Source organism: Nostoc sp. (assembly GCF_036917235.1).
GTDB lineage: Bacteria > Cyanobacteriota > Cyanobacteriia > Cyanobacteriales > Nostocaceae > Nostoc.
Genome location: NZ_JBALDU010000081.1, coordinates 1 through 57,671 on the forward strand (window position 1 = coordinate 1; position 57,671 = coordinate 57,671).

At 41.3% G+C, this 57,671-nt stretch carries 49 protein-coding genes and 5 tRNA genes (1 of these 54 running past the window's edge); 34 read left to right on the forward strand and 20 right to left on the reverse strand.

What is annotated here, in order from left to right; genetic code table 11:
• The coding region (locus V7K44_RS23295) for a CHAT domain-containing protein (protein ID WP_334934822.1) at window positions 1-2,875 on the forward strand (2,875 nt) is incomplete at its 5' end.
• On the opposite strand, the gene V7K44_RS23300 is transcribed toward V7K44_RS23295, so the two are convergent.
• The 4 genes from V7K44_RS23300 to V7K44_RS23315 form a co-directional block, all read right to left on the reverse strand.
• A complete protein-coding gene (locus tag V7K44_RS23300) occupies window positions 2,872-3,240 on the reverse strand; it encodes a hypothetical protein (RefSeq protein ID WP_094348677.1) in 369 nt (122 codons plus the stop codon). The two genes, V7K44_RS23295 and V7K44_RS23300, sit on opposite strands and share 4 nt — an antisense overlap.
• Window positions 3,212-3,511: a hypothetical protein gene (locus V7K44_RS23305; protein ID WP_334934825.1), complete on the reverse strand. Its 300-nt coding sequence runs from the start codon at window positions 3,509-3,511 to the stop codon at window positions 3,212-3,214. Before V7K44_RS23305 ends, V7K44_RS23300 begins: the two co-directional genes overlap by 29 nt.
• Before the next feature lie 132 nt (window positions 3,512-3,643).
• Window positions 3,644-4,633 (reverse strand): TniQ family protein, encoded by a 990-nt coding sequence (locus V7K44_RS23310; RefSeq protein WP_334934826.1) that lies wholly within the window; start codon window positions 4,631-4,633, stop codon window positions 3,644-3,646.
• A gap of 50 nt (window positions 4,634-4,683) precedes the next feature.
• Window positions 4,684-4,944, reverse strand: a complete 261-nt coding sequence (locus V7K44_RS23315) for a helix-turn-helix domain-containing protein (RefSeq protein WP_334934828.1) — start codon at window positions 4,942-4,944, stop codon at window positions 4,684-4,686.
• A 173-nt stretch (window positions 4,945-5,117) separates the two neighbouring features.
• Here V7K44_RS23315 and V7K44_RS23320 point away from each other — a divergent pair, with 173 nt between their 5' ends.
• Genes V7K44_RS23320 through V7K44_RS23330 form a run of 3 tightly spaced genes read left to right on the forward strand, consistent with a single transcriptional unit; the run spans window position 5,118 to window position 10,346 of the window.
• Window positions 5,118-7,814 carry a TnsA endonuclease C-terminal domain-containing protein gene (locus V7K44_RS23320; RefSeq protein WP_334934830.1) on the forward strand — a complete coding sequence of 899 codons (2,697 nt, stop codon included), beginning with the start codon at window positions 5,118-5,120 and terminating at the stop codon, window positions 7,812-7,814.
• Window positions 7,815-7,816: 2 nt separating this feature from the next.
• Window positions 7,817-8,968, forward strand: a complete 1,152-nt coding sequence (locus V7K44_RS23325) for an ATP-binding protein (protein ID WP_334934832.1) — start codon at window positions 7,817-7,819, stop codon at window positions 8,966-8,968.
• Window positions 8,958-10,346 (forward strand): TniQ family protein, encoded by a 1,389-nt coding sequence (locus V7K44_RS23330; protein ID WP_334934834.1) that lies wholly within the window; start codon window positions 8,958-8,960, stop codon window positions 10,344-10,346. The genes V7K44_RS23325 and V7K44_RS23330 overlap by 11 nt, the downstream gene beginning before the upstream one ends.
• Before the next feature lie 141 nt (window positions 10,347-10,487).
• Here V7K44_RS23330 and V7K44_RS23335 read toward each other — a convergent pair.
• A tRNA-Val gene (locus V7K44_RS23335) sits at window positions 10,488-10,560 on the reverse strand.
• 143 nt (window positions 10,561-10,703) lie between these two features.
• Here V7K44_RS23335 and V7K44_RS23340 point away from each other — a divergent pair.
• Complete coding sequence (locus tag V7K44_RS23340) at window positions 10,704-11,291, forward strand: metal-binding protein (protein WP_334934836.1); 588 nt, start codon at window positions 10,704-10,706, stop codon at window positions 11,289-11,291.
• A gap of 51 nt (window positions 11,292-11,342) precedes the next feature.
• Complete coding sequence (mazG, locus tag V7K44_RS23345; protein WP_334934838.1) at window positions 11,343-12,167, forward strand: nucleoside triphosphate pyrophosphohydrolase; 825 nt, start codon at window positions 11,343-11,345, stop codon at window positions 12,165-12,167.
• A 129-nt stretch (window positions 12,168-12,296) separates the two neighbouring features.
• Here the strand turns inward: mazG and V7K44_RS23350 are convergent, their stop codons facing one another.
• Window positions 12,297-13,505: a transporter substrate-binding domain-containing protein gene (locus V7K44_RS23350; protein WP_334934840.1), complete on the reverse strand. Its 1,209-nt coding sequence runs from the start codon at window positions 13,503-13,505 to the stop codon at window positions 12,297-12,299.
• Window positions 13,506-13,688: 183 nt separating this feature from the next.
• On the opposite strand from V7K44_RS23350, the gene V7K44_RS23355 reads away from it, so the two are divergent.
• A complete protein-coding gene (locus V7K44_RS23355) occupies window positions 13,689-13,844 on the forward strand; it encodes a hypothetical protein (RefSeq protein ID WP_334934842.1) in 156 nt (51 codons plus the stop codon).
• Window positions 13,845-14,016: 172 nt separating this feature from the next.
• On the opposite strand, the gene V7K44_RS23360 is transcribed toward V7K44_RS23355, so the two are convergent.
• A complete protein-coding gene (locus V7K44_RS23360) occupies window positions 14,017-16,005 on the reverse strand; it encodes a zinc metalloprotease HtpX (RefSeq protein ID WP_334934844.1) in 1,989 nt (662 codons plus the stop codon).
• A gap of 408 nt (window positions 16,006-16,413) precedes the next feature.
• On the opposite strand from V7K44_RS23360, the gene V7K44_RS23365 reads away from it, so the two are divergent.
• Both V7K44_RS23365 and V7K44_RS23370 read left to right on the forward strand, forming a co-directional pair.
• A complete protein-coding gene (locus V7K44_RS23365) occupies window positions 16,414-17,721 on the forward strand; it encodes a glutamate-5-semialdehyde dehydrogenase (RefSeq protein ID WP_334934846.1) in 1,308 nt (435 codons plus the stop codon).
• Between the two features lie 147 nt (window positions 17,722-17,868).
• A complete protein-coding gene (locus V7K44_RS23370; protein ID WP_334934849.1) occupies window positions 17,869-18,816 on the forward strand; it encodes an L-lactate dehydrogenase in 948 nt (315 codons plus the stop codon).
• A 62-nt stretch (window positions 18,817-18,878) separates the two neighbouring features.
• Here the strand turns inward: V7K44_RS23370 and V7K44_RS23375 are convergent, their stop codons facing one another.
• Window positions 18,879-20,294 (reverse strand): isochorismate synthase, encoded by a 1,416-nt coding sequence (locus V7K44_RS23375; protein WP_334934850.1) that lies wholly within the window; start codon window positions 20,292-20,294, stop codon window positions 18,879-18,881.
• A 312-nt stretch (window positions 20,295-20,606) separates the two neighbouring features.
• Between V7K44_RS23375 and menA the strand changes: the two genes are divergently transcribed.
• Genes menA through V7K44_RS23390 form a run of 3 tightly spaced genes read left to right on the forward strand, consistent with a single transcriptional unit; the run spans window position 20,607 to window position 23,864 of the window.
• Window positions 20,607-21,503: a 2-carboxy-1,4-naphthoquinone phytyltransferase gene (gene menA / locus V7K44_RS23380; RefSeq protein ID WP_334934943.1), complete on the forward strand. Its 897-nt coding sequence runs from the start codon at window positions 20,607-20,609 to the stop codon at window positions 21,501-21,503.
• 13 nt (window positions 21,504-21,516) lie between these two features.
• Window positions 21,517-22,494 carry an o-succinylbenzoate synthase gene (locus V7K44_RS23385; RefSeq protein WP_334934852.1) on the forward strand — a complete coding sequence of 326 codons (978 nt, stop codon included), beginning with the start codon at window positions 21,517-21,519 and terminating at the stop codon, window positions 22,492-22,494.
• Entirely contained in the window at window positions 22,479-23,864 is a 1,386-nt protein-coding gene (locus V7K44_RS23390; RefSeq protein WP_334934854.1) for a 2-succinylbenzoate--CoA ligase, read from the forward strand. Before V7K44_RS23385 ends, V7K44_RS23390 begins: the two co-directional genes overlap by 16 nt.
• Here V7K44_RS23390 and V7K44_RS23395 read toward each other — a convergent pair.
• From V7K44_RS23395 to V7K44_RS23405, 3 genes are read right to left on the reverse strand one after another with little or no spacing between them, the layout of a single operon-like run.
• Window positions 23,857-24,303 (reverse strand): acyl-CoA thioesterase, encoded by a 447-nt coding sequence (locus V7K44_RS23395; RefSeq protein ID WP_334934856.1) that lies wholly within the window; start codon window positions 24,301-24,303, stop codon window positions 23,857-23,859. The two genes, V7K44_RS23390 and V7K44_RS23395, sit on opposite strands and share 8 nt — an antisense overlap.
• A gap of 35 nt (window positions 24,304-24,338) precedes the next feature.
• Window positions 24,339-24,797, reverse strand: a complete 459-nt coding sequence (locus V7K44_RS23400; RefSeq protein ID WP_334934858.1) for a type II toxin-antitoxin system VapC family toxin — start codon at window positions 24,795-24,797, stop codon at window positions 24,339-24,341.
• Window positions 24,794-25,060: a FitA-like ribbon-helix-helix domain-containing protein gene (locus V7K44_RS23405; RefSeq protein WP_334858162.1), complete on the reverse strand. Its 267-nt coding sequence runs from the start codon at window positions 25,058-25,060 to the stop codon at window positions 24,794-24,796. Before V7K44_RS23405 ends, V7K44_RS23400 begins: the two co-directional genes overlap by 4 nt.
• 238 nt (window positions 25,061-25,298) lie before the next feature.
• On the opposite strand from V7K44_RS23405, the gene V7K44_RS23410 reads away from it, so the two are divergent.
• Genes V7K44_RS23410 through V7K44_RS23420 form a run of 3 tightly spaced genes read left to right on the forward strand, consistent with a single transcriptional unit; the run spans window position 25,299 to window position 28,980 of the window.
• Entirely contained in the window at window positions 25,299-25,763 is a 465-nt protein-coding gene (locus V7K44_RS23410) for a hypothetical protein (RefSeq protein WP_334934860.1), read from the forward strand.
• A gap of 12 nt (window positions 25,764-25,775) precedes the next feature.
• The gene (locus tag V7K44_RS23415; protein WP_334934862.1) at window positions 25,776-27,833 is read left to right on the forward strand and encodes a hypothetical protein; all 2,058 of its coding nucleotides are present in this window, start codon (window positions 25,776-25,778) and stop codon (window positions 27,831-27,833) included.
• Window positions 27,823-28,980, forward strand: coding sequence for a P-loop NTPase fold protein (locus V7K44_RS23420; RefSeq protein WP_334934864.1), 1,158 nt, complete (start codon window positions 27,823-27,825; stop codon window positions 28,978-28,980). Before V7K44_RS23415 ends, V7K44_RS23420 begins: the two co-directional genes overlap by 11 nt.
• Window positions 28,981-29,123: 143 nt before the next feature.
• On the opposite strand, the gene V7K44_RS23425 is transcribed toward V7K44_RS23420, so the two are convergent.
• Both V7K44_RS23425 and V7K44_RS23430 read right to left on the reverse strand, forming a co-directional pair.
• Window positions 29,124-29,208, reverse strand: a tRNA-Ser gene (locus tag V7K44_RS23425).
• A gap of 131 nt (window positions 29,209-29,339) precedes the next feature.
• The gene (locus V7K44_RS23430) at window positions 29,340-30,260 is read right to left on the reverse strand and encodes a TIGR04168 family protein (RefSeq protein ID WP_334934866.1); all 921 of its coding nucleotides are present in this window, start codon (window positions 30,258-30,260) and stop codon (window positions 29,340-29,342) included.
• Window positions 30,261-30,409: 149 nt separating this feature from the next.
• Between V7K44_RS23430 and nadA the strand changes: the two genes are divergently transcribed.
• From nadA to V7K44_RS23450, 4 genes are all read left to right on the forward strand, one after another.
• Window positions 30,410-31,384 (forward strand): quinolinate synthase NadA, encoded by a 975-nt coding sequence (gene nadA / locus V7K44_RS23435; RefSeq protein WP_334934868.1) that lies wholly within the window; start codon window positions 30,410-30,412, stop codon window positions 31,382-31,384.
• 124 nt (window positions 31,385-31,508) lie between these two features.
• Window positions 31,509-31,594 (forward strand) — tRNA-Tyr (locus V7K44_RS23440).
• Between the two features lie 86 nt (window positions 31,595-31,680).
• Window positions 31,681-31,752: transfer RNA gene (locus V7K44_RS23445), tRNA-Thr, on the forward strand.
• A 121-nt stretch (window positions 31,753-31,873) separates the two neighbouring features.
• Entirely contained in the window at window positions 31,874-32,068 is a 195-nt protein-coding gene (locus tag V7K44_RS23450) for a hypothetical protein (RefSeq protein WP_334934870.1), read from the forward strand.
• A gap of 49 nt (window positions 32,069-32,117) precedes the next feature.
• Here V7K44_RS23450 and V7K44_RS23455 read toward each other — a convergent pair whose 3' ends face one another.
• Window positions 32,118-32,765: a group I intron-associated PD-(D/E)XK endonuclease gene (locus V7K44_RS23455; RefSeq protein ID WP_334934871.1), complete on the reverse strand. Its 648-nt coding sequence runs from the start codon at window positions 32,763-32,765 to the stop codon at window positions 32,118-32,120.
• A 71-nt stretch (window positions 32,766-32,836) separates the two neighbouring features.
• Window positions 32,837-32,909: transfer RNA gene (locus tag V7K44_RS23460), tRNA-Arg, on the reverse strand.
• Window positions 32,910-33,267: 358 nt separating this feature from the next.
• Between V7K44_RS23460 and V7K44_RS23465 the strand changes: the two genes are divergently transcribed.
• The 4 genes from V7K44_RS23465 (at window position 33,268) to cutA (ending at window position 36,284) form a co-directional block, all read left to right on the forward strand.
• Complete coding sequence (locus tag V7K44_RS23465) at window positions 33,268-33,927, forward strand: Npun_F0813 family protein (protein ID WP_334934873.1); 660 nt, start codon at window positions 33,268-33,270, stop codon at window positions 33,925-33,927.
• 141 nt (window positions 33,928-34,068) lie between these two features.
• Window positions 34,069-34,920 carry a hypothetical protein gene (locus tag V7K44_RS23470; RefSeq protein ID WP_334934875.1) on the forward strand — a complete coding sequence of 284 codons (852 nt, stop codon included), beginning with the start codon at window positions 34,069-34,071 and terminating at the stop codon, window positions 34,918-34,920.
• Between the two features lie 21 nt (window positions 34,921-34,941).
• Window positions 34,942-35,946 (forward strand): transposase, encoded by a 1,005-nt coding sequence (locus V7K44_RS23475; RefSeq protein WP_334934877.1) that lies wholly within the window; start codon window positions 34,942-34,944, stop codon window positions 35,944-35,946.
• Window positions 35,947-35,951: 5 nt separating this feature from the next.
• Entirely contained in the window at window positions 35,952-36,284 is a 333-nt protein-coding gene (cutA, locus tag V7K44_RS23480; protein WP_334934879.1) for a divalent-cation tolerance protein CutA, read from the forward strand.
• Between the two features lie 49 nt (window positions 36,285-36,333).
• Here the strand turns inward: cutA and V7K44_RS23485 are convergent, their stop codons facing one another.
• Both V7K44_RS23485 and V7K44_RS23490 read right to left on the reverse strand, forming a co-directional pair.
• Window positions 36,334-37,275: an ADP-ribosylglycohydrolase family protein gene (locus V7K44_RS23485; protein ID WP_334934881.1), complete on the reverse strand. Its 942-nt coding sequence runs from the start codon at window positions 37,273-37,275 to the stop codon at window positions 36,334-36,336.
• Window positions 37,276-37,362: 87 nt separating this feature from the next.
• On the reverse strand, window positions 37,363-38,304 hold the full coding sequence (locus V7K44_RS23490) for an ADP-ribosylglycohydrolase family protein (RefSeq protein WP_094348643.1): 942 nt from the start codon (window positions 38,302-38,304) through the stop codon (window positions 37,363-37,365).
• 394 nt (window positions 38,305-38,698) lie between these two features.
• Here V7K44_RS23490 and V7K44_RS23495 point away from each other — a divergent pair, with 394 nt between their 5' ends.
• The 6 genes from V7K44_RS23495 (at window position 38,699) to V7K44_RS23520 (ending at window position 46,393) form a co-directional block, all read left to right on the forward strand.
• On the forward strand, window positions 38,699-39,238 hold the full coding sequence (locus V7K44_RS23495; RefSeq protein WP_334934885.1) for a hypothetical protein: 540 nt from the start codon (window positions 38,699-38,701) through the stop codon (window positions 39,236-39,238).
• Between the two features lie 239 nt (window positions 39,239-39,477).
• On the forward strand, window positions 39,478-41,394 hold the full coding sequence (gene sir, locus V7K44_RS23500) for a sulfite reductase, ferredoxin dependent (RefSeq protein ID WP_334934887.1): 1,917 nt from the start codon (window positions 39,478-39,480) through the stop codon (window positions 41,392-41,394).
• 110 nt (window positions 41,395-41,504) lie between these two features.
• Window positions 41,505-42,149 carry a Uma2 family endonuclease gene (locus V7K44_RS23505; protein ID WP_334934889.1) on the forward strand — a complete coding sequence of 215 codons (645 nt, stop codon included), beginning with the start codon at window positions 41,505-41,507 and terminating at the stop codon, window positions 42,147-42,149.
• Window positions 42,150-42,162: 13 nt separating this feature from the next.
• Window positions 42,163-42,873: a 16S rRNA (uracil(1498)-N(3))-methyltransferase gene (locus tag V7K44_RS23510; RefSeq protein ID WP_334934891.1), complete on the forward strand. Its 711-nt coding sequence runs from the start codon at window positions 42,163-42,165 to the stop codon at window positions 42,871-42,873.
• A gap of 64 nt (window positions 42,874-42,937) precedes the next feature.
• Complete coding sequence (locus V7K44_RS23515) at window positions 42,938-44,002, forward strand: tetratricopeptide repeat protein (RefSeq protein ID WP_334934945.1); 1,065 nt, start codon at window positions 42,938-42,940, stop codon at window positions 44,000-44,002.
• Window positions 44,003-44,074: 72 nt separating this feature from the next.
• Window positions 44,075-46,393: a VIT domain-containing protein gene (locus V7K44_RS23520; protein ID WP_334934893.1), complete on the forward strand. Its 2,319-nt coding sequence runs from the start codon at window positions 44,075-44,077 to the stop codon at window positions 46,391-46,393.
• Window positions 46,394-46,427: 34 nt separating this feature from the next.
• On the opposite strand, the gene V7K44_RS23525 is transcribed toward V7K44_RS23520, so the two are convergent.
• Entirely contained in the window at window positions 46,428-46,979 is a 552-nt protein-coding gene (locus V7K44_RS23525; protein WP_334934895.1) for a hypothetical protein, read from the reverse strand.
• 713 nt (window positions 46,980-47,692) lie between these two features.
• On the opposite strand from V7K44_RS23525, the gene V7K44_RS23530 reads away from it, so the two are divergent.
• A complete protein-coding gene (locus V7K44_RS23530; RefSeq protein WP_334934897.1) occupies window positions 47,693-48,328 on the forward strand; it encodes an esterase/lipase family protein in 636 nt (211 codons plus the stop codon).
• Between the two features lie 49 nt (window positions 48,329-48,377).
• On the opposite strand, the gene V7K44_RS23535 is transcribed toward V7K44_RS23530, so the two are convergent.
• Window positions 48,378-48,809, reverse strand: coding sequence for a VOC family protein (locus V7K44_RS23535; protein WP_334934900.1), 432 nt, complete (start codon window positions 48,807-48,809; stop codon window positions 48,378-48,380).
• 573 nt (window positions 48,810-49,382) lie between these two features.
• Here V7K44_RS23535 and V7K44_RS23540 point away from each other — a divergent pair.
• From V7K44_RS23540 to V7K44_RS23555, 4 genes are all read left to right on the forward strand, one after another.
• Window positions 49,383-50,204 (forward strand): DUF92 domain-containing protein, encoded by an 822-nt coding sequence (locus V7K44_RS23540; RefSeq protein WP_334934902.1) that lies wholly within the window; start codon window positions 49,383-49,385, stop codon window positions 50,202-50,204.
• 287 nt (window positions 50,205-50,491) lie between these two features.
• The gene (locus V7K44_RS23545) at window positions 50,492-51,274 is read left to right on the forward strand and encodes a peptidylprolyl isomerase (protein ID WP_334934904.1); all 783 of its coding nucleotides are present in this window, start codon (window positions 50,492-50,494) and stop codon (window positions 51,272-51,274) included.
• On the forward strand, window positions 51,223-53,925 hold the full coding sequence (locus tag V7K44_RS23550) for a type I secretion system permease/ATPase (protein ID WP_334934906.1): 2,703 nt from the start codon (window positions 51,223-51,225) through the stop codon (window positions 53,923-53,925). Before V7K44_RS23545 ends, V7K44_RS23550 begins: the two co-directional genes overlap by 52 nt.
• Before the next feature lie 459 nt (window positions 53,926-54,384).
• Window positions 54,385-56,229 (forward strand): S8 family serine peptidase, encoded by a 1,845-nt coding sequence (locus V7K44_RS23555; protein WP_334934909.1) that lies wholly within the window; start codon window positions 54,385-54,387, stop codon window positions 56,227-56,229.
• Between the two features lie 107 nt (window positions 56,230-56,336).
• Here the strand turns inward: V7K44_RS23555 and V7K44_RS23560 are convergent, their stop codons facing one another.
• Window positions 56,337-57,671: the 3' portion of an HlyD family efflux transporter periplasmic adaptor subunit gene (locus tag V7K44_RS23560; protein WP_334934911.1), read on the reverse strand. Its footprint extends 162 nt past the window's final position; the window shows 1,335 of its 1,497 coding nt (coding positions 163-1,497); its start codon lies beyond the right edge, outside the window — the gene reads right to left on this strand; its stop codon occupies window positions 56,337-56,339.

Below are 57,671 nucleotides of genomic sequence, written 5' to 3' on the forward strand. Positions count from 1 at the left end.
TACTGCTGCTTTAACTGTCTTCACCAAGGAAGCTTTGCCTCAAGCTTGGGCAATGACGCAACATAATCTCGCAACTGCCTACAGGGAGAGAATTAAAAGAGACAAGGCAGAGAATATCGAAAATGCCATCGCTGCTTCTACTGCTGCTTTAACTGTCAGAACCAGAGAAGCTTTGCCTCAAGATTGGGCAGCAACGCAACATAGTCTCGCAACTGCCTACAGGGAGAGAATTAAAAGAGACAAGGCAGAGAATATCGAAAATGCCATCACTGCTTTTACTGCTGCTTTAACTGTCAGAACCAGAGAAGCTTTGCCTCAAGATTGGGCAGCAACGCAACATAGTCTCGCAACTGCCTACAGGGAGAGAATTAAAAGAGACAAGGCAGAGAATATCGAAAATGCCATCACTGCTTTTACTGCTGCTTTAACTGTCTTCACCAAGGAAGCTTTGCCTCAAGCTTGGGCAGCAACGCAAAATGATCTCGCACTTGCCTACATGGAGAGAATCAAAGGAGACAAGGCAGAGAATATCGAAAATGCCATCGCTGCTTCTACTGCTGCTTTAACTGTCTACACCAGGGAAGCTTTGCCTCAAGCTTGGGCAATGATGCAAAATAATCTCGCAACTGCCTACATAGAGAGAATCAAAGGAGACAAGGCAGAGAATATCGAAAATGCCATCGCTGCTTTTACTGCTGCTTTAACTGTCTTCACCAAGGAAGCTTTGCCTCTAGATTGGGCAGCAACGCAAAATAATCTCGCACTTGCCTACAGGGAGAGAATCAAAGGAGACAAGGCAGAGAATATCGAAAATGCGATCGCTGCTTTTGCTACTGCTTTAACTGTCAGAACCAGGGAAGCTTTGCCTCTAGATTGGGCAGCAACGCAACATAATCTCGCAACTGCCTACAGCGATAGAATCAAAGGAGATAAGGCAGAGAATATCGAAAATGCCATCGCTGCTTTTACTGCTACTTTAACTGTCAGAACCAGGGAAGCTTTGCCTCTAGATTGGGCAGCAACGCAAAATAATCTCGCACTTGCCTACAGGGAGAAAATTAAAGGAGATAGGGCAGATAACATCGAAAATGCGATCGCTGCTTTTACTGCTGCTTTAACTGTCTTCACCAGGGAAGCTTTGCCTCAAGAACATACACAATCTTTGTGGGGACTGGGAATTGCTTACCAAAACAGTAACCAGTTTACCTCAGCTTACGATCAGTTTAAATCTGCCATTGACACAGTAGAATCTTTACGGTCAGAAATCGTTTCTGGGGAGGAAAGCAAACGCAAGCAAGCGGAATCCTTTAACAAAGTTTATAGCAGCATAGTGGAAGTTTGCCTGGAATTAGCTAATATCACCGAAGCAATTGAATATGTTGAACGTAGTAAAACCCGCAGTTTAGTTGAACAAATCCTCGAACGCGACTCTCAAACCATCTTCCCTCCAGAAGTATTCACTCAACTAGAAACATACAGGGATGAAATAGCCGTAGGACAATATCAAATCCAAAATGGCAAAGCTGAAAATCTCCAAGTCCTATCACAACATCTGCAACAGTTGCGACAACAGCGAAATGAATTGCAAAACCGCTACTTACCCGTTGGTTATGGTTTCAAATTTGACTCATTCCAACCCACTTTGGATGACTGTACAGCCATTATTGAGTGGTATATTCTCAATGACAAAATTCTGGCATTTATTGTCACAAAAAGAGGAGAGGTAACAGTTTGGCAATCCCAACCAGAAGATAGAAAAGCTTTGGTAAATTGGGTAAATCAATATTTGCAGAATTACTACGTGCAAAAAGACCAATGGCTGAATAACTTAGGGGAAGAACTTAAACAATTAGCCTCCATTCTGCACATTGATGAAATATTAAACCAGATACCAAAGCACTGCGATAAACTCATCCTAATTCCCCATCTGTTTTTGCATTTATTCCCTCTTCATGCAATTCCAATAAATCAAAATTCTGAAAATTTGTCTTGTCTTCTGGATTTATTTGCTGGTGGTATGAGTTATGCACCCAGTTGTCAACTATTGCAACAGGTACAACAGCGCAAACGTCCTGATTTTCAATCCTTGTTTGCAATTCAAAATCCCACAGGTGATTTAAACTATACAGATTTAGAAGTACAAGTTATTCAAACTTACTTTAATGTTTCCAACGTCCTGAAAAAATCGGCAGCGACTCTCACAGCAATTAATGATTCTGACTTAAATACTTACCACTGCACTCACTTTAGCTGTCACGGGTATTTTAACTTGACAAACGCCAGTAAATCAGCACTAATTTTGGCGAATGCACCGATCGCAGACACACCAACAAAACCTAACTCCGAACGTTACCTGAATTTACGAGTAGGGGAAACCCATGATTTAGAAAAATGCCTTACCTTAGATAAAATCTTCGCTCTCAATTTAGAAAAATGTCGCCTCGTCACCCTTTCCGCTTGCGAAACTGGATTAATTGATTTTGACAATGCCAGCGATGAATATATTGGCTTACCTAGCGGTTTTCTATTAGCTGGTAGTCCCAGTGTCGTTAGTTCCCTATGGAAAGTAGATGATCTTTCCACCAGCTTTTTGATGATTAAATTCTACGAAAACTTATTCAAACTTGATCGATTGGAAGCAGGAGATATTGCTATAGCCCTTAAGCAAGCTCAAAACTGGCTGCGAAATCTGACTATTGAGGGATTAGACATATTTGTGGAGGAATACAAAACCCAGATTGAAAAAGTCCTTGCTCAACTAAGAGTAGGACAACGCATCATATTTCAAGAATCTTTGAAACTAATCAAGCAACGTCAACCTCTACCTTTTGCAAATCCCTACTACTGGGCTGGATTTACAGCTTCTGGACTTTAAGCACCAGATTCGGGGACTTTACAAAACTTTTTCGCACCCAGTTTAAACACGCAAATACTGAGTGCAGTTGCTATACCAGGAGGAATGGAAATACCAATAGCGATCGCTTCTATCGCTGGAGCAAGCAATCCAGATTCCAAGGCTTCTCTAACTTCTTCCTGACAGACAAATTGGCGGGATTTTTCCAACCAATCATTTAATCCTCTATCTGCTTCCTGTGCAGTTTCCCGCATAACCAGCAGTGGAACGGCATCGTCTAAATAACCTTCACACTCTTCGATAGTGTCCAAAGCTACTAAAGCTTGGGGATTATCTGCCAATTCGCTACGAAACTGACTAATTTCCTCTGGTGTAACGGTAATCATCTAGTTTTAACCAGTAAATAAATACACAAAAATCTTGAGTAATTATATATCTAACGCCGAATCCAGAGATGTGGTGCTGACACGATATCAATAGTAGAAGTAATTTTGGAGTGCGATGTCTACGACGGGCTACGGCTACGCCCATTTTCGACAACCAGAAAAATTCACCTAGATACTTGGTTAATTCAAACATTTTTCTGGTGCAGTCACTAGCCTTTCTGTTGCTTTGCCATTTCCGCAAACAGAGTCCTACATCTATGACAACACCCATCCTTCCACAGCGCAGGCATTTTAAAAGGTGCTTGACAATTTGGACACTTCGCTAAAATTTTGAGTTGATGGCGATCGCACTTCCATACCGACTTAACTCCTTTAAGCATAAATTTTTATTTATACTAAACTTCTACAACTTTAATTCCAGACTAAAATTCCCGAACAATATCTTGCCCAATTCCTTAAAATCTGACCCAAACAACTGGAATACACTAATCTTCGCCTTCTCACACACAGGAATAATCAACTTTACCAAATGATAAGGTTGACTTTGATTTGTTCTTGAGGCTATCCTCAACGATTCCATGATTCCTCCTAAATATCCCAATAACTTCACATCCTTTCCAATTGCTTGTTCAAACACTAACAAAATCAATTGTAATTTTCGGGTTAACTCGATTGGGATGGGTTTATAACCTAATTGGGGAGTAAGTGCAATTAATTCGCTAATTCCTTGAATATTAACTCGATATTTCTCTATTTCTTCTTCGCCTTTAATTTCCTGTCCTAACCACCTGTAACAACGAGAACAAAATCCCGCAGGTGAAAACCTAGCCATCACAGGTAAACGGGCACCACAATGAGGACATTCTTCTATTAATCGCTGCTTGTGAATCAAACAAAGTTCTACATCCTTAAATGACCATGATAATGGTTCATAGATAGTTTTGTTCTCCTGCATCCACTCTTCCCAACAACAAGGACACCAAGCGCGATAGTTCCGAAATAATCCCTTGTCATAAATCATTCCTTTCCAGCTTAAAAGGGTCAAAAAGCGTAAATCCTGACGCATTGTTAACTCTTCTAAGACAGTGATTAACTTTTCTGTCATTCCTCGCATTCCGTTAATAGCTGGTTTAGCGTCGCTATTTCCCAATAGGTGACTCAGATTTTTTGACAATAGCTCAGATTTATCCTCATCTTTGAGAATAAGTGGCGCAATTTCTCCCATAACGAGCTTCTGAGAGGTTAAACAGTGCGCCTGTGCCAAACGATGGAGATAGCTACTAAGACTTTCTGTGTAGGGAGTTCCCACCGCCACAGGTTCAAGAGAGAATAACCGACTCCGTTGCGGGATTTCTAGAGGTTTTAGGCTCCAATGTTCTGAGTAAATAGTCATCCCTCTGGGATTAACCTAAACGCTGGTACTTTAGTTTTAACAGCTAAATTTTAGGAATTAGTTTCCGATTCACTCTTAACCTCGATGCCGTAATTAATAAAGAGGTTGGAGACAGATATCTCCAAAGCTGCGGCTAACTTAACAATATTTTTTAACGAAGGGTTACGCTCTCCGGTTTCGATTCCTGAGATGTAGTTGCGATGAAGTCCTGACTTTTCAGCCAGTTCTTCTTGGGATAAATCTAGCTCTCGTCTTCGCCGTCTAATGGCTTTGCCAAAGCGGTACTCAATACTGGAGTGTTTGTGCGTCACAAAACAATACTGAACTAGTATCGCCGTTAAATCCATCTACTATAAGTGGACTTTTGCACAATATAAGTGTTATAAAGTTAAGTAGTATAGCATCAGGCAAGCAAGTTCCTAACTTTATGGTCTTATTTTGATAGATTCATAAAATAAAGCGCAAAGCGCTTACTAAGGAGTATATGAAAGAGCAATTTGAACAATGGGTTGCTCGCCTTCAAATATCCGAGGCAGGGCAAAAAATTATTGAGAAAGTTCGCTCATCTGAGCCATCCCGTCGCGTTGGTGGCGGTACTAAGAATGTTTCGGGACGCTACCCTAGTCGCAAGATGGGAGTCACGATTCAATTTGAGTCTCATCGGGTTGAACTGCCAATTATCTATCAGTTAGAACACGATGAAGATGTTCTAGAATTCTACGATCAACCACCGCAAATTAAACTTGACTATCAAGCAAGTAACGGACGTAGATTAGGCGTTTTACACACTCCAGATTTATTTGTCATCCGAACCAATTCGGCTGGTTGGGAAGAGTGTAAAACTGAGCATGATTTGAAAAAACTAGCAGAGAAAAACCCCAATCGTTACTTTTACTCTGAAGAAGATAATCAATGGCATTGCCTGCCAGGAGAATTCTATGCTAACCAGTTTGGGCTTTATTACCGCATTCGCTCAGATCGGGAAATCAATTGGGTTCTGCAACGTAATCTGCAATTTTTAGAAGATTATTATCGCTCAGAATCTCTAGTAGTGGAAGAAGCGATCGCTCAATCATTACTTGCAGTTGTGTCATCTCAACCAGGAATCACTTTAGCAGAATTACTCAATCAGTCAACAGGAGCTAAATCTGACGATATCTACACCTTAATTATTCAAGAGCAAATCTATATTGATTTAAATGCTACACCACTAGCTGAACCAGAAAGATGTCTAATCTTCCGTGACGAACAAACTGCTAGTGCTTATAGATTAATGGTTGAGCAACCAAGTGTAAGCCTTCCGGCTATCTCTCCTGTAGTCAATATTGTTACCGGAACGCTTGTTAGTTGGGACGGCAAAGGTTTAAATATCATCCATGTTGGAGAAACAGAGGTTATACTTGGCGCAGAAAATAATCAGTTAATTGAACTTAAAAAAGCTATATTTGAGAATCTGGTTCGCCAAGGAAAAATTACAAGCCTCCAAACACCAGAAAAAACAGCTATTAGCACAGAATCTTGGCAGCGATTTTATCAAGCTAGTCCTGAAGACCAAGCAGAAGCTCTTGAACGCTACAAAACTATCGAACCTTACTTAAACGGACATTCCCCAGAAAACGAAACAATACCAGCCCGTACCATTCGTCACTGGAAAGCTAAATATCTAACTGCAATTCAAAAATACGGTTGCGGCTACATTGGGCTTTTGTCCCATCGCAGTGTCAAAGGTAATCGTCAGCGCAAGCTGCCCGAAGACACCTTAGCAATTATGGAGAAGTTTATTTTAGAAGACTATGAAACTCTTAAACAAAAAAGAATGTTGGAGGTTTACCTGGCTCTAGTTCGAGCTTGCGAACAATCTAGTGTAATTGCTCCGAGCTATAAAGCATTTACCAAAGAAGTAAAACGCCGCACTGGTTACGAACAGACTAAAAAACGCCAAGGTCATCGTGCCGCTTATCAGCATGAATCCTTCTATTGGGAGCTTGCTATAACTACCCCAAGACACGGCGATCGCCCTTTTGAAATTGGGCATATAGATCATACTGAGTTAGATGTAGAGCTAGTTTGCTCTGATACAGGTCGCAATCTTGGCAGACCTTGGGCAACATTTCTCGTAGATGCTTATTCACGGCGATTGCTGGCAGTTTACCTAACGTTTGACTCACCCTCATATCGTTCTTGCTTAATGGTGCTAAGAATTTGTGTCAAGCGTCACGGCAAGCTTCCCCAAATTGTAGTGGTAGATAACGGTGCAGAGTTTCACAGCGTTTATTTTGAAACACTACTAGCTACTTTTGAATGTACAAAAAAGCAAAGACCCCCAGCCAAAGCTCGTTTTGGTTCGGTTTGCGAACGCTTATTTGGAACTTCCAATACTCAATTTGTCCATAACTTACTCGGTAATACACAAATAACTCGTAACGTCCGCCAAGTTACTAAGTCAGTTAACCCTAAAAATCAAGCTGTATGGACACTTGGTTTACTTTATGAATATCTTTGTGCTTGGGCTTACCAAGTTTATGATATAGACGAACATCCGGCACTTTTCCAGAGTCCGAGGGATGCGTTTGCTGCGGGTATGGCCATTGGTGGCAGTCGGGTTCACCGCATGATTCCTTACGATGAAAACTTTCAGATTCTTACTCTACCTACAACCTCAGAGGGAAAAGCAAAAGTTCAAGTTGGACGCGGCGTAAAAATTAACTACATATACTACTGGTCTAATAGTTTCCGCGATCCTCAAATTGAAAATACCTCTGTGCAGATAAGATACGACCCATTTAATATTGGCATCGCTTACGCCTTTGTTCGAGGACAGTGGGTAGAGTGTAACTCTCAATATTATGCAGAACTCCAAGGTCGTTCAGAAAAAGAACTGAAGTTAGCTAGTACCGAGTTACGCAAACGCTTTTCAAAGCATACACAACAATCTAAAATTTCGGCTAAGAATTTAGCAGAATTTTTAGCATCGGTAGAAGCTCAAGAAGCTCTATTAGAACAGCGTTCCTATGATGCAGAAGTTAAGGAAGTCTTTAGAGTAATTGAGGGTGGAAAAGCGACAACAAGCCGTAACGAACAACCAAAACTTATTCAAGTTACTTTTGCCAATACCGATTCTCAAGCGGATGAAGATGAAGCGATCGTCCCAGAAACACTTGTAGTGTATGAGGAGTTTTAACTATGACAAAATCTACTGGATTTCCTCTTGAACTCCTCACACGGCCTGCTACAGAAAGGCTTGCTTACTTTGAAAATTACACCGTAGCGCATCCTCGACTTAAAGAAGTCTATGAAATTCTCATGCGAACGATTGCCGAACCCGCAGGAGCTTCATTTATCTTTGTTTACGGTGCCAGTGGTGTTGGTAAAACAACTTTGCGACTCCGCGTTGAGCAGAAATTAACAGAACTAGCATTACCTAAACTGGAAAGCGATCGCAGTCGTGTTCCTGTTGTTGGTGTTGAAGCTGTAGCCCCAGAATCGAGAAACTTCAACTGGAAAGATTACTATACACGCGCCTTAATCGCCTTAGAGGAACCCTTAATCGATCACAAGTTTGATTACGGTGTGCGTGGTATCTCTCGTGATAATTTTGGCAAAATTAATGTTGAATCAAAAGTAGTTGCACCTGCTTTACGCAGAGCTTTAGAAAATGCTCTCATCCATCGTCATCCAGACGTATTTTTTGTAGATGAAGCACAACATTTTGGCAAGATGGCAAGCGGATACAAGCTACAAGATCAATTAGACTGCCTCAAATCTGTAGCAAATATGACAGGTATCTTGCATTGTCTATTAGGAACTTACGAATTACTGACATTCCGTAATTTGAGCGGTCAACTATCACGTCGTAGTGTCGATATTCATTTCCGTCGTTATTGTGCTGACAATCCAGAGGATGTACAAGCTTTTAAAAGTGTATTGTTGACTTTTCAACAGCAGATACCACTTGTAGAAGTTCCAGATTTAGTGACTCATTGGGAATATTTTTATGAACGTACATTAGGATGTGTTGGCATACTGAAAAATTGGCTAACACGCGTTCTTAAAGATGCTCTAGATCGACAAGCAACAACAGTCACTCTCAAAGACTTACAAAAACGTGCTTGGTCGGTTGCTCAGTGTCAGAGAATGTTCAAGGAAATTCAAGAGGGCGAACGACAATTATCTGAAACGGAAACAGATATACAAAACTTACGCTCTGCATTAGGACTTGGTGCAAAACCAATTGTGCTACCTGAAGAAACTCCAAAAACTACTCGTCCGCCAGGAAAAGTTGGCAAACGCAAACCTAAAAGAGATCCCATCGGAGTGCAGCAAGATGTTAGCTAGTGTATTAGAAACATACGAATCTTGGAATTTAAAAAAGCCATTAATTCCACAACGTAGTCGCCTCTATCAACCTCAACCTGTAGGTCTTGGGACTCCTTACATAGAGAGTTTAACAGGTTATATCGCACGGATAGCAGAGTTGCATGGAGTTCTTCCAGGAGTCTTGATAACTAGAGAAATTGCTCCGCTTGTCAATAAAATATATTTCCAAAATGGAGCTAATCGAGGTTTTCGTGAAATATTCAACCGTAGTCAAGCGTTAAATGGCATGGGAGAGATGGCAGCAGATTTAGTTCAAGTGTTACAAAAATTGACGCTTAGAGATGACTTGCGTTTTTTAACCATGCTGTTTTGGTCTAACATTTTGACTCCACGCAATTTATTTCGCACCAACAAAGCTTGGTGTCCAATTTGTTATCAAGAGCGGCATCAAAATGGGCAAGTAGTTTATGAGCAATTGCTTTGGACAATCAACCTAATTACAATTTGCCCTCAGCATCAAAAACCCTTGGTTGATCTTTGCCCACACTGCAATCAGAAATCACCTTTATTAAACTGGCAATCAAGACCTGGTTACTGCTCAAAGTGTGCAGAGTGGTTAGGCATAAATCAATACCTTAAGACATTTACAGATGGTGAAGGATCAATAAAATTACAGTTGGAGTGGCAGTATTGGACTGCCAATGTTGTAGAAGAGCTAATTTTAGCTGCTCAATGCTTTGAATCTGCCCCATCAAAAGAAAATATTACAAAATCATTAAATATAGTTATTGATAAAGTTGCGGAAAATAATGCAGCTGCATTTTCTCGTCTTATTGGAGTACCAAAAAATAGTTTGTGGATGTGGCAGTCTACTAAAACCTTGCCTGAGCTAAATACACTTCTGAAAATTTGTTACGAATTAGAGATATCGTTGGTAGAATTTCTTACTCCAAAAAATCTAATTACTAAATCTTTTACAAAAATCTCGCAGAAGCACCTCCAACTTTCTTGCACACCAAGGGTATCTCCAAAATCTTTCGACCAATATCAAGTAAAAGATGCTTTATTAGCAATACTTGCAGGTAATGAAGAACCACCACCAACAATGGAAGAAGTTGCAAGGCGTTTAGGTCATCATAACAGAACTATTTCTAGACACTATCCAGATTTGTGTAGTGCTATTTCTGCTAAATGTCGTAATTACAATAAAGCTTGCCGTCTCAAAATCATAGAAAAATTTTGCAGCGAGGTTAAGGAGATTGTCCTTAGCCTTAATGCTCAGGGTGTGTATCCCACAGAAGGTCGCGTTTGTGAATTAATGACAAATCCGGGGTGTTTTAGATATAAAAAAGTCCGCGCTGCTTTTAATGATGCACGATGTGAGTTTAGTTTGTAAGCTGTTATAGTTTTACCTATAACGGCTTACAAAACTGGAACCATAACCTTGCCACCCTTTATTGGAAGCATAAGCTTGCCGTTGCGGCAAAGTTATGGGTAAAGTCACAAAAAAGCCGCCAAAGTGGCGGCTTTCCAACTATGGGCAGTACCAGACTCGAACTGATGACATCCTGCTTGTAAGGCAGGCGCTCTACCAACTGAGCTAACCGCCCGTTTGACTAATCCTTAACTAATATAGCAAAAGATTTCGCATCGCGCTAGTAGTTTCAAGAAAATCTTTTTTTCTCTTATACTGACTCAGTATTCAGTTACTCAGCACTGGCTCAACGCCCTGCTATCACTAACAGGATTTAGGATGCCCTCTGGTCGGACGCACGATCGCATTACTATGTATGCTCTGCCATTGGTGGCGGGCGTTACTTTTTGGCAAACTCGCAGTAGCAGTGCGACTTTGTTGGTTGCAGGCGGGTTTCTCTTTGGTGGGCTGATGTTTGGCCCCGATTTGGATATTTACTCTGTGCAATTCCAACGCTGGGGTTTCTTACGCTGGATTTGGCTACCTTATCAAAAAAGTCTCCGCCATCGTTCTTTTTTATCCCACGGGCCGATTATTGGTACGATTTTGCGGGTGATTTATCTGGGGTGTTTGCTTGCTATTTTGGCAATTTTTGTTTTGGCGATCGCTCAAAGGTTATGGAATCTGAGTTTTAGTTGGCAAGATTTGGGACAAACTGTGGGGCGATCGCTCGTACAATACGATACTGAATATGTTGCCCTATTTTTGGGGTTGGAACTCGGTGCAATGAGTCATTCTCTCAGCGATTGGGGGGGTTCGGCTTATAAGCGCGTGCGAAAACAGGGGGTTCGGGGGTTGCTTCCTAGTGGCAAAATTAAGAGGCGGAAAGTGAGGGGTGGTAGTCGTCGGGCGAGAGTGAAGAAATAATTTTTTTAAACGCAAAGGAACGCTAAGGGAAGCGCAGAGGTACGCAGAGGTATGGAAAAGCAAGATGAGAGTTTGGCGGCGTTGCAGGAGTTGATTGAGGTGGTGGCGAAGTTGCGTGAGCCTGATGGTGGTTGTCCTTGGGATTTGGCTCAAACTGCCGAGACGCTGACTCCTTATGTGATTGAGGAGGCTTATGAGGTGGTGGATGCGATTAAGAGTGGGGATAAGGGTGCGATCGCAGAGGAGTTAGGCGATTTATTATTACAGGTGGTATTACAAGCCCAAATCGCTAGTGAATCGGGGCAATTTTCTCTTAAGGAGATCGCTCAGGGAATTTCCCAAAAGTTGATTCGCCGTCATCCTCATGTGTTTGGTGATGTGTCGGTGGCCAGTGTGGATGAGGTGCGACAAAATTGGGAACAAATCAAAGCTGCGGAAAAGGGCGAAGCATCTCCAGACGCCCAAAAATTTAGTGCGAAACTCGCTCGTTATGGACGTACTCTTCCCCCACTGACGGCGGCGATAAAGATTTCTCAAAAGGCTGCGGCGATCGGGTTTGAATGGGAAAATATTCAGGGTGTTTGGGATAAGTTTTATGAGGAGTTGGGAGAGTTCCAGCAAGCTTTAGCTGAGGAAACACCAGAACGACAAGAAGCAGAATTAGGCGATTTACTATTTGCCGTGATTCAGCTAGCGCGTTGGCATAATCTTGACCCCAGCACCGCTTTGCAAGGCACAAATCAGCGCTTTGTCCAGCGATTAGAAAAAATGGAGGCGGTTGTTGACCGTCCCCTTTCTGATTACAGTTTGAATGAGTTAGAAACTCTCTGGCAACAAGCAAAAGCCCAACTTGCGAAAGAAGGGAGTGGGGAATAGGGAATGGGACATTGGGCATAAATTATTCTCCTTGTCCTCTCATCTCCCCCAGTTTTTTTCTTCTCTACGAGACGCTGCGCGAACAATTTTGAATTTGGAATTTTGAATTGATTTCTCCCACTCCCTTCTTCAAGATTTTTCAGCATCAAACCACTTATCATATAGCGATTGATAAGTGCCATTTTCTTTGAGACTCAGCAGAGCCTGATTAATTGGTTTACGGTAGAGACTGTTGTTGGGCAGAATAATGCCGTAGCTTTCTTCACGCAAGATACTGCCAACAATTTGTACCTTTCCTTTGCCTTCATTGGCAGCATAGAAGAGGAGTACAGGGGCATCAAACACTACGGCATCAGCTTTTTTTGTTTGCAGAGCATTGTAAGCTTGCTCAATCTTAGTAACTTCTAAAATTGAAATCTTATGTTCTCGCAGGTATGTGGCGGCTGTGCTACCCGCAGTTGTAGCCACTACCTTACCTGGTAAATCGTCTATGCTCCTGATATCGCCCTGAAGCTGTTGCACTGTCAATGAGGTAGTCGCACTGGCTGTAAAGTAGGCGGCAAAAAGTACTCCGATGAACATCCAGACGATACCTACTAAGCGTCCCATTACTCCCTTGGGCATTTCGTCAGCTTGGGTTGCTAATGTCGCAGCTGACCACCAACAGGCTTTGAAAATGCCAGGAAAGTATGATTTGGGAATCATCCCATCTTTGTGATGACGCTCAGATAACCAAATAATATGGGCTGCTACGACAATTAGCACCAGGGCAACGCCTATTACCTGCAAGAGGCTAGCAGAGAAAAACAATTGCAAAATATTTGGGAAGGCGCCGTTGTTGCTTTCTGGGTTTCTGACCATAATTTGCAGCCCCCCAGAAAAAATAGGTAATGAGAAATCAAAATTCTGCTCGCGTTCGGCTGTAATTGAGATGGCTGAAATTCCCAAGTTGGCTTTGCTTTCCTTAATAGCAGAAAGCAATTCCGGCACACTGGAATATTCAATAAATTTAGACTCTACACCTATTTTGTTAGCGATGCTGCGCCAGAGGTCGATACTGAATCCCGATAGCTGATCTTTGTTTGATAGTACAAAGGGCGGTATAACTCGTGTAGCTACTAATAACGGTTGTTGGAGTTGTGGAGATTGTTGAGGTTCCGGTTTTTGGGCCACTCCTGGGGATGCCATTAACAACAATGCCAGAATTCCACCTACTAATCCTATGCAGGTATACAGTGCTAAGGAACGCTTGGTTTTGTTTTTATGGTCATATCTGCCAATTGGGCTGTTTTTCCCAGCCATAAGCTGGCGAAATCTACTGGCGATCGCATTTATCATCAGAATTCTCTTAGGGTTGTGTGCATAATCTATTTATCATGCCCACCCCATATCAAATATCACATTCATCATCCTTCTAAAATCGATTTTTTTGATCGGATTTAGGGGGATGAATAGATTTTCTTCGACAAATAATCGCGAACCAGCACAGTAGCACTGCCCTTGGTTAAAGAATAAGGCATCGTGGCAACCTGCGAAGCTTTGGAAGCATTTGCTAGAGATGAAGAACATAGGCTCGCTCTGCAAGCTCGATTCCAAGTTCATGTATCCAAGCCAATTGAGCCAGAAGATTTAGTGACAGTGGTAGCGAACGTTACCAAAGGTAGCACACAAGTTTAATGCACAATTAAGCTTTTGGTAACAAATGCGAACCCCAACGCAGCAAATGCGATCGCCTGCCTACTGCCTCCTGCCCCCTTCCATAAAAAACGGAGGCAGTTACTAACTACCTCCTGAGAAATTAAAGCTTGGATGGACTGAGAAATGCTTCGACAGCAGCCTAGAAACTTTGCTAGCTGCGGCTCAAAAACATAGTCAAGACCACTCCCAGGATAATCGATCCACCGCCAAGAATGAATGACCAGAAGCGATGGTAACTGTTGACAATAGTGCCATTTTCACTTTGGAGTTGAATTAAATCCATCCAAGGCGCAACACCTCGACGGAACCAACCCACAGCCCCAACTTGTTCGCCAATCAAGCTTTGGACTCGCTTCATCCCAAACAAAAAATTGCCAATAGGACCAAAGCGTGAGGCGTAATGCAGATAAAGCATTCCGCTACGATCTTGAATTTTTAAATCGGAACCAAATTTATAACCAGCGTCGCCACGACCAATAAGTTGACCTTCCAGTTTTGCAGGTTGTCCGCGTAACGGACTGGCATAAGGGTCTGACATCAGGGTGAGAATATCGGTTTCTGGTGCTTGCTTGTAGTCGGGGAACATCACCAAGGCTTTGATGAGAATTCCAATCCCTAAGCCAATAAGTGGCGCACCCATTACCAAACCTGTGTTTTGCGAACTTGACAACAAAATTACACCTATTACCAAGCCAGCGAAGAAACCAATTGTTTCAGCGCCGTACAGTACAACATCTAAAAAGAAGTTGCCGTAAAGCCTACTCTTATTCAGAGTTTTGCCTTCTCCAATAACTCGCCCCATATCAAACTCAGTCGGTAAACCCAATTGTTCGGCATAGTTACTCAATGCGCGAACTCGTTTGCCTGTCAAGGGATGAGTGGAATTTAACTCCATCCACCAACCCCAAGGGTTAAACATATCCCACAGAAAGACGCGACCAACTTTTTGGGTATCGGATGCAATGCGGTAGGCGGTTCCTGTGGAAGCGGCGGCTTTATGGTCATAGATACCCAAGGCACGAGTCCCTTCAATTAAACGGCTGGGTTCTTGTGCGCGCGAACCTTCTTCTAAAATTCCGTAGGCAATCTTTACCAAAGCGCGGGATAATCCATTGGGATTACCCGTACTTTCCGCTGCAAAGTGGTCAGCAAAATATTCTCGTGTGCGGGAGAGGTACAGCACTAGATAAGTACCGATGACATAAAACACGTAAGCAACTAAGGCAGCAGTTTGCATCGCATCTTTAATTTTGCTATCGCCACCACCACGCCCAAATCTTCTAGCTGTGCTGTAAATCAAGTAACAAATTTGCACTAAGGTAGAAGCTACTGTCATGACTGCAAAGTCCCAGTGGACGATGTGCCCCAGTTCGTGAGCATAAACGGTAGCAATTTCATCGTCATCGAGGTATGTGAAAAGTCCCTGACTGACGACTAGACGGGCGCTGTTCGGCAATGAGCCATAAGTAAAAGCCGTGGGGTTTTGGTCGTTAATAATTCCCAAACGCGGCGTTTTTAGCTTTTTCTGCTCACAGACTTGGCGAATAACTTTAGCTGTCTCTGGACTAAGGGTTTCAACTTCTGCCAACTCTACCCAGCGAGTTTGGTAAAGCCAGCCTTGAGTTAAGTCCATGATGAATGGAGATATGAAAAAGGCGGCGATATTAAAAACTAGGGTAATACCAATAGCGATCGCTAATCCTTGGAGTGGATTATCGTTACCCAAAATAAATACTAAGCTCAAACCTAAAGCCAACACCATGCCAAACAGCAAGGTCATGGTGACACCAGAAGCTAATGCCAAACTACCGCCCACACCCCCCATCGCTAATTTCATCCCAGTGGTAGCGGCGCGACCAGCTTTTTGGCTAGCTTTAGGTGGCGTTTGGCGGAAAGATTGACTAGCTTGTTCTGCCCAACTTCTAGCTTGTGGGTTTTCACTCATGATTAGCTTTTGACACAGGGCTTTGGCTTTTTCGGTTTCGCCTGTGGCTTGATAGGCTTTCATCAGCCACATCTGTGCTGAAAGATAATCTGAGGAATTCTGTTCAGCGCAATCGCGGCAGAATTGTTCGAGTAATTCGACCGCTTCTTGATAACGTTTTTGGTTTAAAGCATCTAATGCAGATTGCAATGACATAGGATCTCCCTACTAAAGGAGTGGTATTTGATCTATCAATACTCAATAGATCCAGCGATCGTCACTGCAATTTCGTAAAAATTTAAATAATGACAGTATAAAATATTTACTTAAGTAAAAGACTAGAGAAACATACATTAGTATGTCTCTCTAGCCTGGGGAACGCATAAATCATGTTTAAGATTTTGAAATAACAACTGTAATAATACTTATAATGTTTTGGCTGCGGTAAACTTACTGCCTCTTTGTCCGTGTTTGATATTTAGAGAATAAATGTTTTCAACCCAGTCTTACTTCACCCAATCAGAGTAATTATTGATTACCCTAATGGTTCACCCGATTGGAGGAAGACGAATGATGAACATAACCTGAGATTGATAAGATGAGGAAAAGGTAAAGATTTGTACTATGACTATTTTTGATATAGCTTCTCCCCTAATTGCGATCGCAGGACAAACCCGCAAAGCTGCAAGTAAGTTGGCGATTCTCTCTACTGAGGCAAAAAATCAAGCACTTGTTGCGATCGCGCAAGCTTTAGAATCAGCTAGAGATGAAATTTTACAAGCAAATGTTGCTGATTGTAAAGCTGCTAACGCTGAAGGAATTCCCCAACCACTGTATAAGCGCTTGCAGTTAGATGAACATAAATTAAGAGATGCGATCGTTGGGGTACAAGATGTTGGGAAATTAGACGATCCAATTGGTAAAGTTCAAATCCACCGGGAACTAGACACTGGTTTGATTCTAAAGCGCATCACTTGTCCTTTAGGCGTTTTGGGAATTATTTTTGAAGCACGTCCAGAGGCGGCGATTCAAATTGTTTCTTTAGCAATCAAATCGGGAAATGGGGTAATTCTCAAATGCGGAAAGGAAGCGGTGCGTTCTTGCGAAGCGATAGTTAAGGCAATTAAACAAGGATTATCTGAAACTGCTGTTAACCCTGACGCGGTACAGTTGTTGACAACAAGAGAAGAAACTCTAGAACTTTTGAAATTAGATAAATATGTAGATTTAATTATTCCTAGAGGTTCTAATTCTTTTGTCAGATTTGTACAGGAAAATACGCGTATTCCGGTACTAGGTCACGCCGACGGAATTTGTCATCTTTATATAGATAAAGCCGCCGATCTTTCTAAAGCAGTTCCGATTACCGTCGATGCCAAAGCACAATATCCTGCTGTTTGTAATGCAATTGAAACTTTGCTAGTTCACCAATCAATTGCGACAGAGTTTTTACCCAAAGTTGCTGAAGCTTTGCAAGAACGTCATGTGGAATTAAGAGGCGATCAACGCACCTTGAAAATTTTACCTAACATTGTAGCTGCAACAGAAATAGACTGGGAAACAGAATATAGCGATTTTATTTTGTCGATAAAGATTGTTGACTCTATAGAAGATGCGATCGCACATATTAACGAATATGGTTCTCGTCATACTGATGCCATTATCTCTGAAGATCCAACATCTGTTGAAACTTTCTTTGGACTGGTAAATTCAGCTAATATATTCCACAATTGTTCTACCCGATTTGCTGATGGCTTTCGCTATGGTTTCGGTGCAGAAGTAGGGATTAGTACGCAACAAATGCCTCCCCGTGGCCCCGTTGGGTTAGAAGGATTAGTGACATACAAATATCAAATGACTGGCGATGGACATATTGTAGCTACTTACACCGGGGCGAATGCTAAAGCTTTTACTCATCAAGATTTAGTGTAAAGTATTCTCACATATAGGACTCATGTCTGATTTCTGAACAAAATTTAAAATGAAACCCAGATAAAACTGGCTTTTCAGTCTCAATATATTTTCAAAGATCAAATTGGAGTCCTATAGCAAAGCCAGTTACAAAAAAGTAGATTTCGCATGAGTAGCAAAATATCTAAGGTCGGTATTATTGGTGCGGGTAATGTGGGTGCAGATGTAGCAAATGCTTTAGTGCTACTCGGTAAATGTGTAAAAGTCGTCCTTTTTGACCGAACTTTATCAAAAGCTGAGGGGCAAGCATGGGATATTGAAGACACCATTCCCCTACTTCAAGACATGGAGATTATACCATCAAATCAGTATGAAGATTTAGCGGATTCTGATGTGATTGTTGTGACTGTTGGGGTGCAGCAAAAAGAAGGACAAAGCCGATTAGATATATTGAGCGATAATGCAGAGATAATGCGTTCAACAATAAAAGAATTGGATCGAGTTGCACCCAATTCAATCATACTTATTGTTAGCAATCCAGTGGATGTATTAACACGGATTGCGATCGCCAGTTCCACTAGAGCAGAAAACCTAATTTTCGGTTCAGGAACCGTTCTTGATACTGCTAGGCTGAGATATCAACTTGGTAAGCGACTGAACGTTAGTAAACAAGACGTTCGTGTTTATGTGATTGGAGAGCATGGAGACAGTGAATTTGTCGTTTGGTCTAGTGCATTTATTGGGGGAATTCCGTTAGCTGAATTTCCCATACCACAAGGAGCAACGCTGGAAGAAATTCAGCAAGAGTACGCAGAGTTAACCCGTAAGCGAGGCTATAACATTTCTGAACGTAAAGGAAATACTAGCTATGGTATATCAATAGTAGTTTGTCAGTTAGTTGATGCCATCCTGCGAGATGAAAAGCAGATATTTCCAGTATCGGCCAGAGCAGATTCTAACTATGGAGTTGGCAGTGAAGTTGTTCTTGGACTTCCATGTATCATTAACTCCCAAGGTATTGAGCGCCAACTAGTGTTACCAAGAAATCTTGATGAACAACGCTTATTAGAAGAGTCAGCCACCAAACTGAATGAAGCCTACAACTCGGAAGCATAATTAAAATCAACTCACATAGGTGGTAAATATCTTTAGCTGGCATACAAGATTAGTAATTAACTTTAAACTAAGGCTTTAAGTAAAGCTTGAAGTTTCAGCTGCACCTCAGCAAACTCTTTGTCAGGATCAGATCCTGCAACGATACCAGCACCAGCATACAATCTCGCGCGATCGCCATCAATTAATGCTGAACGAATTCCCACAATAAACTCACAGTTTCCCTGAGAATCTATCCAACCTAAAGGTGCAGCATATAAACCTCTCTCGAAGCTTTCGTAACGGCGAATTTCTGCACAAGCAACATCTCGTGCTGCACCTGCAACGGCTGGTGTAGGATGCAATTGTCCGACAATTTTTAATGGGTGGATGTTAGCAGGAACTATAGCGCTTATTGGTGTCCATAAATGCTGAATGTTCGATAATTGTCGCAGCCGTGGTGCTAATATTTGTGGTGACAAACCTAGTTGACATAGGCGTTGTGTAATGAAATTAAGCACTAGCGAATGTTCATGCTTTTCTTTTTCACTATTGAGTAAGCGATTGGCATTAGCTGCATCTTCAGCAGGGGTTTTACCTCGTGGTGCAGAACCAGCTAAAGCATCCGTAATTAACTGTTGATTGTTAATACTAATCAATCTTTCTGGACTTGCACCAATAAAATTTTGTCCTTTGCCATTACTTGTAGAAAAGATATAACAATTAGGATGGTTTTGTCTAAGATTATTTAATGATTTAACTAAGCTAAAGTGGTTACTTGATTTTACATCTAATATATCTGCTAGGACAATCTTACTTAAATTAGTAGACCGAATTTTTTCCAAAACAGATACTACTGAACGTTTAAATTGGGCAGAGTTTATGACAGATTTTTTATATAAGTTCTTAGGAAAATAATCAATATTAGCAGAGTAATTTTCTAAAGATTGGATAAATTCAATTTTATTTTGGATTTTCTCCAACCATCTTTCAATATTTACATTTGGATTGATAATTATATTTGTTACTAATATGCAACGCTGATTTTTTACGGCTACTTGCCAACGTGGAAGAAAAATGGTAGCAGATGGAAATGGATAATCTACTTGGGCGTTTTTATCAAAAAAGCTGAAATAACAAAAAAAGTGAGGCCCAGAAAAAGGTTGGTTTGCGTTACCAAAATTAATTATATTTTTTAGACAAGATTTGATAAAATATTCTGCTTGATTAAAACGGTCTGAGCCATCAATCTGTAATTTTGCTACAGCATCAATTGCTGCGATCGCTTCTCCTTTACCTCTATCCTCAAAGTAAAAATTTATTTCATTTGCTTGTGTAAGTTTATCTAATACAAGTAAAGGGTCAACTAAATCAATTTCTTGGGAGACACTGACAATTTGTCTACAATTATTTTTGACGCACTTTTCTTGCACCGCTACCAGAAATTGATATAAATCTTTGTGCTTTACAAAGAAGTTGCTACGACAAGGTGAAACTGTCATGGATTTAACGATAGTAAATTTTTTTTAAGTTAACTTCCTAAAGTGTAATTAATCGTGGTCGTATTTTTACAGGTAACATATTAAGTTGCTATTTCACCAGCGTAGGGTTTGCCTTATTTGTGGTGTTCTCAGACTATGATAAGACAGTTTCAGCCTGAGACTGCAACGTGAGGGTGAGTGTTAACAACACAAGGTTAACAAGCTATCGTAAAAGTGACAGTTGTTTATATATCACCCATATCTAATCGTCTCTTTAAATCATAAAATCTAAAGTGCGAGTAAATATTCTGGTAATTTAATTAATCACAGATGATGACTACCAAGCAAATTTTATATCCCAACACTAAGTTATGGATGGCAGCGATTAAACCGCCAATGTACAGCGTTGCCATTATGCCCATTTGGGTAGGAACAGCAGTAGCATTTGCCGAAACTAAAATTTTCAATGGTGTAGTATTTTCTACTTTTATAGCTGCGGCAATTTTAATTCTTGCCTGGGAAAATATCAGTAATGATGTGTTTGATTCCGAAACAGGTATCGATCAAAATAAGCACCATTCTCTGGTGAACTTAACAGGCAATAAGCCATTAATATTTTGGATAGGAAATTTGTGTTTAGGTTTGGGGTTGCTGGGCATACTAGCGATCGCCTTTTGGCAACATGACCTAACTGTTATAGGTATAATACTACTTTGCTGCGGTTTAGGCTATACGTACCAAGGCCCTCCCTTTCGCTTAGGATATCAGGGTTTAGGCGAGATTATTTGCTTTTTTGCCTTTGGCCCCTTAGCAGTGGAGGCAGCCTACTACAGCCAAACCCAAACTTGGTCAATGACAAGTTTAGCAGCCTCAGTGATTGTCGGGATTGCCACAACCTTAATTTTGTTTTGCTCACATTTTCACCAAGTTAAGGATGACATAGCGGCAGGGAAGCGATCGCCTATCGTCCGTCTAGGAACCCAAAAAGGGGCCCAACTCCTAGTTTGGTTTACTGGTAGTATTTATCCCCTCACCTTGCTATTTGTGCTATTGGGGATTTCTCCAGCTTGGACATTACTGAGTTGGGTGAGTTTACCCTTTGCTGTTAAATTATGCCGCCACGTCCAAGAAAATCATAACCAGCCCGACAAAGTTAGTAACTGTAAATTCATCGCTGTAGCCGTGCATTTCTGGGCTTGCTCGTTGTTCGGCTTGGGATTTATGCTTTAGGAATTACTAATTGATGCGTTATCAATTTAAATTTCGTCCATATCAGCGAAGATTTTTGCGATCGCTTACCACCAATCATGGTAAGTGGGATATTCGTGAAGGTATTATCCTCCGTCTCACCGATGAATCAGGTAAAGTTGGCTGGGGAGAAATTGCCCCCATTAGTTGGTTTGGTTCCGAAACTCTAGAACAAGCCTTAGATTTTTGTCGCCAATTCCCAGGAGAAATCACAGACGAGATAATTTTCTCCATCCCAGATGAGTTACCAGCTTGTCAATTTGGCTTTGAATCAGCATCGGAGATGGGGAGTGGGGGAGATAATTTTATAACTCCTAACTCTTCACTCTTCTACAGTGGCTTATTACCAGCAGGGGAAGCGGCTTTAAATCAATGGGAAAGCTTATGGCAGAAGGGATATCGGACGTTTAAGTGGAAAATTGGTGTGTATGCGATCGCTGATGAACTAAAAATTTTTGAATCACTCATACACACCTTACCAGCCTCTACGAAACTGCGATTAGATGCTAACGGTGGACTTAGCTATGAAGAAGCAAACTTATGGCTGCGGACTTGCGACAATCTCAAAGCAAATGGAAAAGTACCCTTAGAAATTGAATTTATCGAACAACCGCTACCCGTTGAACAATTTCAGCAGATGTTGGAATTGAGTCTGAGTTATGAAACTGCGATCGCTTTAGATGAATCTGTCGCCACACTTGGGCAACTCGCCGCCTGTCATCAACAAGGTTGGCGAGGGATTTTTGTCATCAAGCCTGGGATAGTTGGATCGCCATCTCGTCTGAGAAAGTTTTGCCACCAGTATCAAATTGATACCGTGTTTTCATCAGTATTTGAAACTGTGATCGCTAGACTTGCAGCACTCCAACTAGCAGCCGAATTATCCCAAAACAACAGAGCAATTGGTTTTGGCATCGACCATTTTTTTGAACAAGAAAAAACGTGGCTTCAAAGTTTATGGAACGACCTTTAGAGTGCCTTAATAACCTAGCTCAATATGATTGGCTAATCGGTTATAACAGCCGTGAATTTAATCAAATAGCTCAAGAATTATATTTAGAACTAACACATATTTCAGAATGTGGAACACAACCAAAAATAATCTTAGCTGAACGCGAACCATTACGATTTTTAGCAAGCTTTATTGCTGCTTGTGCAGCTAATTGTCCAGTTTTCCTTTGTAACCCCGACTGGGGAACGCAAGAATGGCAACAAGTCTTTGATTTAGTACAGCCAAATATTATTTTGGGAATGGGGCATGGGGAATGGGGAATGGGGAATGGGCATAATAATAGCCAATGCCCAATTCCCAATAGCATTATGATCCCCACAGGTGGTTCATCAGGACAAATTAAATTTGCCATTCACACTTGGGAAACTCTCATTTCATCTGTAAAAGGATTTACCGAATACTTTCAACTAATCCAAGTGAATTCATTTTGTGTATTACCGCTATATCACGTTAGCGGTTTAATGCAATTTATGCGTTCTTTCACCACCGGAGGAAAACTAGCTATTCAACCATTTAAAGCCGTAGAATCCGGTCAAATATTAAATATTAAACAATCAGAATTTTTCATATCTTTAGTACCAACACAGTTACAACGTCTCCTGCAAAATCCAGATTTAACTGAATGGCTATCCCAATTTAATACTGTACTTTTGGGAGGTGCGCCAGCATGGAACGAACTCCTAGAAAAAGCCAGATTTCACCACATCCGATTAGCACTTACCTATGGTATGACAGAAACCGCCTCTCAAATTGCTACCCTCAAACCAGATGATTTTCTCGGCGGTAAAATTAGCAGTGGTCAAATTCTTCCCCATGCAAAAGTAACTATTCGCAATCAGCAAGGCGAGATTTTAAATTCCAATCAAGTAGGAAGTATTACCATTCATGCTCAATCTTTAGCCCTTGGTTACTATCCTAAAACTAGAGAAAATCAAACTGATTTCCAAGTAGATGATTTAGGCTTTTTAGACGAACAAGGACATTTAAATATTGTCGGACGTAACAGCGACAAAATTATTACAGGTGGCGAAAATATTTATCCAGTAGAGATTGAATCAGCTATCTTATCAACTCAAATGGTTGCTGATATTTGTGTCATCGGCATTCCAGATAAACACTGGGGACAAGCTTTAACAGCGATTTACATCCCCAAAAAATCAGATACCTCTGCCTTAAAAATTCAAACCCTACTCAAAGACAAACTCAGCAAATTTAAAATCCCTAAATATTGGATTCCGCAGGGAAACTTACCCCGCAACTCCCAAGGTAAAATTAACCGTCAACAGCTACAACAAATAGCCACAGAATTCTTCCATAATTCCATCACATAATCTCTCTCGACTTTCTTCTCTCTACGCCTTCAGCATCTCTGCGGTTTGTTTCCAACCATTGGATTATCTCTTCAGGTAATTCCTGCTTACTTCTACTACTTGCATCAATACAAACATGACGAGTAATAGCCTTAGCAACTACCACCTCACCCACAGTAATTTCATAAGTAATTTCAAACTTATCAACACCTATTTTTTGGGGAATTAAGCTAATCAGCAACTTGTCCCCGACAAACATAGGGCGCAAAAAATCGACGCTAGCATGAACTATCGGAAACCCCACAGACGGATTAGTAAAAAAATCTTTGAGATTAATACTTGATGCTTCTAAAGATTCTTCATAAGCTTCATGGCAAATATCCAAAACATTAGCAAAATAAACTACCCCAGCAGCATCAGTATCTTGAAAGCGAACAGTGCGGTTGTAAGTAAAAGGCATTTTTGATAGTTGAATTACGTAATTACGATTACGAATTATATTGACTCTAACGGCGGAACCTCGAAGTCATTAAACGAGGAAACATTGTAATACGAAGCGGCTAGGGCTTTCACCAGCTTACCATCGAGAGTCAGCAAAGTAGCACCTACCTGCTGTGAAAGTGCGACATAAGAGCCATCGTAGGCGGAGATTCCATAATTTAATGCGATCGCAACTGCATCCGCCATCAAATCAGCTGTTGATACAACACGCAACGGAAAAGCTTTGAGACTAGCTAAATTCCCTTGAATCAAAGAAACATCATAACGACTTGCACGAGCATACTTCCACAAAACGTTTGCACACTCAATGTAAAATAAGTCAGGTACAAAGATTTCTGTCTGAGGATAAGCAAGGTGAGCAAACAGTTGATTAACCTTGGCTGTTACCGGATCAGGAATAAATTGCTTAACGGACACACTGGCATCCACGACGCACCTAAGAGGAATTGTCATCTGTCCCGATCTTCTCTAATCATGGCAGTGCTATCAGGCCATTCGATATCAGTTGGTAGCTGTTCACGGCGAAGACGAATTTCCTCTAAAAGTTTTGGGACGTTTTTTCGCTTTTCGTCTTCTGTTTGCTGTGCTTCAGTCTTCAAAGCTTGCTCTAACAGAGTTATAACTTGGGCGTTAATGGAACGGTGTTCAGATGCGGCTAACTCTTGCAGCTTTGCATACAAATCATCGGGTAAATTTCTTACATAAAGGGTAGCCATCGCTTTACCTCAAAGTAGAATTTATCAAAATGATAGCATAATGCAAGCAAAAGGGGGGAGCGATCGTATCTCGCTTTTGAGAAAGTGTAGCGAAGTTGCAATTATGATTATAATAGCCAAAAACTTCAGTCAAGTTTAGACTTGACCCTCAAAATCTATGATTCATAAATGAAAATTAATTTGACAGTTATATTTAATCTAGATATGCATAAATAATTATTTTGGAGAATTAATTATTGTGAAAACCAATAGTTCAAGCCCATTAAAGCTTATTGTTTGGCAACCTTGTCGTTGGGAAAAAAAATACTTAGATATCAGCACAAATGCTTTAGTTGAGCCGACATTTTATCAACAACCAATTTATTCTTGGGAACCGTTTGGAGATCCCTTTGGTTCAGTGACCAGCAGTGAGCAAACTCAGCGACTAAGAGAAGAATTAATTGAAAAATTTACACTGGGAATAAAACCAGAGAAACGGGGAATTGAACAGCTTCAGCAAGTTATCCAAGTAATAGACGAGATATTGTCTAACGACGAATCATCTTGGAGTGACTCAGAAGAACTTGGACTCTTATCTAGACGTTTATCTAACAGTGATACTGTCAACCTTCGTCAACATCAACTTCTAGCCTTACGCCAGCATATTCAGTGGGTGTGTGATACGTTTGTTAGTGTTCCAGATGTCAATGTGTCCCTTCATTAAAATAATAAGCATATGGAATTAAAATTGCTCAGTAAAGAAGATGCACTAAAATTTATCGCCCAAATAGGTAAGAATGGAGAGCCATTTGAAATATCTCTTGGTGAAGATATTTGTTTTGGGCGTGACAAATGGGTGAGTGTTGGGACTATTACATTACAACCGGGAAGTAAATATCCTGAAAATGAGACTATATATGATGAGTATTGTGCTGCTAAATTTGGTGGTTTTGAATGGCAACTACTATCCTCAGAAAAACTAAATGGTAATATTACTAAAGCCCTTGATAATCTACATACTAAAGATAGTATTCAAGTTCAAAAAGCTTTTAGGGAAGGATTACAGGATGTACTGCGGAGGACTCTCCTACTTTTACCGATTTTTGATGTTGAAACTATTTCCAAAATACCTTTACACAAACCGATCACAGTTGTTACAGATACATCAGCCGTTCACCAAGGAGGACTTGATTTTTTATGTCGCTTTCTTACGCCTTGGGTAAGAATTAAAGTACCAGCAATAGTTCATATGGAAATACTTACACAAGTAGATAATTATCTTTCTAAAATTCGCTGGAATAATGAAAATAAGAACAAAACTAAGAATAACCCTGCAACACTTCGTCAACATCTTCTTAGTCAAGGAGGGCAAAGAACTTTACTTCGTCTGGAATTACATTCAGATGCAGAAATAGAACGTGGTGATTTAGGTGCTGATCCCCTACGAGGTATTGTGACACCTAGTAGCGATTCTGAAGATAAAGCTCTAGGTTTACAAAATGTAACTAGAAGTTTTGCTGATCGTCTAATTTTAGAAACTGCACGACGCTTTCAAACTTTAGTTCGACCGGATCATCCGCTTGCCCTTCTTACTAGTGATCAAGGTCTAGCTAGAATGACGCTGGCTGAAGGAATGGATGTATTCTTTTTTGAATCTCGTTCTGTTCCTAAGTTTGATAGTAGAAAACTGACTGGCTCTCTTTTTCATCCTTTCAGTCAAGAAATATATACAGTACCACTGACAGATGTCCTTTGGGAATTAGCTGTATCTTTTGGTTGCCTGCGCTTGCAAAATTACAACACTAACGATTCATTAGAGCTATGGGGCATACCTAGTGGGGAATATACTTGGCAACCACTTCACGTTAAAGATGATCTTCTTTGGGGAAATTTTAACTCTGGAACATCCTCTGCAACAACAGATAATACCTCTATTGCGTTATCAACTGACATAGAAAGCCAAGATCAGACTGATGCAGTTTCTAGCCAAAATATAGAAGCAATAGCTAAAACATATGCATTTAGTCCAGATCAGATGTTCTTACTAATGAAATTGTTAGTAGACAAAGGAGAGCTAACTAATCAAGAGGCTCAAGCAAAATTGGGTTTAACACATCAATCTCGCTATAGTTTGTATAAGAATTTTTTGCATAGTGGAAAATTTGTTGAGCTTAATGATAATAAAATTATATGTACAGAATTACTAAAGCTTCTATGGGAAAGTATCTTGAATGAAGATTATATAAAAATTTTATATTATTTGAATAAAATACCATCATTTGACGCAATATGTAACTATGTAAATCAAAAAAGAAGTGTTGAATATAGCACATTACCAATTTCAAATAAAGCGAAACCAACCTACATCAAGCTTGGTGAGGCAGCCTGTTCTTGGTTGAATATACCAAATCAAAAAATTGTTGCCACTGATAACATACCTAATTTACTAGATTTTGCTAATTTAGCAGTAGAGATTTATAAATTAATTCGTTCACAGGAAGACACAGAATGGATACTTACTGGTCGCTGGTTAGAAGAACTAGCTATTAAATATGCTGTTCATCCCATATTGGCTAGAAAATTGGTGAAAGAAGCGCAAGAACAAAACTTAGTGAATGTCTATGCTGAAGGGTCTACTCCAGATACTCGTTTTGAACAGCACGATTTGTGGATAATTAAGACAAGTGACAGACTTCCCCAGTTAGAAAAAGTTTATCTGTATCATGGAGATTTTCTTATACCTGGTACATCTGCTGTACGTATCAAGCTAGAAGGAGTTAAAAATGCCTCTTGAAAATTTATTTACAGATGAGGCGACTGCTAACGCACTAGAAGAGCAACCCAAATTGCTCTACAGAAAGTTTGGTCTGTTGAGTAATCCTTTTCCCAGTGCTGGACAAACCAGTGGTCATCCGCATATGTCAACAGAAGCAGATAAGCAAGTTGATGCTGCGGTAAAAACATTTTATTCAGATCGTAAGTCTCATGTAATTTCAATAACTGCTAGCCAAGGAATTGGTAAGACTAACCTTCTGAATGCGTATGAAAATGCTTTGCGTGAAAAACTTTCTCCACATGGTTTTTTCGTTATTAGATACGTTCCAGATCCAGAACCATTTTTTGATCCACTCATTAGGTCTATCTTTGAAAATTTAGGAGAGGAATACTTACGTCGTTCAATTTATGCACTTTTGAAGAAAAAAGAAGAGATAGATGATATTGATAAATTACTAGAATTTGTGCGAATGAGCGAAATTAAAACAATGCTCAAGGCTCTTTTAGAGGTTAAGTCAGAAGAAAAACAAAATGAGCGTATATCTCTAGCATATCAATGGCTTTTAGGATTACCTGTAAGAAAAACTCATCAAACTGAACTGGGAGTAAATTTTCGTCTGGATACTGTAGAAGCAAAAACAAGAGCATTGAGAGATATTGTATATTTAGGTTCACAAATGAAAACTCTAGAAGGTATTTTTATTCTTCTAGATGAATTAGAAAAACAGAATGGGAGCTTATCAAAAACTATTGTTTTAAGATACTTATCGGCTCTGCGGGCTTTAATTGATGCACTACCTAAATATCTTTTCTTAATGGTTGCTCTAACTACAGATGCTCTTAATCGTTACCGTGAAATGCTGCCAGCTATTAGAGGTCGTCTTGCTAATGAAGTTCAGCTTTCACCTATAAGAAATGAAGAAGAAGCGGTAAAATTATTCCACTTCTACGTTGAACAGTCCAAAATGGAAGCCAAAAATTTCGCACAAAATAAACAATTACAAGCAGGAAGCCATGTACTTTTACATGAAGATTCTGCTCGACTCTTATTTCATCAATTATTGAAAGGTAGTAACTTTCAAGGCGTGCGCCAGCGTGATTACCTTAATGCTCTGTATGAAAAAGCAGATGAGTCCATCAATCAATCTACGTCGGCATCCATTTAGTTAAGTTATTTGAAGCTCTTCCTAACTTTAATGATTTAACAGACGCTAATCAAGAATAAATCAAAATGGATCAGTTGCTCAGATTGAATCTAATCAATTGCTTACCTCTTTAATAATATTTGTAAAATCCAATTTTTATTCAACGGAGAGGGGGAGATTCGAACTCCCGGAGGTTTTAGCCTCATCCGATTTCAAGTCGGACGCAATCGACCACTCTGCCACCTCTCCAGTAAATCTGTCAAACTTGTGCTGATCCTAGTTTCAGACGCTATTCAGGCGCTTTTGTTGGTTAGCACTAAACTTGACAGATAATACTATACCCTATTATCTACGCAGATTGCACTACTGGATGCGAATGTCTACGACACAATACGCGATCGCTCATACAAAATTTCCTCCTTAGCCACCTGGAAGTCATTCCCCACCCAAATTAGTGAAACTTGCGAAACCACACCCGCCTCTAGGGAGACGATGGAAAAATTACGCAACTTCTCGCCACCATCCTCCACAATCCTGGGAACACTAGCGGCATTTAAGTAAATTGTCCCCTCTGGACTTCTAAAGATGGGCTTGCGCTGCACCTTCTTGGTATGGCGTAAATCTCGGTGCATGTGACCAAATGTCACCAGAGGAATGGTTTTACCAGCAGTCAAGGCTTGAGAAATCGCCTCGCCCAAATCTGGATCGCCAAAATCACCGCCAATTGGATGCCAGTCTTTGCCGCAAGGGTCTTCGGGGCGATCGCCTAAACCACTAGGCCCGTTGTGACCCAAAAATATAATTGTCTCGTAAGCGGCGCTTTTAACAGCTTTGAAGATGCGATCGGCGGATTCTTCCAAACTCGTCACACCGTAACGTTCTTTACAGATTTCCGCGAATTTCCACTCCGGGCCACCCCAGGTAAAGGGACGACCCCCCACTACAGTTAAATTCCAAGCGGGAAAATCCAACTTACCGTAACCGACATGGGACGGGCCTAATAAATCGAGTTGTTCCTGTACCCAGTCTTCCTTAGAGCGGTCATAAGGAGCCTTTTTACGTCCCCATTCGGTGGCGGTGTACCAGGCATCGTGGTTGCCCATTACGGCTGCTTTGGGAATATCGAGAGATGCGATCGCTCTGACCACTTCCACCGACTCGTTGCCAAAATCCCCGACAAACAGCACTAAGTCAACACCCAAATGCTTGAGTGCAACGCCATCTTCCACTTCCCATTGGTCGTGGATATCTCCAACTACAGCAATTTTGAGGTTTATCGATTGAGTTTCTTGACTGGTCATGCCACTTTCCTTGCCGTCTATCTCCAGGATATGAAACTCAGCCCGATTTGGACACAACCCCAAAATATCAACCGTCCACTATTTTTGGTAAAAACTACTATAATTGAATCCACAGGACATACATTTGCAACATAAAGCACCCCTAAACTGTGTTTACTACTGCACTAGCTCAACGCGAAAACACCCAACTGGGTGAACTACCACTAGATTTGTTTGCTGCCATTCAGAATCTCAAAAAAGAACTCAACGCAGTTATCCTGGCACATTATTATCAAGAGCCAGATATTCAGGATATTGCCGACTTTATTGGGGATTCATTACAACTAGCAAGAGCCGCCGAAAAAACCAATGCGGATGTAATTGTCTTTGCTGGTGTTCACTTCATGGCAGAAACAGCAAAGATCCTTAATCCCGATAAATTAGTACTTTTACCAGATTTGGATGCTGGTTGTTCTTTGGCAGACAGTTGTCCACCAGAGGCGTTTGCAGCTTTTAAGGCAGCGCATCCAGATCATCTGGTGGTGTCTTATATCAACTGCTCTGCTGATATTAAGGCGATGAGCGATATTATTTGCACTAGTTCCAACGCTGTGAAGATTGTGCAGCAGATACCGAAAGAACAGCCGATTATTTTTGCCCCAGATCGGAATTTGGGGCGGTATGTCATGGAACAGACTGGACGAGATTTGGTGCTATGGCAAGGTAGCTGTGTTGTCCATGAAACCTTCTCGGAAAAGAAAATTGTCCAGTTAAAAATTGCCCATCCCGAAGCAGAGGCGATCGCACACCCAGAATGTGAAAGTAGTGTATTGCGCCACGCCAGCTTTATTGGCTCCACAGCCGCCTTACTCAAGTATTGTCAAAACAGCCCCACGAAAGAATTTATAGTTGCGACAGAGCCGGGAATCATTCACCAAATGCAAAAACTAGCTCCTGACAAGCATTTCATCCCTGCCCCGCCGATAAATAACTGTGCTTGTAACGAATGTCCGTTTATGCGGTTAAACACCCTAGAAAAGCTCTACTGGGCAATGAAAAATCGTACTCCTGAAATTACCATGTCAGAGGATATTCGTCTTGCTGCACTGCGTCCGATGCAACGAATGCTGGAGATGAGCGTGTAACCAGTATTTTTTATATATGTGGTAGAGACGCAGTTTTGTTGCGATCTCTACCCCGAAGTTATTTTTTCTAATCACTTGCAATTTATAAAACATGGTGCTAAGATTTTAAATCGTGAGACAAATCGGGTCGGTGTCCGAGTGGTTAATGGAGACGGACTGTAAATCCGTTGGCTTGCGCCTACGCTGGTTCAAATCCAGCCCGGCCCACCACTTACGAAGTTATAAGTTATAATGTCTGGGTTAAGAGCAAAGCTCCCAGCATTGTAACTTACAACTAAAAAACTAAGTTTATATTTGCCCGTGTGGCTCAGTGGTAGAGCACACCCTTGGTAAGGGTGAGGTCACGAGTTCAATCCTCGTCACGGGCTTTTTAAATGAATATAAATATGAGAGAAATATTAAACTTCAGTATTCTCAAACACAAGACTGAAGTGCTATTTTTGTGGTTAAAAGTAAGTTTCGTTGTCCTCATAGATTGGAGATTAATCCGTGAGAACCACAGAAGTTTTCGGTGTTTCTAATGAGCAAATAGCTTCATATATAGAAAGAAATCAGGTAGATGAACGTTTTATAGAAGGGCTTCAAAGAAATAAGCATATTATTGTTTTTGGTGCATCAAAGCAAGGGAAGACTTCACTTACTAATAAGCATTTAAAAGAATCAGAGTTTATAAGGATAAACTAATAAGGGTGAGCTTGCAAATTAAATCCTCGTCACCAGGTTTGAATTGTCATTATACTTTTCTATGAGCTTTATTAACCCAATATCCTCTGGGTGGCTTTTCTACTCCATAAGTTTTACACCACTTTTCTACAGCCTTATCAGACACGCCAAAATCTCTCCCAATTTGTGCAGTTGGCTTTTCCCAAACTAGTTTTTCTAGTTCTTCTTTCGATGGCCTTTCAACTTTTCTGGTATGAATTCTAGAGTCTGGGTTAACTTTTATAGTTCTTAAGTCAACGCCAAACTCCTTGTAGTTTCTCTTAAGTGCTACTTCAGTTAAATCTGTAAAATCTTCCCACCAATAAAAAGGATTGGGTGATTTAGGTGGCGTTGTCCTGATACCGCAACCGCCAAAGGTGATTGATGGATATACTAATTTGTTTATATCTGGCAAATAAAGACCGTAGAAATCAAAGTCATCAGATTTGTACTTTTTCTCATGACAACCATTCTTGTCTGCCCAATTGCTTTTATTTTTCAGCGTGCCATCACAACTGTATTTGGCTTGAAATCTGTAACATTTGCCATCTTTGTAGGCAATCAAATCAAAGGGTGCATGTTCAGTTACCACTGGTACAAAAACCGAATATTCTTTCTCGACTAAATCTGCTATCACTTTAGCAGCTGCTAGATCGCCCTTATCTTTTGTGTGGTGCATTTATATGAACCTCAAGGCTTTTTGGTAAATTACCATAAAAAGGCTTTTTTAGGGTTCATATTCAGTTAAAACGGGCGCGGCAGGGCTCGAACCTGCGACCAACGGATTAGAAATCCGTGGCTCTATCCACTGAGCTACGCGCCCAAAACAAAATCATGGCTCCCGAAGGAGTCACCTACATTATTATATCGTCTTCACCTACCAAGAAGCAATCAAAAATTGCAGATTTACCATTAGCAAGGCTAAGATGCTAGTCGCTAGTTAGTGCAATCTACACCGAAAACGAAACAGATGGGGTATTGGTTTAGATATATTGTGTTGTCAAGGGGTTATTTGCCCGTTAGCGCTAACGTCCTCTGGGCGGCTACCTTCGGGAAGCATCTGGCGATCGCGAGGCTCATTTTCACAGTATGCTAGGTAATTTCAGCCTTGGCGATACTGCCAAATGCCATTATATATTCCATATTAAGAGTGCCCCTGTGAGGAGTTATTTGCTAGTGCCATGTTTATTCTCAAACGGCAGGATGTTGAAATATCAAGCATTCAGCACCCAAAAAAGGATCAGCAAGTGCCGATTCTCAGTTATCAAGGGCAAACTTTTCGCTTGATTAGTGTTTTCAAAGCTAGTCAAGAAGAAGAAGCTAGAGCCTTATGGAGAGAATTAACGGATAACCGAGGTAAAGCCTGTGTTTTGCTGGAGGAACCGGAACGCTTTAGTGTTTGGGGCAAAATCCGTTTAGAGCAGCTAGATAGTGACACAGGTGGTCATGGCAAAACGGCGATTTTAATCCAAGCCAGTATTTTGCTGTTACAAGGTGTTTCTATCGATATTGAAGAGTTTTTAGGTGCTAGGCAAGTTGCATTATTTGAAAAAGATATTGCCGAAGTATTAAAGCAGAAGCAATTTCCCCAAGCTTCTTCTCTAGAAGCGGTTAAATATTTGGTGTCTACTAATCCTTTGCCGGTAGCCAAAATACCTGATTGGCAAGAAAATCATGTAGTTATCCTGTTACAAGAACTGCATCGATTAGGAAAAGCCTACTTTGGGAATGGCAATTTTACCAAACAAGTGATTTATAAGCTAGAAGATATGCCAGAAGCCGAGCGAGTGCTGTTTATCAATTGGCTGAATCAATCGCCTCTGGGTAAACTATGGCAGTAGCATGGAAATTTTTTCACAAAATTCCTGCCACTGGCACTTGCTTTTGGTGTCTGATTGTGTATGACTTAGCAGACACACTGCTACATATACAGTCATTTCAATCAAAATACTGCCAGAGTGCATCTACATAAGTCAAGTCCTATGAATAACTCTTACGAGAATTCGTTCCTTTCTAAATCTATTTTCAACACTCAGAACATTGTCTTAGCTAATATTGGCTGGGCTGTACTGGCACTGCTATACTTTTTGTTGTTTAGTGCCAAAGTTCCCGGAGCCGATGGCATAGAAAGCCGGGCTGAGTGGTATGTGATTGGCACAAATATTTTTGAAGCTTTAGCTTATTTGGCTGCCAGTATCTTATGCTTGAGGAACTGGCTGAGTCCGCAAATCGTCAGTGGCCGGAATGTTTGGCTCTTAATTGGGTTAGGTATGCTTTCCTATTTCGTTGGGGGGATAATTTTCGGCTATACCGAAATAATTTTAAAAGATGAACCAGATGTGTCTGTAGGCGATATATTTTTTGTACTGACTTATCTATTACTTGGCGCAGGCATGATTTTAGCTGTGGCTTCCAGGCGAATTAATCTGGAAAAATGGCAGTGGCTGATTGTGTTAGCAATTGCAGTGTTCGGTAGTTTGTTAGCATGGTGGATTTCTATGCAGCAGGAAACACCCTCAGAACTGCTAGTCGCTATTTTGAATTGGTTTTACGTAGTTAGCGATGTGGTTCTGCTAATTATTGCTACCACTCTGCTATTAGCCTTTTGGGGAGGAAGAGTTTCCCAGTCTTGGCGAATGATTGCAGCGGCGGCCTTTTCGCTTTACATTGCAGATATGTGGTTTAAATACGCCCAAGGCCCAAATTATCAAAGTGGAGAGATATTAGAAGTGTTTTGGGTGTTTAGTGGAGTGTTATTTGGTATGGGCGCTGCCTTAGAATATGACGCATCACTAAGACGAACGCGGCGTACCAGCACAAGAAAACGAGCTTAGTAAGGATTTTTGGTATCTACCGTGAGAAAATTAACTGACTCTGACAAGCAAGAAATTCTGAAGTTATATCGAGAGACTGCCGAAACAACCTCAACTTTGGCAGACCGCTACGGTGTGAGTAACTCGACAATTAGTCGCCTGCTCAAAAGTACTTTGCCAGAGGATGAGTATGAATACTTAGTCTCTTTAAAGCGGGCTGCCAGAACTCCTGAGGGAAGGGCACAGGTTAGCTACGAGCAGTTACCACTGCTGACTCAACCTGAGCCGGAGATAGAAGTTCCACCCATTGAGAGCCACCCTTTGGAAGTGCCAAAGGTTGAGCCACTACCACGTAAGATAATTCGTGTAGAGCAGGAACTTTACTCAGAGGAAACGGCGGAGTCAATCGCCGCTAGTAGACGGGTGCGGCGACGCCCCTCGGCGGCGGAAAAACCGAAACTCCGAGTCACATCTGAGAAATTAGAAACTCCAGAGCCAAAGCCGCCGGAAATAGTCAGCATCTCCATCCCGCCTCTAAAGGTTGAACATCCAGGAGCAGCCGTCATCGCGCACATGCTGGGCGAAGATTTGCTAGACGAATCAGAGGATTTGGATGATTTAGATGATGATGATTTAGAGGATGACGATTTTGAGGAAGAAGACTTTGATGATGATGACCTGGATGAGGAAAGACCTTTAGTCACAAAACGCAGACCAGGTGAAGCATCAGTTCAAGTTTTGCCTTTGTCGGTAGCCAATTTGCCGAAAACTTGCTATTTGGTAATTGACCGTTCCTCGGAATTAATTACCCGGCCTCTGAAGGATTTTGGTGATTTGGGGCAAATTCCCAGCCTGGAAACTCAGCAAAGAACTCTGCCGGTATTTGATAACCATCGTGTCGCCAAGCGTTTTTCTACCAAGCGCGATCGCGTGATTAAGGTTCCAGATAGTAAAATGCTCCATAAGGCTCGTACTCATTTGGAAGCTAAGGGCATCACACGATTGCTAATTGATGGTCAGGTCTATTCCTTGTCTACGACGGTTTAGAGGTCATGGAGACACCTGCTGACTATGGTGTGGTATTGGTGAGAGCTGGCAACATAGAGGAGGCAGAAGCAATTGCAAATGCCCTTGTGGAAGCTAAACTCGCTGCTTGTGTGAGTCTATTACCAATCCACTCAATTTACACTTGGCAAGGAGAACTGCATAAAGAGCAAGAATGGCAATTACTGATTAAAACTGATTTGGCGCAATTTCCGGCAATGGAGGCCAAAATTAAGGAACTGCACTCCTATGAAGTGCCAGAAATTATTGCTTTACCAATTGTTGCCAGTTCTCAAGCCTACTTGCAGTGGATTTCTCAGCAAGTTAAAAGTAAAGAGTAAAGATTTAAGATTTTCATAACTCCTCACTCTTTACTCTCAACTACTAACTTTAAGCGTAAACAGCTGCTTCAAAACGAGTTGCCAAGTTAATAATGTCCTGCTTACGAGCAATCTGGTTGAGCCATTGTTGAGGAATATTTTCCACCCCGTAGTAAATTCCTGCTAACCCACCAGTGACGGCGGCGGTAGTATCGCTATCTCCGCCTAAGTTGACAGCTTTCAGTACCGCTTCAGAATAAGACGAGCTATTTAATAAACACCATAAGGATGATTCTAAAGTATCAATCACATAGCCACCAGAATTAATCTCTTCTACTGGTACTTTGGCAATCTCACCACTGAAAACTCTGCCAAAATGCGGCTTTTCTAACAAAAATTCTCGCACAGAATAAATTGTTTGGATATCTTGCAATCCTTGTAAATAAGCTGTTTGCGGGTCAGCCCCTTCTAAGAGCGCCACTGCAATACTAATATAAATGCCACAGGCCATTTGAGAACGGAGATGAGCGTGGGTAATGGAAGAAACTTGATGTACCCGTGCAATCAATTCATCCAGAGATAAACTTTTGTGACAATAAGCCATCGGCAAGATTCTCATTAAAGAACCATTACCATTACTATTTTCACTACTACCACCTGCTTTCACGGGTGGAGTTCCTTGTTTCCAGTTGACAATTGCTAAAAATGTGGTGTTACCGATATCAAATACTTCGCCTTGAGCAGTCCAATAACTTTCGTGATACCAGCGCCTAAAGGAATTAGCAATCGCATCCAGTGAAAATCCCTCACAAAGACATTCTGCCAAACAAAAGGTCAGCGAACTGTCATCTGACCACGTACCAGCAGGAACATCCCAAGTTCCATAACCCAGCATCGATGTGACTGGAGATTTTACTCGTTCAGCGCGACTGGTGAACTCCACTGGCACACCCAACGCATCACCAATACATAAACCCATCAAACCAGACAACGTTTTTGCAGCGGTTAGCATTGTTCAACCAGTATGAAACTTTTCTACTACTGATTTTACTTGCGAAAAGGCGCTCATCAAACGCTTGGTATAATTTCTAATTCCAAACTAGCTGTAAACAGCCCTTGCAAAACGCTCTGCCAAGTAGATAATGTCTTGTCTACGAGCAATTTGGTTCATCCATTGTTTGGGAATATTTTCTACCCCGTAGTAAATTCCCGCTAACCCACCGGTGACAGCAGCAGTAGTATCGCTATCTCCGCCTAAGTTGACAGCTTTCAGTACCGCTTCAGAATAAGACGAGCTATTTAATAAACACCATAAGGATGATTCTAAAGTATCAATCACATAGCCACCAGAATTAATCTCTTCTACTGGTACTTTGGCAATCTCACCACTGAAAATTCTGCCAAAATGCGGCTTTTCTAACAAAAATTCTCGCACAGAATAAATTGTTTGGATATCTTGCAATCCTTGCAGATAAGCTGTTTGCGGGTCAGCCCCTTCCAAGAGCGCCACTGCAATACTAATATAAATACCACAGGCCATTTGCGATCGCGCATGAGCATGGGTAATCGCGGAAACATCATGCACCCGCGCCAGCAATTCGCCTAAAGTGAAGCTTCTATGACAATAAGCCATTGGCAAGATTCTCATTAAAGAACCATTGCCATTACTATTTTCAACCTTACCACCTGCCTGATGGGGAACAACTCCCTGCTTCAGGCGCATAATTGCTGTATGAGTAGTTTGACCAATGTCAAAGACATCGCCACGAGGAGTCCAGTAAGCCTCCTTGTACCAGCGCCAGAAGGAATTGGCTATGGCATCCAACGAATACCCCCTACAAAGGCATTCTGCCAAGCAAAAGCTTAAGGAACTGTCATCTGACCAAGTTCCTGGTGGTTGATTCCATGTGCCATAACCCAACATCGTTGTCACTGGAGATTTTACTCGTTCAGCACGGCTAGTAAACTCTACTGGCACACCCAACGCATCACCGACACATAAACCCATCAAACCAGACAACGTTTTTGCAGCGGTTAGCATTATTCAATCTCCACGAGAATTGCTCAAAATTAACTTTATAGATTTCCTCTATAGCTTGTTGCAACAGATGTTACAGCCTACTTTTTCATCATCTTTGAAAAGCTCGGCAAAAATTATTAATCGGGTATTTTATTTACCATGTCCTGACTTAGTTTTAGTTCCAAATATTGTGACAGTTTTAAAAGCGTCTATCAGGGGAACAAACAGCCAGAATGGAAAGACATTGAGATGTAATTATAACAGCTTATTTATCAATTAAAGGGATATTTATCCTGTAAGCGTTATACATTAATAACAACAGTTTTTTCATAAAAGTTGGGAATCATTTGGAACATTATCACTTTATTTTCGACCTGGAATATACAAGTAAAAAATACAAAGTTTGGTAAAAATTATGAAACGCTTACTCAAGTCTTTCGTGACAATTTCTGCATTGTCTTCCTTAATAGTTGCTCCTTTTGTTCTATCAGCTGGCCAAGCTTCTGCTGAAACTAAAAAGGGTACTGATGCTAGTTATATTGGTGCTGGTGTTGCAGCTGGCGTTACCAGTGGCGGACAAGGTATCAACGATGATGCCACATTTGGTGGTAATGTTACAGGTCGCGCAAAATTAGGAAATACGCCATTTTCTGCACGCGGTAATGTCCTCTGGAGTGATAAAACAAGTGCCATAATTCCAGAACTTTCTGTGGATGTGCCTATAGCTAATAGAACTAACGCCTATTTAACTGGTGGTTATTCTTTTGTAGAAAAAGATGGCTCACCAACTCCTATAGGTAACAGAGATTCTGTAGTTGTAGGTGCTGGTGTTGAATCGGAAGTTGCTAACAATTTCCTCGTCTACACTAATGCCAAAGTCGGACTTGGTGCTTACCAAAATAGTGATGCTTCTGCTGTTAGCATCAATGGTGGTATCGGTTATCGCTTCAAATAAAAGATTATTGAGTCCTCAGTCAGTTTATACTTTACTTAGTACTCAGGACTCAGCACTAAAAACTCACTACTCCCAAAAGCTGGTTTTGCTAAGTATTACATCACTAACAAAGCCGGCTTTTGCCGTGTTAAAATTAAATCATTCCTCATTATTCCGGCCGGATTACCGGCGATCAAGTAGCCGAAGGGTGCTGATTCGGCGTCTACGTAATGCTTTATTGAGAATACTATACAAGTCTAATGGTTAAATCTGCTCCTTCCCCCATCGCAACCCGTAAGCCTTCCAAAGTAGAAGGAATCAAGGAAAATAGTAATTTTTTGCGTGAACCTGTAGCAACTGAGATCCTTCAAGACACTACCCATTTTACTGAAAATGCGGTACAGCTTTTGAAGTATCACGGTTCTTACCAGCAGGATAACCGCGACAACCGCACCAAGGGACAGGAAAAAGATTACCAGTTTATGCTGCGGACAAAAAATCCGGGTGGTTTAGTACCGCCAGAGTTATATCTGGCTTTAGATAAAATAGCTGATGAGTATGGCAACCACACATTACGAGCAACTACCCGTCAAGGTTTCCAACTGCACGGAATTTTAAAGAAGAATCTAAAATCAGCAATTGCTACCATTGTCAAGAACCTGGGTTCGACTTTGGGAGCTTGTGGCGACATTAATCGAAATGTGATGGCACCACCAGCCCCCTTTAAGAATCGCCCAGAGTATCAGTATGCTTGGGAGTATGCCCAGAATATTGCTGACTTGCTGACAGCGCAAACAGGCGCTTATTACGAAATTTGGTTAGATGGGGAAAAAGCAATTAGTGCTGAAGAAGCCCCAGAGGTAAAAGCAGCACGACAGCGCAATGGGAATGGCACAATTATCCATGACAACGAAGAACCGATTTATGGCACGTACTATATGCCGCGCAAGTTCAAAATTTGCGTGACGGTGCCAGGGGATAATTCGGTAGATTTGTATTCCCAAGACCTGACTTTGGTAGTAATTACCAATAAGAAGAAGCAATTAGAAGGATTTAATATTTTTGCTGGTGGTGGTTTAGGTAGAACCCACGGTAAAGAAGAAACTTTCGCTAGGTTAGCAGATCCCATTGGTTATGTGGCGAAGGATGACGTTTACGACATAGTGAAAGCGATTGTTGCTACCCAGAGAGATTATGGCGATCGCACCGATCGTCGTCATGCCAGATTAAAATATCTAATCAACGATTGGGGTTTAGATAAATTCCGTACTCAAGTTGAAGAATATTTTGGTAAATCAATCGAAGCCTTCAAACCACTGCCAGAGTTTAAATTTCACGACTTCCTCGGCTGGAATGAACAAGGTGATGGCAAGCTATTCTTAGGAATTTCCATTGACAATGGTCGAATCAAAGATGAAGGTTCGTTTCAACTGAAAACCGCTTTGCGGGAAATTGTCGAGCAGTTCAACTTACCTATCCGCCTGACATCCAACCATAACGTGATTTTTTACGATATCGAACCAGATACCAAGGAAGCTATTCAAGACATTCTCAGCCGTCACGGTGTCGTAGACGACCCCAGTAAAATCGAACCTCTAGTGCGGTATGCAATGGCTTGTCCGGCTTTGCCCACTTGCGGCTTGGCAATCACGGAATCAGAACGGGCAATACCGAGTATTTTGGAACGGATTCGCGCTCTATTGGATAAACTAGGTTTACAAAAAGAACATTTCGTGGTAAGGATGACAGGATGTCCTAACGGGTGCGCTCGTCCCTACTTAGCAGAATTGGCCTTTGTTGGTAGCGCTCCAGAATCTTACCAATTATGGTTAGGGGGTTCGCCAAATCAGACTCGACTGGCGCAACCTTATACAGAAAAACTGCACCATAATGACTTGGAAAGCTTCTTAGAGCCGATTTTTGTTTACTTTAAGAAATCTCGGAAATCGAAGGAAAAATTCGGTGATTTTTGCGATCGCGTTGGTTTTGATGCCATCCGCGAATTTGCTGCTAGCTACGAACCCCAAACAGCCAATGGTACAAGTAAATCACGGCATCGGGTGAACTTGAAAGAAGAGGTTTATAGCAAGTTGAAGGAAGTAGCAGAAAGTCAAGGTAAGCCGATGACTCAGCTGGTAACTGAAGCACTAGAGGTTTACTTCCAGAATCTTTCCTAAGCCGGAAAATTGAAGATAATGAAATCAAAGAGAGACAGAGATGGATTTATCTGTCTCTCTCGCGTAAATCCTAATACAGTTAGGTAACACATCCACAGGAAACCTGAACTATGGTAACGACAGCAAAATCGGCAGAAACTAGGGATGTGCTGCAAAACATTAGCTGGCAGACATTCAAAGCGATGCTGGCAGATATGGGATGTGAACGAAATAAAAGGCTAGCTTATGACAACGGCATAGTAGAAATTATGACCCCGTTGATGCCACACGAAAATTCAAACCGTCTCATTGAAGGTTTTGTTCTTGTGCTGTGTGAAGAATTTGGTTTGGAAGTTAAAAGCGCTGGCTCGTTGACTATGACGCGGGATGATTTGGAGCAAGGAGGCGAACCGGACAGTAGCTACTATATCCAAAATGAATTGTTAGTCCGCAACAAAGAAAATATTGACCTGAATACAGACCCACCACCAGACTTAGTATTGGAAGTGGAATATTCTAGACCCAAGATAGATAAGTTGGCTCTTTACGCTTCAATGGGAGTCTCAGAATTCTGGCGGTATAACGGAAATGTGTTGCGCGTTTACACCCTTAATAGTAAACAATACTCGCAAAGCGATCGCAGTCCAACTTTTGCACCTGTGCTGGTGACAGAGATTCCCCGATTTATCCAAGAAAGTAAGAAAGTTGGAAAAATAGCAGCAACTCGTGCTTTCCGTACCTGGGTTAGACAGCAGATGTCTACAGCAGGGCAATAATTTATTAAGAAAAATGTCTCAACTGCAAAGAATTGCGATCGCACCCTCCCAACTCCAACAAGGACAAATTTTACTTACAAAAGAACAGCAGCATTATTTGGGGCGCGTGTTGCGCTTGCGTGAAGGCGATCGCTTTATTGCAATGGATGGCCAAGGAAAATGGTGGTTAGCGCAGCTTGCAGGGGAACAAGCACAGGTTTTAGAACGACTTTCGGTAGAAACTGAATTACCTATATCAATTACGCTGATGGTGGCGTTGCCCAAAGGCAATGGATTTGATGAAGTGGTGCGGTGTTGTACAGAGTTGGGAGTAACTTGTATTGCACCAGTATTGAGCGATCGCACTTTACTTGATCCTAGTCCTCAAAAGCTCGAACGTTGGCGGCGCATTGCTGCGGAAGCTGCTGAACAATCAGAGCGATCGTTCGTGCCGACAATTTTAGAGCCTGTTGCTTTTAATACTGCTATCACTGGCAATCAGACAAGTCACCGTTATATATGTGAGGCTCGTGGTGAGTTTCCCCATTTAAAACATTGCTTACAGCACAAAGGACAAGAAACAATTGTCATTGCGACTGGCCCAGAAGGGGGATGGACAATACAAGAAATTGAGAATGCGGAGTCAGCCGGATTTCAACCTGTTTCCCTTGGTCGCCGCATCCTGAGAGCAGTTACAGCCCCAGTAGTAGCATTATCCTTGATTTCCGCAGCTTGTGAAGTATAAATGAGTTATAGCTCACGCAAAAGTAATTTTGGGTGAGACATCACTCCAGCGTGTATTTAAAGTGATGATTGAGCAAGTTGCGATCGCCTTTGAGCATAAAGACTATCAAACAGCAGCTAAATTACTCAAACAGCTGCAAAAAGAATCACCCGAAAATCCTTGGGTACAATATTATCTCGGTAGGCTACATGAAGTATCTCAAAAGCGCCAAGATGCAGAAAAAATTTATCGGCAACTGCTGCGAGATACAAGGAATGCCAAAATAGTAACGCTCGCACGCCAAGGTTTGCAACGGCTACAAGAAATCGAGCGAGAAGAAAGACAAAGAGCAATTTCCCAAGCAACAGCCCAACCGAATAATACCGAACTTGGCGTACTAGTCTTAGAGCCACTCAGCACCGAGATAAAAACAGAAGCGTCTCGAAAATTCGCCGAGATTATGCAGCTAGACCCTTACACTGCAAGGCTGGTACTGCCAAGTCGTGGCTGGAGATTGTACCGCACTGGCCAAGTAGGAGAACTAAAATTTTATGGCAAACAGCTACAGCAGGCTGGTATTCCTTGCTTTTGGGCAACAATAGCGCAAATTCAGCAAATTCAAGTTTATCAAGTCAAACATTTCCAAGCATCTACCCCACAAGCTACTGTTGTTTGTCGTAACGAGGTAAATCAACTTGGTTCTCTCACCTTTGACTGGTCAGAAGTCACAGCAAGAGTAGCAGGACTTTTACCCATTTTTGAACAAGTTGTAGATGTTGATGCCCGCCGTAAACTGGAATGGAAAACTCAAACACAAGACTATGCTCAGTTTTGTGATTTACACATACCTGGTAGACGTTCCATTCTCCGACTTTATGATAACGGCTATGAATTCCAGCAAGGTTTAGAAATCATTCCCCAAGCTAACCAAAATACAATCAGAATTAATTGGAATAGTTTATCGAGTTGGATTGACCAGCAACTTCCTCAAGTCAAACTCTGGTCAGATTTCACATTTTTTGCAGATACAACATTAGACCAAACAGAAATGTTGAGTCATATCAAGTCTCACATCGATCTGTTTCGTAGAGAACAGACTAATTGGGACTCAGCTTTTCATTTATATAGTGGACTGGTGTTTGTTAAATAATTCGTAATTAGTAATTAAGTTACTTATTACCTACTTTAAAAAGTAAGTTTTCAAATCAAATAGGAGGGTTCTATGAATACAGTAAGTGCTAAAAACCTAAAGCTAGGAGGTTTGTACGTCCAATCTCCTCAAGGAGAGCAAGTAATTTTTCCGCTCAAGCACACAGAAGTTCTAGCAAAAATTGCAGGTAATCTGTCACGAGTTGATGTCATCCAAAGCTTTGAAAATCCCTTCAAACAGCCTTTAGAAGCAGTCTATATATTTCCGTTACCCGATGAGGCGGCGGTGGATGACATGGAAATCAAAATAGGCGATCGCATCATCAAAGGTAATATTAAAAAACGTGAAGAAGCACAACAAATATATGAAAAAGCCAAACAAGAAGGACGCACCGCCGGACTTCTAGAACAAGAACGAGACAACATCTTCACCCAATCTCTGGCTAACATCAAACCTGGCGAACAAATTGATGTCACAATTCGTTACACCGAAAGTTTAAAATTTGAGGCGGGAAACTACGAATTTGTTTTCCCGATGGTGGTGGGGCCAAGATATATTCCAGGAACGCCGATAGATGGTAGCGGTGATACAGATCAAGTTCCTGATGCTTCTCGCATTACACCACCTGTAGTCTTAGAAGGAACGCGATCGCGTCACAATATTAATGTCACAGTAGAAATTGATGCGGGTTTGCCAATTTCTGAAGTGCGTTCTCCTTCCCATCAATTAAAAATTGAACACTCAGGTCAAATTGTGCGGATTCAATTAGCTGGAGAAGATACAATTCCCAACAAAGATTTAATTCTCCGTTATCAAGTTTCTGGTCAAGAAACTCAATCTACAGTATTAACCCAAACCGACGATCGCGGCGGACATTTTGTCATATATCTGATTCCAGCTTTGGAATATTCCCCTGATGAAATTGTCCCCAAAGATGTTGTATTTTTGGTGGATACTTCCGGTTCACAATCTGGCGATCCGTTATGGAAGTGTCAGGAATTGATGCGGCGATTTATCAATGGGTTAAATCCCAACGATACTTTCACAATTATCGATTTTTCCAATAGAGTCAGACAGTTATCAAAAAAACCTCTACCGAATACAGCAGAAAATCGTACCAAAGCGATCGCTTACATTAACAATTTACAAGCTGATAATAGTACAGAAATGCTCAGTGGCATTCGTACAGCTATAAATTTCCCTACACCAGTCGGAAGATTACGCAGCGTTGTACTCTTAACCGATGGCTATATCGGCAATGAAAATGAGATTTTGGCAGAGGTACAACAGCATCTCCAAGTGGGAAATCGCCTTTACAGTTTTGGTGTTGGTAGTTCAGTTAACCGTTTCTTACTAAATCGCATCGCCGAAATTGGCCGGGGAATATCCCAAATTATTCGTCATGATGAACCCACAGAAGAAGTTGCCGAAAAGTTTTACAGGCAAATTAACAACCCCGTACTCACAAATATTCAAATCTCTTGGCACGGTGACAGAGAATCGCCTGTGATTTACCCAGCCATAGCGCCTGATTTATTCAGCGAACAACCATTAGTGTTGTTTGGTCGGAAGCAGGATAGAGTTGGGGGTAATCTGCAAATCTCCGGCATTGCTGCGGGCGGTAAGCACTACGAAAAAACGTTTAACCTTAAATTTAAAGAAACAGGAAATATTGCTGTAGCGCAGTTATGGGGACGCGCTTGCATCAAAGATTTGATGAATCAAATGGTAAGTTTTGAGACTAAAGCTGGTGTAGAAGCGGTTACAGAAACAGCCTTAACTTATCAACTGCTTTCTCAATACACCGCTTTTGTGGCTGTCAGCGATGACGTGCGGGTTGAACCAGGAAGCGAATATCTGTCTATGCAAGTGCCAGTGGAAATGCCAGAAGCAGTTAGTTACCAAGGAGTGTTTGGCAATGCTCCTGCTGGTGGTTTTGCGGATCAAATGGAATTCTTAACCTTATCAGCACCAGCTTCCGCAGAAGCTCCAGATTTTCTTCGGCAAAAGCGATCGCCACCATCTCCAGTAGCGAAAGAAGTTGAGATGTCTTTGAGCTTTGATTTCGAGGAGATGGAACAAGATGAAATATTAGACGCAGCCATCAACCATCAGTTAGAGGTCATCAGCGTCACAGGCTTGGATGAAGCAGAAATTGCTGACCTAACCCAACACCTGCAACAACTAAACTTTCCTTCCGGCTTCAGTGGTGAAATCGTCTTTGAGTTCACCGTTAACAAAGGTCGGGTAGAACGGGTAGTTTTGGATGAGGAAACCTCCACCCTAAAAGATCCAGTTGTAGTGGAGAAAATTAAGCGATCGCTCTTACTTTGGAGAGTTCCCCCATCTACAACTGGCAAAGTTATCTTAACCTTGCATCTTCACGCTTAATCTCTAGAGACCGTAAATTTACGGTCTCTATGAATTATTTAGGTGTTTTAATCTGACGTGCCATGTCTAGATAAGCACTCATATTCGCTCCTGGACGACGACGACCATTAGAACTAGTAGCCGAGGGAGCAAGATATTTTGGTGCAAAGGTAGTTTCTTTTGGCTCCTCTTTGAGTACTTTGGCGGCTGCGGCTTTTTCTTTTTTGCCCGGTTCAACTTTCAGACCTTCAGCAGTCTGGACTAGTTGAACGTCCGCTGGTTTGGGATTTTTAGCTGATTTTTCCTTAGCCTTAGTTTTAGCAGCGGCAGTTTTTGTTCCATTCAATGAATCTGGTTTAGATGGAGTTGGTGCTTCTGATGAAATTGTCTCTGCTACTTTCTTAGCGTTCGATGCAACTGTCGATGTAACTGTCTCTGCTACTTTCTTTGCGTTCGATGCTACCTCTTTTGCAGCATCTTTGGCTTCGTCCAATTCTAAGAAGTAGCCGTTGCTTTTCTTCTTCCCCGGTAGCAATCCAGTAATAAAGCCCAGAATCCCGCCAAGGAAACCCTGAATACCTGAAATTAACTTTTTGATAAAATCCATTACAATTACTCCTGCCTTTTACCTTTTATATTTTGAACTCGACCGTAATTGTTAAAAATTACGACAAAATGTTACATTATCTATTTGGCGTCACCCCGTTCTGGTGACAACCCTTATAGGTTTGTGCTTAATTAACATTGTAGTAAAACCACAGGGCAAATGTTCTATTGCAAGCATTTGCAACCTGCACACACCGAGAACTAATTATTAAATTTTACTGTAGCTAAGAGCAAGATTCTGAAAGCAAGCTTTACAATAATTAACATTTCTTTGTTTGGTAAACACCCAATTAAAGTTAAATAAGCAGTTTGCTCCATCCAGTAGGAAGAGTGTCATAGCCTATTGGCAAACGAACGGATTAATTTGTAAAACTTTATACAAATTATCTTTGGAAGCATTTTAGTTTTGTTTGCAACAATAACTTTTTAGGACTTACGCAAACTCTACGAACTCTTGGTATTTTTCTCTTCTCTACGAGACGCTAAGAGCGAACGAGACGCTTCTCTTTCAGAGACGCGAAGGCGTCTTCTCTGCGAGACGCTGCGCGTTCACGTAGTGTCTCGCAGAGAAGGCGGTTCGATATATTAAGCTTTTTGGCTATTTTTGCGTAAGTCCAGCTTTTAAAGAATCCGAAAAACAATAGCTTCAGTTTGTAGAGCAGTATGTGTCTACAAAAGTGAAATACACCTCTGAATCTTAGTTAGATTTTGTAAATGAACATTGAACATCAACAACGCAATCCCGTTTTGTTAATACACGGCATTGACGACACAGAAGCAGTTTTCCATAAAATGGCGGCTCAATTAAGACTACAGGGTTGGTCTGTATATTCCCTGAATCTGGTTCCTAATAATGGCGATGTGGGTCTTGATGAATTGGCAAAACAAGTAGCCGATTATGTTACAGCCACCTTTGCACCAGAACAACGCCTAGATTTAATCGGCTTTAGCATGGGAGGAATTGTCAGCCGTTACTATGTTCAGCGATTGGGAGGAATTAACCGCGTGCAGCGGTTTATTACCATCTCTTCGCCCCATTATGGAACTGTGGTTGCTTATGGTTCTAGGCGTCCTGGTTGTCTACAAATGCGCCCCGACAGCATTTTTCTGAAAGATTTAAATTCTGATGCTGTAATGTTGGGGCAGATAGATTTTACGTCTATCTGGACACCTTATGATTTAATGATTGTCCCAGCAAATAGTTCACAAATGCCCGTAGGAACCCAAGTAATAGTACCAGTTACTCTACACCCTTGGATGCTGACAGACCCCAGGAGTTTAAGAGTAGTTACAACAGCTTTAGCAAAACCTATTAAGCTACCCTTGCTGAATAAAAAATCCAGTCATTAACCAGGATTCTTGTTAGGCTTGCATTACTTGATTTTTAATTTTTAATTTTTTAAGTCCTATCGCCAATTTGCGTATGTTCGTAACTCCCAAAAATCGCCTCTGGATGACGATAATACTTGAACTCCATGAGATTATAAAAGGGATCTTCTAAAAAGAAAGTGCGATGCTCAAGAGGAGAACCAACAAAACGATTTTTGGTTTCTTCACGAAAAAGTAGCTGTTGTTGTTGTGCCCTTTGTAGTAAGTCTTGCCAGTCACGTTCTTGGGTAAAAATTAGCCCAAAATGTCTGGGATAGATAGTTTGTTGCGGTGCCAAAGGTTCTTTTGTGACATGAGCCACTAATTGATGACCGTAGAGATTGAGTATCAGAGCATGGTGGTTTTCACGACCAGGAATGCAGCCCAAACCATCTACATAATATGCTTTTGTTTGGGCAATGTCAGTTACAGGGAAAGCTAGATGGAATAAAGTTTGGCTCATAGCTTATATGAAAAGGGCTAGTAATTTATGCTATCTACAATTTATGCTATTAAGTTTTGATTGTGGTTAATTTGAACACAGTTTTTATTGACATTAACTTATATTATTTATCCTTATTACTAATATTGGGGACTGAGTAATACTCAGCCACTGTACTCTGCGGCTACGGAGAAGAGTCTACCTAACTCAAAAGAAGCTTTACATTTTGTTTAGTCATTGCAGCGTATATCTAAGAGGTTGTTTTAAGAGTGTTTGGCTGTGATTTTAATCACATTTTTACCTTAATCCCCCCTTGGAAAAGCGGGAGACAAAATAATCCAGTTCCCTCCTATTAACAAGGAGAGGGTTAGGGTGGGGTAAACAAATATTTGATACACTACTACAGACTTTTCAAACATCCTCTAAGACATCATTGATGGTTTGACACTCAGCTTTCAAAGTGATGCTTACGCAATTTAGTTAATAATACAAACATATTATTTTACCTAGAGAGGTTGCAAAAATAAAGCACTAAGCATCACAAATTCGTTATTCTGTTGATATTCAGACAAAATTACTCATGATTAATTGCTGATGTCATCCACAATAGATTCTGTAAATCCCTGGTTAGTAGCAGTAGTATTAAACACAATTTTATTGGGTTTAGCTTGGATTGCTCCGAAAAAGCTACTTACCCCTGCTGGATTATTCCACGCCTGGTTCCTGGCCATTTTAATTTGGGTAACTCTAGGCTGGCCAGGATATGTAGTAATAATGTTCTATTTTTTGGTTGGTTCGGGCGTTACCCGCATCGGGATGGCGCAGAAGGAGGCAGAAGGAATTGCTGAAAAGCGTTCTGGGGCAAGAGGCCCAGAAAATGTCTGGGGTTCGGCTTTAACTGGGGCACTTTGTGCCTTGGGAGTAGGAATAATAAATTCAGGATTCCTCGTATCTACTTCCCAGTCGCTAATCCCCAATACTTCGGCAATGCTCAGTACAAGTCCCCAGTCCTTATTATTGTTAGCCTATGTAGCGAGTTTCAGTACAAAGCTGGCTGATACCACTGCCAGTGAAGTCGGTAAAGCTTATGGTAAAAGCACCTTTTTGATTACCACACTCCAACCAGTGCCTCGTGGTACAGAAGGAGCAGTAAGCTTAGAAGGAACTTTAGCTGGGATTGTGGCTTCTGTAGCGATCGCATTTGTGGGTTGGGGAGTTGGTTTAATCGATCTATTAGGAGTCGCTTGGTGTGTGCTGGCAGCATTTATTGCCACCAACTTAGAAAGTGTAATTGGCGCAACATTGCAATCCAAGTATACTTGGCTGACCAATGAAGTAGTAAATATTTTTAATACATTAATCGGTGCGATCGCATCTGTACTACTTGCTTGGATATGGATAAGTTTCATTAACTAGACCGGAAAGAAATAATTACTCTATTTAAGTGGGGCGTTGGTAGAAAATAACCAATCTGCCTTACTACTGCGTTACTAATGATATTTTCAATCCTGTTTTGTCCCCGTTAGACTGTAAAAGTGATCGTGGCAAATTATTTTATTTACTAGCTATATGATTTTTTGACCATTTAGATGTAATTAGTTCACGGAATCTTTATCATATTTATTCATCAATAACCAGATTATTTCTATATGATTTAATAAAAAAGTCCTATAAGTGATTAACCATTTTCACATAATTAGTTCATGGAATCTTTATCATTTTTGACAATTAATGACCAAATAATTTCTATTGAGCAAGCAGTAAAGTACCTGCAAGCCTGTGGAAAATTGGGACAGTTCATTGGGGATATTCTCCGGCAGTACGTAATTGAGGAAGAAATCCGAACACGAGATGATATTGAAATTGGCACTGCAATAACTGAACAGTCAATTATTGACTTTAGACTAAAAAATCAACTCACTGACCCACAAAGTTTTCAAGAATGGTTAAAGACAAATAACACAGATTACGCTACTTTTCACACATCGGTTGCTTTTGGTTACAAGTTAGAAAAGCTGAAAGCTGTAGTGACACAAACAAAACTTCCAGAATATTTTATTGAGCGCAAGATTTTCTTGGATCGAATAGTACTTTCCCGGATTGTTGTTGATAATCGAGAATTGGCAGACGAACTCCACACCCAAATTGAAGAAGGAGGTAGTTTTGAGCAACTAGCTAAAGAGTATTCACTTTCAGATGACCGAATTGTGAATGGCATGATGGGAATCGTCAGCCGAGGCAGTATGCCGGATATATTACGGGCAGCTATTGATGTGGCCAGTCCTGGACAATTGATAGGACCAATAGAAATCGTTGGCAAAGACTCTCTCCAAGGAGAAGGGCCTTATGGTTTGTTTCGAGTAGAACAATTTCTACCAGCGTCTTTAGAAGATACTCAACTACAGCAAGCACTACAAAATGAGTTGTTTGAAAAATGGCTAGCAGAGAAAATTCAAAAACTGACAGTCAAGTTACAAGTGAGTTAAAAATTCTGGATAATGAATCTTTACGATTAAAAGTGCTAGCTTCTTTGCCTTGGAATCAGCCACCGCTATGCTGGCTGACTCCCGAACAACAATCCCGATTGGAAAATGAGTGCCAAACCCGCCAGTATCGTCTTGGAGAAAAAATCTGGTCAAACGATGTCGGTGGCTATCAATTTTTAATTGTGGCTGGGAAAGTCCGTTTGCGAGAAGAGGGGATTGGCAAACCAATAGCCGCCCTAGATGCAGGGGATTGGTTTGGCGACTTCCAAAAGCTGTCTGCGGATTTTAAAGCTGTAGCTGCTAGTAAAGAAGTGATAGTAGTTTGTTGGGATACTGCCCTGTGGGCAGAATTTTCTCACCCACAAATTCAGGAGTTTTGGCAAGCCTTACCAGTAGAGATGGAGGGACAAAGGGAGACATTTTCCTTCTCTAGTACTCCTTCAATCACATCAGCCTCAGACGGCACTTCCAGCCCCCACAGCCTCCAACCCCAAAGAGGACTTCCAGCCGCCAATCTAATCGCTGCAATTTATCCGTTTGTTGCCAGCTGGAACACCGCTGCTGCCTGTTTAACAATGGTGGCGCAACAGTTAGAAAATTCTGTGCAATTGGAATGGGTGCAGCGCCAACTCAGAGGACAACGCCCAAAACAGGTTGTGGAAGCAGCAGAAAAGTTAGGGTTAGTGTTACGGCGGTTACAAGTGAGTTGGGGTGAGTTGCGACAGTTGTCATTTCCAGCTTTATTGCTGTGGAATTCTGACTCACCCCAGAGTCCATCCTGGGTGGTAGCTTATGGAGTTAAGGGCGATCGCTTAATTATCGCTAACCCTCTAAATCCCGAACGGACTTGTGAAAGCGTGCCACAGTCCATAGTTGAGGCGTCTTGGGATGGACAATTGTGGCAAGTAGAACTAATATCCCAGCAAGAAAAATTTAACCTCAGTTGGTTTACCCCAGCAGTTTGGAAGTATAAGGGATTGCTCACAGAAGTATTGTTAGCATCTTTTACCTTGCAGCTTTTGGGATTAACAACACCGCTAATTACCCAAGTCGTCATTGATAAAGTGATGGTGCAGGGGAGTTTGCCGACTCTTGATGTGATGGCGATCGCACTTTTATGCGTAGCCATATTTGAGTCAGTACTTGGCATTCTGCGGCTATTTATCTTTACCCATACAGCTCGTCGTCTGGATTTGAGTTTATCAGCGCAGCTATTTCGCCATTTGATGCGTCTGCCTTTGGCTTATTTTGAGTCGCGCCGCGTCGGAGACACAGTAGCAAGAGTCCAGGAACTCGAACAAATTCGTCAGTTTCTCACAGGTACAGCATTAACTGTGATTCTGGATAGCATCTTTGCTGTGGTTTACCTAGCATTGATGTTTTACTATAACGTCCCACTTACCTTTGTGGCCTTAGCAGTACTGCCACTATTTGCCACATTAACGATAGTTGCAACACCAATTCTGCGTAACTGGCTCAACGAAACTTTTAACCGGAGTGCCGATAGTCAATCGTTTCTAGTCGAGACAATCACAGCAATTCACTCCGTTAAAGCTCATGCAGCAGAACCAGTAACCCGCGATCGCTGGGAAGGTTTATTTGCCCGCTTCATTCGCACAGGTTTTAAAGCCTCTACCACCTCCAATATCAGCAGCAACATTGGTGACTTTCTCACTAATTTGTCCACCATGCTGATTCTCTGGTTTGGTGCCAAGTTAGTCATAGAACAAAAGCTCACAATTGGACAGCTAGTTGCATTTCAAATGCTGTCTGGTAGAGTCACAGGCCCGCTTTTGCGCTTAGTACAGTTGTGGCAAAACCTTCAACAAGTGTTACTTTCTGTCGATCGCATTGGTGATATTCTCAACGTCTCCCCAGAAGCTGAACTGGGAACTGGCCTAGTTTTACCACCCCTGAAAGGACAAGTCACCTTCGAGCAAGTATTTTTCCGCTACCGGCCGAACTTTGAAGCAATTCTGCGAGGAATCTCTTTCAGTGCTGAACCAGGGCAGTTTGTTGGTATTGTCGGACGTAGCGGTTCTGGGAAAAGTACCCTATCTAAGCTATTGCAACGCCTCTATCAAATTGAATCAGGACGCATCCTGATTGATGGTTTTGATATAAAAAGTGCCGATTTAGCCTCACTGCGGCAACAAGTTAGTGTAGTTCTCCAAGAAGACTTTTTATTTAACGGTTCTATTTTGGAAAATATCACTCTCGGTAGTCCTGACATTACCGCAGAGCAAGTAGTAGAGGCGGCAAGATTAGCCGTGGCTCACGACTTCATTAGTCAATTACCCTACGGTTATGAAACCAATGTTGGCGAACGCGGTACAGCTTTATCTGGTGGACAGAGACAACGTATTGCTCTGGCAAGGTTATTTCTTTCCCAAGCGCCGATTTTAGTTTTGGATGAAGCTACTAGTGCCTTGGATAGTGAAACTGAACAACAAGTGCTGCAAAACCTGCAAAAAATTTCCGCCAACCGTACCGTGTTCCTGATTGCTCACCGCTTTGCTCCCCTTAAACGTGCCGACTTGATTTTGGTATTGGAGCAAGGTGTGATTGCCGAACGTGGTACTCACTCACAGTTGTTGCAACAAAAGGGTTTGTATTGGTCACTATATCAACGGCAGCAAGCAAACATTTAATAGATTTAACGAACTCAAAGCTTGTGGCTACATAAAAGATAAATCTTTGCAAAGCGGCTTCAGCATAGCCTTTGGCGAATGGAGTTATACTCCATTCGCCATTTTTATTTTGCTAATTTCAATAATTAAGGGTTGCTAAGTCTGGGTGGTGTAAATACTTTTGTAGCTAGCGATCGCAGTAGTTATGAGAGTAATAAAAGGAGCCATAACATCCTAGTATCATTTTTGCATTAGTCTCCATTAATACACCTCAAATATTTAATATTTACTCGATAAAGTTACTCTTAATAAAAACCATAATTATCATAATTTTTTTGGTAATAAAATTAGCATTTTGTTATTAGATTTCATAGTAATTATTGAGAATGAAGTTTGATTCACACATTGAAATCTTTTTATTGTAAAGGTTTCAAGACTTCAAACTATCAAAAAACGGTTGCTATCTTTGAGAAAAGTTTTATGCACATTGATGATGCTAATAACAATATATTGTCAAAAAAACAGCTAAATACCACTTCAATCTCCTCATTAGATAGCTTTAATACAAAAGATAACTACAGCCTCAACTTCAGTAGACGTAGTAGCTATAACTCAGTCGATGCTGATGTGCAGTTGCTAAATAACGATGAATCTGAAAATAGCAATAACGCTACTAATAATGCTTTTAGCGCTCAAAATTATAATTCCACTAATGGCTATGGCTTGATTAATGGAGCAGCAGCAGTGGCTAGAGCTATTGGTCAAAATACCTTTGCTGATGTTCCCGATCTTGGTGGCAATAATTGGGGAGCAGACCTGGTTAAAGCACCAGAAGTTTGGGCACAGGGATACACAGGTAAAGGCGTTGTTGTCGCTGTTGTGGATACTGGAGTTGACTATAACCACGAAGATTTAACAAATAATATTTGGACGAATACCAAGGAAATTGCGGGTAACGGTATAGATGATGATGGTAATGGCTATATTGATGATAATTACGGCTGGAACTTCGCCGATCAAAACAACAACACCCTAGATGACAACGGTCATGGTACTCATGTTTCCGGCACGATCGCAGGAGAAAATAATAACTATGGTGTCACTGGTATTGCTTACGATGCCAAGATTATGCCTGTCAAAGCTTTAGATAGCTCTGGCTCTGGTTCTTATAGTTCCATATCCAAAGGTATTCGCTACGCTGTCGATAATGGAGCTAATGTGATTAACCTGAGTTTAGGAGGCGGATCTTCCAATCGCACTTTACAGTCAGCCATTGACTATGCCAGCAGCAAAGGAGTGATTGTCGTCATGGCAGCAGGTAATGATGGTGACTCATCACCAGATTATCCCGCCCGCTATGCATCCAAGTCGGGAATTGCTGTTGGAGCAGTAGATAAGAATAATAATTTGGCCGACTTCTCTAACCGCTCTGGAACGAATCCAATCGCTTACGTCACAGCTCCAGGAGTCAAGGTTTATTCATCAGTTCCGAATAATCAGTATGCAACTTATAGCGGCACATCTATGGCTGCTCCCCACGTTGCTGGTATCGTTGCCCTGATGCTTAGTGCTAACTCCAGCCTGACTGATGCCCAAGTACGTCAGATTGTCACAGAAACCGCAGGGAATAGTACACAAACTACAAACTCTAGTTTGAAGATTTCTAATGTCAGTTCTCTAGCGAGTCAAGTAATTGCAGAAACCGCAGGAAATAGTACACAAACTACAAACTCTAGTTTGAAGATTTCTAATGTCAGTTCTTTAGCGAGTCAAGTAATTGCAGAAACCGCAGGAAATAGTACACAAACTACAAACTCTAGTTTGAAGATTTCTAATGTCAGTTCTCTAGCGAGTCAAGTAATTGCAGAAACCGCAGGAAATAACACACAAACTACAAACTCTAGTTTTAATAGTTCCAATTTTGGCTCTCTAATCGGTCAGGGAATTATAGAAACCACAAGATATCTAACACCAGAAAATATCAATAGTTTTAATAATTCCAATTTTGGTTCACTAATGGGTCAGGCAATTACAGAATCCACAAGATATCTAACACCAGAGACGATCGCTAGTTGGAATAATTCTGATTTTAGCCCTGTGATTGGTCAGGCAATTACAGAAACCACAAAATATCTGATATCAGCCGAAGGTAATAGCATATCAACAAATCCAGAATTATGGTCGCAATTTCAAAACTATGAGAAGATTCTGGGTAGCATCAATGTGAATAGTAATCAGGATGAGAATAATCCAGATTTTGTCAAACTACTAGAGGGAATGCAAAAACAAATAGACCAGTATAGAAAATTTTTGGGTATAGCTTGAAAATTATAGCGATTTGCAGTTAAGTTCAATACTGCTCGTCTGTCGTGAATAAATGTAGGGGTTTAACAATGCTAAACCCTTACTTGTGGCTAATCTAACAGACTTTCCTACCTAACGGAAAATGCCTCATTGAAACGCCGTGTCACAGGTTCAGTGATGAATGTCAAAATTGACTTTTTACGAGTGACAATTTCACCTGTAGCAGCCATCCCTGGTGTAAATTCTACTTCTTGACCTCGAACATTTACCGCGTGTTTATTTAGCTTAATTCTCGTCGGAAAAACTAAACCCAATTCTTTATCAGCAATTGCATTTGGACTGACTTGCATAACTTCGCCATCCACAATGCCAAATTCTTGGAAGGGAAAAGTCGCCATTTTGACTTTTGCCTTCATTCCTTGACGAATAAACCCAATATCGCGGTTGAGAACTTTCACCTCTAGAAGCATTTCTTCCCCTTCCGGCAAAATTGACAGCAATTCTTCACCCGATTGAACTGGCCCCTTGGTGGCTTTGACTTTATAAATTGTACCGGCTACGGGAGCCTCAATCGTTTCTAAAGCTTGTTGCTTCCTCGCCTGCTCTAATTGACCTTGAACAGTTGTTAGTTCTTCTTTACGCTTATTAAACTGCGTCAAAATTTCGCTTTGGCGTTCTGATGCCACACGCTGGGCCTGACTGCGTGCAGCGTTGTAAGCTTGTTCTGCTTGGCGAATTTCTTGGACTTGAGCAGCAATATCTTTTTCTAATGATGTGACTTTATCTTGAGCCTCTGTAATTCTATTCTGGGCGTTGATGACTTCATCTTGCGCTCTGGTGATTTCTGTCTTTGCACGAGTTAATTTTTCTTGGGCATCCAGGTAATCGACACGAGGCACAGCGCCAGGAGTAATTAGAGTACGTAGGCTTTTTTCCCTTTCTTGAGCAAGGGCTAAATTACTTTCAATTTTAATTCGGATGCTATCTGCATTGACAAGGTTGGTTTGAGCATTCCCAAAGCTGCTTTTAGCATTAACTAAGTTATCTTGCAACCTGCTCAAGCGGACTTTAGCTTGATCGATAAGTGCTATTTGGCGATTTGCTTCTGCTTCCGCCGCTGCTTGACGAGCTTGGAAGTCTTGCAGGCGGGAGCTTAAAAGTTCATCTTGCACTTTCGTCCCAGTAGTTTTGCCTCCAACACGTTCTGCATCCAAACGCTGTAAATCGTCCTGAATTAATCTAGTAGATTTAGCTAGGCGGGAAACATCGGTTATTTGCAAGTCTGGATCTTTTTGAATCAGAATTTGACCTTTAGTGACGCGATCGCCTTCTTGCACTTTAACAGCGACAATTGATCCTCCACCCAAAGATGTCACCGGTCTTACCTGTGTGGAAGCAATTAATTCGCCCGGTGCTGTTGCTACTTCATCTATTTGCGAGAAGTACGCCCAAGCGATCGCCCC

Excerpts from the sequence above, each read along its gene's own strand:
- V7K44_RS23300 (WP_094348677.1), bottom strand. The coding sequence starts at position 3,240 with ATGATTACCGTTACACCAGAGGAAATTAGTCAGTTTCGTAGCGAATTG.
- V7K44_RS23305 (WP_334934825.1), bottom strand. The coding sequence starts at position 3,511 with ATGGGTGTTGTCATAGATGTAGGACTCTGTTTGCGGAAATGGCAAAGC.
- V7K44_RS23310 (WP_334934826.1), bottom strand. The coding sequence starts at position 4,633 with ATGACTATTTACTCAGAACATTGGAGCCTAAAACCTCTAGAAATCCCG.
- V7K44_RS23320 (WP_334934830.1), top strand. The coding sequence starts at position 5,118 with ATGAAAGAGCAATTTGAACAATGGGTTGCTCGCCTTCAAATATCCGAG.
- V7K44_RS23325 (WP_334934832.1), top strand. The coding sequence starts at position 7,817 with ATGACAAAATCTACTGGATTTCCTCTTGAACTCCTCACACGGCCTGCT.
- V7K44_RS23330 (WP_334934834.1), top strand. The coding sequence starts at position 8,958 with ATGTTAGCTAGTGTATTAGAAACATACGAATCTTGGAATTTAAAAAAG.
- V7K44_RS23340 (WP_334934836.1), top strand. The coding sequence starts at position 10,704 with ATGCCCTCTGGTCGGACGCACGATCGCATTACTATGTATGCTCTGCCA.
- mazG (WP_334934838.1), top strand. The coding sequence starts at position 11,343 with ATGGAAAAGCAAGATGAGAGTTTGGCGGCGTTGCAGGAGTTGATTGAG.
- V7K44_RS23350 (WP_334934840.1), bottom strand. The coding sequence starts at position 13,505 with ATGATAAATGCGATCGCCAGTAGATTTCGCCAGCTTATGGCTGGGAAA.
- V7K44_RS23360 (WP_334934844.1), bottom strand. The coding sequence starts at position 16,005 with ATGTCATTGCAATCTGCATTAGATGCTTTAAACCAAAAACGTTATCAA.
- V7K44_RS23365 (WP_334934846.1), top strand. The coding sequence starts at position 16,414 with ATGACTATTTTTGATATAGCTTCTCCCCTAATTGCGATCGCAGGACAA.
- V7K44_RS23370 (WP_334934849.1), top strand. The coding sequence starts at position 17,869 with ATGAGTAGCAAAATATCTAAGGTCGGTATTATTGGTGCGGGTAATGTG.
- V7K44_RS23375 (WP_334934850.1), bottom strand. The coding sequence starts at position 20,294 with ATGACAGTTTCACCTTGTCGTAGCAACTTCTTTGTAAAGCACAAAGAT.
- menA (WP_334934943.1), top strand. The coding sequence starts at position 20,607 with ATGACTACCAAGCAAATTTTATATCCCAACACTAAGTTATGGATGGCA.
- V7K44_RS23385 (WP_334934852.1), top strand. The coding sequence starts at position 21,517 with ATGCGTTATCAATTTAAATTTCGTCCATATCAGCGAAGATTTTTGCGA.
- V7K44_RS23390 (WP_334934854.1), top strand. The coding sequence starts at position 22,479 with ATGGAACGACCTTTAGAGTGCCTTAATAACCTAGCTCAATATGATTGG.
- V7K44_RS23395 (WP_334934856.1), bottom strand. The coding sequence starts at position 24,303 with ATGCCTTTTACTTACAACCGCACTGTTCGCTTTCAAGATACTGATGCT.
- V7K44_RS23400 (WP_334934858.1), bottom strand. The coding sequence starts at position 24,797 with ATGACAATTCCTCTTAGGTGCGTCGTGGATGCCAGTGTGTCCGTTAAG.
- V7K44_RS23405 (WP_334858162.1), bottom strand. The coding sequence starts at position 25,060 with ATGGCTACCCTTTATGTAAGAAATTTACCCGATGATTTGTATGCAAAG.
- V7K44_RS23415 (WP_334934862.1), top strand. The coding sequence starts at position 25,776 with ATGGAATTAAAATTGCTCAGTAAAGAAGATGCACTAAAATTTATCGCC.
- V7K44_RS23420 (WP_334934864.1), top strand. The coding sequence starts at position 27,823 with ATGCCTCTTGAAAATTTATTTACAGATGAGGCGACTGCTAACGCACTA.
- V7K44_RS23430 (WP_334934866.1), bottom strand. The coding sequence starts at position 30,260 with ATGACCAGTCAAGAAACTCAATCGATAAACCTCAAAATTGCTGTAGTT.
- V7K44_RS23455 (WP_334934871.1), bottom strand. The coding sequence starts at position 32,765 with ATGCACCACACAAAAGATAAGGGCGATCTAGCAGCTGCTAAAGTGATA.
- V7K44_RS23465 (WP_334934873.1), top strand. The coding sequence starts at position 33,268 with ATGTTTATTCTCAAACGGCAGGATGTTGAAATATCAAGCATTCAGCAC.
- V7K44_RS23470 (WP_334934875.1), top strand. The coding sequence starts at position 34,069 with ATGAATAACTCTTACGAGAATTCGTTCCTTTCTAAATCTATTTTCAAC.
- cutA (WP_334934879.1), top strand. The coding sequence starts at position 35,952 with ATGGAGACACCTGCTGACTATGGTGTGGTATTGGTGAGAGCTGGCAAC.
- V7K44_RS23485 (WP_334934881.1), bottom strand. The coding sequence starts at position 37,275 with ATGCTAACCGCTGCAAAAACGTTGTCTGGTTTGATGGGTTTATGTATT.
- V7K44_RS23490 (WP_094348643.1), bottom strand. The coding sequence starts at position 38,304 with ATGCTAACCGCTGCAAAAACGTTGTCTGGTTTGATGGGTTTATGTGTC.
- V7K44_RS23495 (WP_334934885.1), top strand. The coding sequence starts at position 38,699 with ATGAAACGCTTACTCAAGTCTTTCGTGACAATTTCTGCATTGTCTTCC.
- sir (WP_334934887.1), top strand. The coding sequence starts at position 39,478 with ATGGTTAAATCTGCTCCTTCCCCCATCGCAACCCGTAAGCCTTCCAAA.
- V7K44_RS23505 (WP_334934889.1), top strand. The coding sequence starts at position 41,505 with ATGGTAACGACAGCAAAATCGGCAGAAACTAGGGATGTGCTGCAAAAC.
- V7K44_RS23510 (WP_334934891.1), top strand. The coding sequence starts at position 42,163 with ATGTCTCAACTGCAAAGAATTGCGATCGCACCCTCCCAACTCCAACAA.
- V7K44_RS23515 (WP_334934945.1), top strand. The coding sequence starts at position 42,938 with ATGATTGAGCAAGTTGCGATCGCCTTTGAGCATAAAGACTATCAAACA.
- V7K44_RS23520 (WP_334934893.1), top strand. The coding sequence starts at position 44,075 with ATGAATACAGTAAGTGCTAAAAACCTAAAGCTAGGAGGTTTGTACGTC.
- V7K44_RS23525 (WP_334934895.1), bottom strand. The coding sequence starts at position 46,979 with ATGGATTTTATCAAAAAGTTAATTTCAGGTATTCAGGGTTTCCTTGGC.
- V7K44_RS23530 (WP_334934897.1), top strand. The coding sequence starts at position 47,693 with ATGAACATTGAACATCAACAACGCAATCCCGTTTTGTTAATACACGGC.
- V7K44_RS23535 (WP_334934900.1), bottom strand. The coding sequence starts at position 48,809 with ATGAGCCAAACTTTATTCCATCTAGCTTTCCCTGTAACTGACATTGCC.
- V7K44_RS23540 (WP_334934902.1), top strand. The coding sequence starts at position 49,383 with ATGTCATCCACAATAGATTCTGTAAATCCCTGGTTAGTAGCAGTAGTA.
- V7K44_RS23545 (WP_334934904.1), top strand. The coding sequence starts at position 50,492 with ATGGAATCTTTATCATTTTTGACAATTAATGACCAAATAATTTCTATT.
- V7K44_RS23550 (WP_334934906.1), top strand. The coding sequence starts at position 51,223 with ATGGCTAGCAGAGAAAATTCAAAAACTGACAGTCAAGTTACAAGTGAG.
- V7K44_RS23555 (WP_334934909.1), top strand. The coding sequence starts at position 54,385 with ATGCACATTGATGATGCTAATAACAATATATTGTCAAAAAAACAGCTA.